The sequence below is a fragment of the Streptomyces sp. NPDC041191 genome (assembly GCF_055591945.1).
In genome coordinates this window covers 318,274-365,093 of the sequence record NZ_JBVIZC010000009.1, presented here as the reverse complement: position 1 = coordinate 365,093, position 46,820 = coordinate 318,274, and the positions used below count along the sequence as shown (strand labels likewise).

The window sequence follows — 46,820 nt, the reverse complement described above, 5'->3', positions numbered from 1 at the left end:
CGCGATCTCGGTGCCGTCGGCCGAGACGACACGGCCCTCGACTCCGGCCGACTGCTCTCGCGCTGGTGCCATGTTTCTCTCTCCGGTTCACGTAGAATTCGTAACACGATCTTGTTGAGCGCCCCTGGCTGGCCGTGACCGGTGTGATGATTCGGCCGTTCGGAATGGTGTGACTACCCGGCCGTGGATCGTGGACGATGACCTGTGGGCGCTGATCGAGCCGCTGCTGCCACCCTGGCCCGAGAAGACTCCCGGCCTGCAGCCGGTGCCGGACCGGCAGTGCCTGCAGGGCATCCTGTACGTGCTGATCAACGACATCGCCTGGCAACTGCTCCCTCTGGAGCTGGGGTTCGGCTCGGGTCAGACCTGCTGGCAGCGGCTTGATCGGTGGCAGAAGTCCGGAGTCTTCGACCAACCGCACCGGATCCTGCTCGCCGAGCTGAACGCGGCCGGTGAACTGGACTGGTCCCGAGCATGCGTCGATGGCTCCCACGTCCGCGCGAAAAAGGGGGCGCCGACACCGGTCCGTCGCCGGTCGACCGGCGAAAGGCGGATAGCAAGCACCACCTGATCTGCGACGGACGCGGCACCCCGTTCAGAGTCATCACCACCGCGGCCAACGTCAACGACGTCACCCAGACCCTCTCCCTGGTCGACGGCATCCCGCCCGTCGCCGGACGGCCCGGCCGCCCCCGCAGGCGACCCGAAGCCCTGCTCGGCGACAAGGGCTACGACTCCAACCTCAACCGCAACGAACTGCGAAAACGCCGGATCCTGCCGATCATCTCCCGCAGGGGCGCCCCCAACATCCACTGCCTGGGCAAGCTCCGCTACGTCGTCGAGCAGACCTTTGCCCTCCTCCACCAGTTCAAACGCCTCGCCGTCCGCTGGGAACGCCGCACCGAACTCCACGACGCCTTCGTCTCTCTCGCCTGCAGCCTCATCTGCTGGAGACGCCTCAAGAAGACCCGAACATGATCGTGTTACGAGCTCGACGGTCACCGTGTGGATGGTGTTGCCGACCCAGGACCACGGGGCCCCGTCGGCGCGTCCACGGGCTGGGCCGGCTCGGCGCCCACGGGTAGGTGCGGGTGATGACGCCGCTGTCCGCATCGAGTTCGTCGCCCCCGACGAGGACCGGTGTCCCGTCCTCTCCATACAGAAACTCGCGGATCGCGCTCCCGTCCTTGGTCGTGGTCCGGCGGCTGGCCGGGCCGATAGGGGCGAGTTCGTAGGTGATGCGTCGGACCCCGGTTTTCAGGCCGCGGCGCTTGTCCTCGGGCAGTTCCCACGCCAGGTGGACCCGCATCGGGAACTCGGCACCGTCCTGCTCGCCGTCCTCCGGCCACTCCGGTAAGTACAGGCCCGGGCCCCAGGTACGCAGCAGGACGCGGCCCTTCCCCGGCTCCCACGCCAGGGTGTAGACCCCGTCGCCCAGGAGGATCGCGTTGCGCTCCGTCTGCTGGATGCGCAGCGGCAGCAGCTCCTTCTCCGCCCACGCCCGCAGCCGCTCCTGCACGGCGTGCGCCGCGGCGGCTTCCGGGGACGGTTCGTCGTCGGCGTGCTCGGCGCCGGCCACGCTGATGGTCTGCTCGGAGCCGAGAAGGTAGCCGAGCGCGGTGTCCACGATCTTCGACAGGTCGCCCAGCTCCCGGCGCTCGGTCCCGCTATCGTCGTCCCCGCTCAGCGCGGCGAGCTGCTCGGCCTGGTTGGAGTCGTAGGCGGCCAGCAACCGGTAGGCAGCCAGGTGGCGCAGGTCCTCGTCGGGAATCCACGACGAGGTCAAGTCCGCCCAGGTGTTCCGCCCCGGCCGTCTCGAATCAGCCATGACCGGCTTGTAGTCCAGCCAGCTCCAGGCGTCGGTGATCAGCTCGCGCAGGCCCACAGTGCCCCTCCAGGCAGTCGGCCCCGCGCCGCAAGCAACACCCTACGTGTCCGAAGCTCACCCCAAGATCGTTCATAACGATTTGATAACTGGCGCTAGGAGTACACCGGAGCTTTCATAGGGGTTTCTACGCATAAGTACAGTCCAAGTACCCGCAAATTTCACGTGACGAGGTGAAGTCACCCTCTCCCCTCATAGTGACTGCGCTAGCCTTCATGGCATGGGAGGTGGGGCGGTGGCCAAGGACGAGTTGAAGGTTGGCGAGGTAGTAGCGCGGCGCGATCTGCACGCGCGCTTCGGCGGTACCCCGCAAGGCGGCATCTCGCCGTCGACCCAGGCTCAGATGGTGATGATCTTCGCCGCCGAACGACCAAGCCCAGATGACTTCACGGGGTGGGGGGAGGACGGAATCTTCCACTTCTCGGGCGCCGGCATGCACGGCGACCAGGAGATGACGCGAGGGAACCTGGCACTGCTGCGCCATAAGGAGCAGGGTCGCGCGGTGCACCTGTTCCACCAACTGCGTAGGCATTCAGACGAACCGGGTCGGCTCTATCGCCACCTGGGCCGCTTCGAGGTCGACACTGAACAGCCGTACTACATCGCGGACGCACCAGACGCCAACGGCCACATGCGGACCGTGATCGTCTTCCGCCTACGGCCGGTCGGAGCCACCGTCCCCGACGGACCGCGCCTGCCGGTCACTCCGCTGACTGAAACACGCATCACCAAGGCACCCGAGATCACCGTTGCCCGCGTCCGCCGACAACCTCAGGAATCCACGAACGACATCCTCCGACGGTTGACCGGGGACTACGCGAGCCACCTGCACGGTCTCGGACGGGAAGTCGTCAGCGCACAGGTCCGAGTGAAGGGCGAAACCAGAATTGCCCGCGTTGATCTTCTGGACGTCACCGAGAACAGGCTCATCGAGGTAAAACACAACACTACTCGGCAGTCAGTTCGAAGTGCGATCGGCGCCCTGGTGGACTATCGCCGCTTCTTCCAGCCGACTCCCACTCTCACGCTGCTCGTGCCCGCAGCACCGAGAGAGGACCTGCTCGACCTCTGCGCGTCCCTGTGCATCGAGGTCGTATGGCCAAACCCTGAAGGAGGCTTCACATCGACCCATGACTAACGGCTGAGGCGGTACGCGCACTGCAATGCGCCGCCACCCCAGCCGCCATCTGGTTACCACAGGGGTCCTAGTCGCTGTGAGTAACCGTGTGCCCTTGTCCAGCAAAGAACAGGAGCTACTCCATTATGTGCGAAAAAAACGCCGTGCCCGAAGTCAGCAACGGTGACGCCGCCACTGCGGCCCGAATCTACGGGATCGCCCTGGTGGCCGGGGCGCTGCTGGTCATCTTCGGGAACACCAGCCCGGTCGAAGCGTCGGGATTCGTCTCCCCCTTCCTGGTCATGTTCGAGCAGCGGCGGTAGCTAGCCGGTGGCGGTCGCTCCAGTGGTGCGACCGCCACCGTGCCTGAGGGAGATCACGCCGTTGGTTCACCCCACGTGTTACTGCCTCTTCCCGGCCGCCTCAGCCGCGGCCTCGTCGTAGCCAGGAAGCCCCGGTGCGGGGAAGGAGGAGCAGGCTGAGATGAAGCCCGCCTGGTGTCTGCTCACGCTCACCGAACTGGGTCCAGCAAGCCGAACACTCCTCTTCGCTCGGACCCGCGTACGCCAGCAGGGTACCGTTGGCGATGCTCTGCTGCTGCAGCTCCAGCCCCGTCTGTCGTCCACCGTGCATCCGGTGAGACCGGTGACGGCCAGCAGGATGCCGTACGCCGTGACCGACCAGGCTCCCCCGAGTCGTCATGATCGCGAGGCTACCAAGCCGTCCGAACCGTTCGTGGGACTGTTTCCTCTTGAGGCCGTTTCCGTCTCAACTCGGATATGTGTAACTGCCCTTCACCGTGCGTGTCTCTCTCGTAGGGTGTGGCCGGGTGCACCGGTCTCCCTCGCCTCCTCGGCAAATCCGCAACAGGCACTGTCCGAGGGGTGCCGTGAAGGTGAGGCGAGTTCGGTGTTACGCGGAACAGGACGGCGGCGCCGCCCCAAACCGTCCCATGAAGGAAGGTACGGCCGACTGCTCTTGGGGGCCCTGATCCAGGTCTTCTTCTGGATCATCGACCACTAGACACAGCCGACCACACCTCTCCCGGCGCAGCAAGACCCCACGCTTCCTAGGGCCAAGGTCTTCTGCGTTTGAGCGTCGGGTCATCAGCCCTGCTGGTGGCTCGACGCTGGCTCCGCCACGCGTGCTCTCGCGCGACCCAAGGCCGTTATCCGGCACTCGCAGGCTAGCCCACGCTCTCAACTTTTATGAACCACATACCAAAAAGGAGGTGCTGCGGTACTGGAGTGGCGCGGCCTACCTCATCGCCGCCCATCGAAGCGGTCGTCGTCGGAACCGGGGGGGTGTCGAGCTGGTCGGGGTCGGCCAGTTCGGTGAGACCGTGCACGGCTGCGTCCATGGGGTCCGGGCTGTCCATGCCTTCGATCCAGGTGACCATCTGGTCTTCTAGCTCTGTGTACTCACCGACGTGGTGGACGAGCTGCTGTTCGTACAGCTGGGCCACGGGCGCCGCGCGGAGGCGCTTGCCGACCCTCGCGGTGACCTCTAGGAACATCGGCATGAGCAGGCCCTTGGTGACACCGTCGCAGCGCAGCTGCTCCCACGCTTGGGTGACCACCTGTTTCGCCATGTCGCCGCCGTAGTTCTTCTCTACCACGATGGCGTCGGCCTTGAGTTCGAGGGCGAGGCGGCAGGCGGCCAGGCCCCAGTCGTTGGCGCCCATCGAGCCGGACCGGTCGGCCAGGACGTAGAGCTGTCGGTCGAAGTCGCGGGCGACGCCGACGATGCCGGTCTCATCTCCGACGGTGCTCTCGCCGTCGGCGGGGTCGACGGCGACGATGATGCGGGCCATGTCGAGGCCGGAGAACTGCACGGCGTTGATGCGGGCGTTGTCAATCCACTCGCGCTGCCACACGCCTCCCGCAGGCGGGCGCGGCTTCTGCATGTACAGGGCACCCCAGACGCGTTCGCCGACGCGCTTGCAGGTCTTGGCGTGGTGGGCGGCGTCGACGCGTTCGGGCCACAGGGCCTCTCCGGGCGCGCGGCCGAGGGGGGTCGCCCGGGCTGTCGGCGAGCGCGAGGAGGTCGATGACACGCCAGGCGTCGCGCTCGGTGGCGAGGATGCGCCCGGCGAGGTCGTCCTCGTGCCAGCGGGTCTGGATCAGGCAGATGGCCCCGGCCGGTTCGAGTCGGGTCTAGATGACGGAGGTCCACCAGTCCCAAGCGTGCCTTCGCATGGTCGGGGAGTCGGCGTCGGCCATGTTCTTGACCGGGTCGCCCACGATGGCGATGTGCGCGCCGCGTCCGGTCAGGCCGCCGACGAGGCCAGCCGCGAGGAGTCCTCCTTGGCCGCCGACGATGTCGAAGCGGTTGGCGGCCTAGCTGCCGGGCTTGAGCTGGAGGCCGAGGTCATCGCCCCAGATGAGGATGGCGTCCCTGATCCATCGGCCGTGGTCGTCGGCCAGGTCGGCAGAGTAGCTGACGATCACCATGCGGTGGCCGGGGTTGCGCCGCAGGTACCACAGCGGGGCCCAGCGCGAAGCGCGTCTGCTCTTGCCGTACCGCGAGGCCCTGGTCGCGGATGGCCTTCTTGTAGGCGACGAAGAACAGCCGGTCGAGCCGCTCGGCTTCCAGGGAGCGCGGCGGCGCGCGATGGCCGCACGCGGGGCCTTGCCGGGGCGTCCCACGTCGGGGCCTTCACGGCTCGGGTGCACCCCCGTGCCCATCTCCATGATTGCAGTGTTTGGGTACGCCAGAAAAGCCGCAGCTTCGTTGGGTAAGTGGCCTGTGACGGCTACGTGTTGCTAGGGTGCCGCAATAAGGTTTTCTGTCATCTACGGGGTCCAGGTACCGACGATCTGGGCGCGTCGTGGGGTTGCCCCAGACCGTTGCCGTGGAACTGACATAAGGAAGAGGGCCCGTCTCAGCAGGCGCTATTGAGTCAGAAACTCATGGGGTTCTCGTCCAGGACGTAGCGGACATGTGGGCCGCCGAAGTAGCCGCGGACGATGTGTGGCTGTCGCTGGCGTCTGCGGAAGAAGCGGCGGGTCTCGGCTGCGAGTTCGGCCTGATCCCGGGCTCGGTGCTGCTTGGGCAGGCTGTGTTCGAGGCCGGCGTTGACCAGCTCGTCGGGGTTCAGCCCGGGCGAGTACGGCGGCAGGAAGTGCAGCTCGACGTCGTCGGGATGGGCGGCCGCCGGCCAGTCGCGGACCTTCCTGGAACGGTGGGCGGAGTGCCCGTCGACCACGAAATGGACTTTGTGGTCGAAGTGGCCGGCCAGCCGGTCCGGGAAGCGGCACATCACCTCGGCGGTGAAGCTCTGGGTGAAGACCGTGAAGTGCATCCGGCCCTTGGTGCTGATCGCCGACATCGCGTTGACCGAGAACCGGTTCCCGCTCCGCCGCACCACCGGTGTCCTGCCCTTCTCGCCCCAGGTGCGGCCGGTGACCTGGTCCGAGCGGATGCCGACCTGGTCGGCAAAGAGGATCTCTCCGCCGTCCCTCCTCGCCTTCGCGCGGATCTCCGGCCACGTCTCCTGATGCCGGCGCGCTACGGCCTCGGGGTCTTGCTCGACGGCCCGCTTGTCCGGGCGCTGGAAGGACAGTCCCCACCGCTTCAGGTACTTGCCCACCCCCACCTCGGTCAGCCGCACCCAGTACAGCTTCGCGATCAGTTCGCCAACCAGCCGCCGAGTCCACAACTGCCCGCTCAGGCCCGCGTCACAGGGCCGGTGATCGAGAACGCCCTGCCGCACCGCGGCCTGCCCGGTCTCCCCGAGCACCTGATGCACCCCGACCGGCTTGCCACGCGGGCACATCACCAGCGCCTCCCGCCCGCCGGCCTGCCATTTCGCCCACCAGATGTCAACCGCCTTCAGCGACACACCGAAGACCACCGCCAAGTCCCCACGGCCCCGTCCCGCCACCAGCGCCGCCACCACCCGCAACCGCAGAGCCTCCTGCGCCGACGGCGAAAGATGCCGCGCGTCCCCCACCAGATCGCTCACACCCCACCAACCACCCAGAACTCAAACTGTTTCGGGTCAATACCGACCGGGTGAAGCCGGGCAGCCAAATCTTCCGGCGCCCGGGGATTTGGCACGGCTGGAAACATCAACTACAACACCACCCACACCGAAAAACGGCCAACAGCCGTTTGAGCAGAGACGAATGAGCAGGTTGGCTCAAATCATCGACAATGGTTCAGCCGTGTCCGGCAAGCGGTGGACCGTCCGCTACCGGGAGCCGGGCGGACGCACCGGGCGTCAGCGGGAGAAGTCGTTCGCCCGGAAGAAGGACGCGGTCGACTTCGCCACCAAGATGGAAGGCGACAAGCGCGAGAACATCTACGTCGACCCCGACGCCGACAAGGTGTCGCTCCGCCGGTACGCGGACGACTGGCTCGCGAAAAAGACCGCTTCCGCCGACACCCTCGAGTCGTACGAGCGCATCGTCCGCCTCCACGTGGTCCCCCACCTGGGGAGCAAGATGATCCCGCAGGTCACCGCAGCGGACATCAAGGGTCTGTACGCACGCTGGCGCCGGGATGGGGCGGCCCTCAACACCATCGAGTCCCGGCACATAGCCCTCTCGGCGCTGTTCTCCCACGCTGTGTGACACAGGCGGATTCCCGTGAATCCCATGACGCAGGCCGAGAAGCTGGAGGACCCCGTCATTCCTGTCGACGACAGGAAACTTCCCAGCTTTGACGAGATAACCGCCATCGCCAAGGAGATCGGACCTCGCCTGTCTCCGGCGATATGACTCATGACGTGTTGCGGACTTCGTATAGGGGAATCTCTGGGAGTCTTCCCCGAGGACATGCGTGACGGCACCCTGCGAATCCGGCGGCAGGTGATTCGCTACAAGGACGCCTCCGGAAAGTACACGCCGAAATACGCCCCGCTGAAGCATCGAAAAGAAGGCGAGTGGCGCGACACCCCCGTGCCCGCTTCCCTTGAGCCGTTCATCGACCGGCTTCCGATTCGCAATGCGAGCGGCGGAATGCCGTATCCCGATCTTCTGCGCAAGTCGTGGGACCGCGCCATCAGGCGGCCCGATCTTCCCGCATACGGCCCGCGCGACGCGCGGCACAAATGGACCACCGTGGCCCTGACCAGCGGCGTGTCCGTTCACGAGGTGTCTCGCCGGCTCGGGCACCGTTCGGTCAGGGCACGGTGGACCGGTACGGCCACCTCACGCAGGACGGCCGGGAGCGTTGCCGTCAGGTCGTGGAGACGGCCGTCGGGCCGCACACGCTCACAGCAGACCGAGCGACCGCAGCGCGCGGTGCTGACTCGACGCCGTCCTGACCGGCCAGAACACGTAGCAGACCCCGCCCGTACCGCTTCTGACCTTGCCGTTCGCGTCGTACCTCTTCGTACGCAGCCAGATGTTCTCCCATTCGCGCCGTGCGTAGACCCGGCGTACGGCCTCGTTGCCCGGTGAGGCGGGGTCGTTGGCGACGACGTCGCCGTCCGCCGTGAAGCCGACGACGGCCATCAGGTGGCCGGAGGTGCCGTATCCGGCTCCCGTCAGCTCCTCCTTGCGGAAGGACTGGGAGGTGATGACCGGGATGCCGGCCCGGATCAGGGTCTCCAGCTCGGTGAGCGAGCGCAGCCGGGTGACCACGGCGTTCATGTCGGGGTAGGTGGCGGCGTAGGCGGCGTTGAAGGGCCAGTTGCCGCAGCCCTCGTACTGGTGGTCGTAGGTGAAGCGGGCCGCGTGGCAGACCTGGGGGTCGGCGAAGGCCGGGTCCACCCAGGCCAGGTCCGCCGCCGAGGGCCGGCGGCCCCAGTACTCCACGACCATCTGGGAGGAGGTCGGGCTGCACCACGCCTCGCCGCCGTTGTCGTACTCGGGGTACTGCCCGACGTGGGTGTTCTGCGAGTAGCGGGGCACCGCCAGCTCGCGGGCGGGACCGGGCACGGAGGCCGGGACGGTGAAGCGGTCCGGGATGTCCGAGGCCATGGCGCCGATCCGCCACACCGTCGGGGTGAGGCCGCTCCCCGGTGCGCGGTACAGGGTCAGGCGCAGCCGGTACGAGCGCAGCCGGAGTCCGCCCGCCGGGTCGTCGATCGCGAAGGTGTCGGTCCAGACGCTGCTCCTGCCGTCGCCCTGGCCGTCGACCGAGGTGCGCCGGATGTCGGCCTCGCCGTCACCGGAGGTCCAGCGGCCGAGGACGTACCAGGGGGTGTCCGTGCCGTCCGAGTACGTGCCGGACAGCTCGACCTGGAGCCAGGTGCCCGGGGGCGTACGGGCGTTCCAGGAGGCGACGACCTCGGTGGCGGGCACGGCCGGGGTGTACACCGGTGAGGTCCAACCGGCGTACTCCCAGGAGGAGGTGCGGCCGGTGTGCGGGTCGGTGTGGTCGAGGCGGCCGACGGGCGTGGCGAGGACCAGGCCCGTCCGGTGGCCGGGTACCGCCTTCGTGCCGGCGGCCGTGCCGCACCGCCAGTCGGTGTACGAGGACCAGAAACGGTTGTCGACGAGCCCGGGACCGGGGGCGCGGTCCCGGGCGGCGGGGCCGGAGGCGACGGCCGGGACGGCGGTGGCGGCCGTTCCGGCGGCGGCCGCGAGCGCCGCGGCGAGGACGGTTCTGCGCGGGGTGGAGCTGGTCATGGGCGGTGACCCCCAGTCGAGAACGGTGGGCGTGCGGAGCGGTGGGCCCGCCGGGCCGTGACCCCGAAGGTGCCGGAGGGAACGGCCGTCGTCGTACGGGCGCACAGGACACAGCCCCGCAGGGCACGGACACGGACACGGACACACAGGACACGGGCACGGGACACGGACGCGCGGGCACACGGACGCACGGCCGTGGATTCCGTACGGGCCCGCGGGCGGGTGCGCGCGGGCCCACTATCCCGGCTCACGACCGGCCCCGCCAGCACTTCGCCCCGCGTCGCCGCACCAATATTGGTCCCGACCACTGGCGGCGGCACCTTCCTGACCTGCGGCGGTCTCCGCCCCCTACCCTGGTCGCATGGACGCTCTCGACCGCGCGGCACACGCGCTGCTCCGGCTGCCGCCCTCCTGCGGACCGGTCCGGCTGGTCGCGGTCGACGGGCACGCGGGCTCGGGCAAGTCCACCCTCGCGGCCCGCCTCTCCGCCGCCCTCGGCGGCGCGCCCGTCCTCCACCTCGACGACCTCGCCACCCACGAGGAGCTCTTCGCGTGGACCGGCCGGCTGCGGGAGCAGGTCCTGGAACCCCTCGCGCGGGGCCGGACCGCGTCCTACCGTCCGTACGACTGGCGGCTGCGGCGCTTCGGGGAGCCGCGGTCGCTGCCCCCGGCACCGGTGGTCCTCGTCGAGGGCGTCGGCGCGGGCCGGCGGGAGGTGCGGCCCTTCCTGGCACGGCTGGTGTGGATGGAGCGCGGGGCGGAGGAGTCCTGGGCGCGGGGACGGCACCGGGACGGCCCGGAGCAGGCCGCGTTCTGGGACGGCTGGACCGTGGCGGAGACTCGCCATTTCGGCGACGACCCCTCCCGCCCCTTCGCCGATGCCCTGGTGCGGGAGTGGCGGACGGGGTACGAGTGGCTTCCGGGGCCCGGCGCGGGGACGAGCGCGGACCACGCCCTCACCCACCGTGACGGCTCGATGCCCGGGGAATGAGGGGCTCCGGGTCCGCCTGCGCACGTGCCCCAACTCGGCTTGACCCGGGGGGCGTACAGGTCTTACGTTCTGAATGTGCGGCTTTTCGGAGCCGCCGCGGACACGAAGCCCCCGGTTGTTCCCCCGTGATCGGGGGCTTCGTTCTGCCCTTCACCCCTCCCCCGTGAACCCCTGCGTCCCCCGGCGTTCACCCAGGGTCACCGCTTCCGGATCACGCGCTTCTCCTCAAGCGCCCACCCCCGCGCGGGTACGATGCCCGCAGGTGCGGTCAAATCCCGTCCATGCGATGACGGTTGTGGGGGACCCGATGGACATCGGCACACAGGGCTCGCAGCCCCCGGCCGAGCTCGCCTGGCTGCGCGGGGTCGACGCCTACACGATGGGCGCCTATCCGCAGGCGGAGGAGGAGTTCCGGACGGCGGTGCGGATCGACCCCGGGATGGCGGACGCCTGGCTCGGACTGCACGCGCTCCGGGCCGACACCACGACCGCGCTGCTGCGCATGTACCGCCACCGCGAGCGCTTCGGCGAGCAGCGGACGCGGTACCGGCGCACCCTCAACTCCTGGTACTGGCTGGGCTGGTGGGTGCAGCCCGTCCTGGAGAGCCCCCGCGACCTGCTCCTCGCCCACGCCTCCCACTGGCTCGACGGCCGTCACGTGCCCGAACTGGACCGGGCCCTGGCGGGGCTCCCGCCGGTGGACACCGATCCCCAGGTGCGCTTCCTGCACGCCTGCCGGGCCTATCTCGTCAAGGACTGGGAACAGCTCGTCCGGCACACCGAGACCCTCGTGGACGATCCGCTGCTCGGCATCGAGGCCGGACTCTTCGGCGGCATGGCCCGGGTGCGCCTGGAGATGTACGGCCAGGCCGAACCGCTGCTCTCGGCCTCCCTGATGCGATGTCGCAGCGAGCAGCCGCAGCGCAAGGAGCTGCGGTACTGGCTGGCCCGCGCCCACGAGGGCACGGGACGCAGCGCCGCCGCCCTGCCGCTGTACCGGGCCGTGCACCGGATCGACCCGTCGTTCATGGACACCGCCGCGCGGCTCGCGGCGATCACGGCGTACGACGGTTTCGAAGGGTACGAGGGATACGAGGGGTACGAGGGGACGGACGGTCCCGCCGGGCTGGCGGCGGTCGCCCTGGGCTCCCCCGGCGGCGGGTCCGGTCAGGACGCGGTGGACACCGTGCCGGGCGCCGAGCCCGACCCCGGGGGGCTCGGCGACGGCCTGCTGCTCGCGCCCGACCCGGTGCCGCCGGCCGCGCCGGTCCCCCCGCCGGAACCCGTGCGGCAGAAGGCCCGGCTGCCCCGCCAGCCGGTGCCGCCGCGTTTCCCGGCCGGCCCCACCGACCCGGCCCTGCTCGCGGAGGCGCTCGCCGAACTGGAGGGCATGGTCGGACTGGAGCCGGTGAAGCGTCAGGTCAGGGCGCTCTCGGCGCAGCTGGAGATGGCCCGGCTCCGCGCCGACCAGGGGCTCCCGGTCCAGCCGCCGAAGCGGCACTTCGTCTTCTCCGGTCCCTCGGGCACCGGGAAGACCACGGTCGCCCGCATCCTGGGCCGGGTCTTCTACGCCCTCGGGCTGCTCGGCGGCGACCATCTCGTGGAGGCCCAACGGGCCGATCTGGTGGGCGAGTTCCTGGGCCAGACGGCGGTCAAGGCCAATGAGCTGATCGACTCGGCGGTCGGCGGGGTGCTCTTCGTGGACGAGGCGTACGCGCTCTCCAACACCGGCTACAGCAAGGGCGACGCCTACGGCGACGAAGCCCTCCAGGTGCTCCTGAAGCGGGCCGAGGACAACCGCGACCACCTCGTGGTCATCCTGGCCGGCTACCCCGAGGGCATGGACCGGCTGCTCTCCACCAACCCGGGCCTCTCCTCGCGGTTCACCACCCGGGTGGACTTCCCCTCGTACCGGCCGCTCGAACTCACCGCCATCGGCGAGGTCCTGGCGGCGGCCAACGGGGACGGCTGGGACGACGAGGCCCGCGAGGAGCTGCGCTCGATCAGCGGACACGTCGTGGAACAGGGCTGGATCGACGAGCTGGGCAACGGCCGGTTCCTGCGCACCCTGTACGAGAAGTCCTGCGCCTACCGGGACCTGCGGCTCTCCGGATACCCGGGGAGGCCGTCCCGGGAGGACCTGGCCACCCTGCGGCTCGCGGACCTCATGCAGGCGTACGGCGAGGTCCTGTCGGGCCGCGGTCCGGCCGACCGGGGCCCGCGGGAGGAACCGCCGGGCTACTGAGGGGCGTTCACCGCGCCCCGGCCCTCCCGGGGCGTACTCCGGGAGGGCCGCCGGGCCCGTCGCGCGTGCCCGCGACGGCGCGGCGCCGTCGCTACAGGGCTCCTCCGTACTGGGTCTCCGCGGCCGAGGCGTCGCGCTGGGCACGGAAGTTCCGGACGTAGTCGTCGTGCACCTTCGGGTCGGCGTACTTCAGCAGCGCCTCGTCGTTGGCGGTGAGCGCCATCCCCGTGAACGGGTGGCTGCCCGTGAAGACGAGCTTCTGGTCCTTGACGCCCTTGTAGGAGCCCTCGACGAGCAGGTACTTGGTGTGGCTGGTCGTGCCGGTCGCCCCGGGGGCGGCCGGGTCCTCCCGTCCGCCGTTGTTCAGCGCGTGGAGGGAGATCCTGCCCTTCGCGGTCGACCTGGTGAGCCAGTAGGCCGTCTCGCGGTGCGGGCCGGTCGCCTCGTAGTCGGCGAGCTTGCCGTGGACGACGTCCACGAAGCAGCCCGCGTCGGCCAGCTTCCACAGCTTCTCGGCCACGGCCGGCCGGGAGATGTGCCCGTTGGCGATCCGGATCACGGTGCGGCCGTCGGCGGTGCCGTGGCCCGGGGTGTTCCCGTGGCAGGTCGCGAGCGGTTTTCCGTCGGGGCCCGTGACGGGGGTCTCGACCATGCTCAGGATGTTCTCGACGACGTCCGTCGAGGAGCGGGGGAAGAAGTACGCCTTGGCCGGTCCCGCCTCCACGTCGATCGCCAGGTCACTGACCCGGGCGGAGCCGTCCGGCCGTGCCTGCGAGTCGGCCAGCAGGCCGAAGTACCGGGTGTAGCCGTCGTACAGGGCCTGGTTGCCGACGACCGTCATGGCGTCGTTCCAGCCGGTCTCGCGGTCCCAGGTGGTGAGGTTGCCCGACGACTGCACGACGACGTTCTCCTGCGGCTCGCCCCTGACCGGCGAACCGCTGCCGGTGGTCCGGGAGAAGAGGAAGAACTTGTTGTGGTTGACGCCGCCCGTGCCCGCGGCCAGACACGGCCGGTTCGGGGCGCACACCCTGAACCAGGACGTGCCGTACGCGGCGCCGGCCGGCGGGGTCTCCGCGAACGCCGCGTTCAGCTTGTCCCGCACCGGCCTCCCCGCCGTGTACATCCAGGGGGCGTTGACGCTGTCGTCGTCCACGAGCACCTGCACGTTCACGTTCCTGCGGTGGGCCGCGGCGAGCTGGTCCGCGAGCCAGCCCGAGCCGAAGGCGTACAGCGATATGCGGATGGTCGACCCGCCCGTGGCGCCGTTGACGAGGCGGCCGAGGTGTCCCAGGATCGCGCTCTGCTCCCCGGTCGTGCCGCGGGGCTTGTTGAAGACGGGGCCCGTGGCCACGTAGACCGTTTCGTCGGCCGAGGCGGGCGGGGCGCCCGCCGTCAGGAGGCCGCCGATGAGGAGGGCGGTGAGGATTCTCTTCTTGATCACGGCCGTCACCCTACGGGCCCCGCCCCGTCCCCGGCGCCGTACGCCGGTGCGCGGCCCGGGAGTCCGACGGCTCCGCCCCGCCCGGGGAGCGGGCGGGGCGGAGCCGTCGAGGGAACCGGGCGGCCGGGGACGAAGCCCCGGGGCGGCTACCCGCGCGCGGCGGCCGGGGAGGCTGCCACCGGGGCCGGGGCGGGCGGCGGGTCCACGCGGTGGGCGGGGTCGCGGACCTCCCCCACCAGCGTCTCCAGGACGTCCTCCAGGGCGACGAGCCCGAGGACGGCGCCGGTGCCGTCCGCGACCTGCGCCAGATGGGTCGCGGCGCGGCGCATCACGGTGAGGGCGTCGTCGAGCGGCACGTCGGCGCGGAGGGTCGCCATCGGCCGCCACAGGCGCCGCGGCACCGCCCCCTCCCGCTCCTCCAGGTCGAGGACGTCCTTCACGTGCACGAAGCCCAGGAAGGCGCCGTGTCCCCCGGCGCGGACCGGGAAGCGCGAGTATCCGGTCCGCACGGTCAGCTCCTCGATCTCCCGGGGGGTGACCGAGGGCGGGACCGTGACCAGGGAGGCGGACGCGATGAGGACGTCCGTCACGGGGCGGCTGCCCAGTTCGAGGGCGTCCTCCAGGCGCTCCTGCTCGGCCGGGTCGAGCAGCCCGGCCTGGCCGGCGTCCTCGACGAGGCGGCCGAGCTGGGCGCTGGTGAAGACCGCCTCGACCTCGTCCTTCGGTTCGACCCGGAACGCCCGCAGGACCAGCCGGGCGCAGGCTCCCAGGGCCGCCGTCACGGGCCGGCAGAGCCGGGCGAACCCGACCAGGGCCGGGGCCAGCCGGAGCGCGGTCCGTTCGGGCGCCGCCATCGCCAGGTTCTTCGGGACCATCTCGCCGATGACGAGGTGGAGGAAGACCACGGCGGCGAGGGCGATGACGTAGCCGAGCGGGTGGATCAGCCCTTCGGGGACGCCGACCGCGTGGAAGACGGGTTCGAGCAGCCGGGCGACGGTCGGCTCGGCGACGGCGCCGAGCGTCAGCGAGCAGACGGTGATGCCGAACTGGGCGGCCGCCATCATCTGCGGCAGGTTCTCCAGACCGTGCAGGACCTGCTTGGCGCGGGCGCCGGGAAGCGGTTCGATCTGACTGCGCCGTACGGAGACGAGCGCGAACTCGGCCCCGACGAAGAAGCCGTTGGCGAGGACCAGGAGGACGGCGAAGAGGAGGGGGAGGGTGCTCATCGGACGCCCTCCGCGACCAGCGGGACGGCGGGGGACGGGGCCGCGGCGGGACCCGCCTCGGCGCCCGGGACCGGGGCCGGGTGCGGGACCGCGTCCGTCCGGACGATCCGGACGTGCTCGGCGCGGTAGTGGTCGACGCGGCGGACCGAGAACAGCCAGCCGGGAAGCTCGACCCGGTCCCCGGGAACGGGGATGCGCCCGAGGAGGTCGGCGACGAGCCCGGCGACGGTCTCGTACGGCCCGTCGGGCGCGTCGAGGCCCATCCGGCGCAGGGTGTGCACCCGGCAGGAGCCGTCGGCGTCCCAGGCGGGACGGCCGTCCTCGGCGGGGACGGCGACCAGTTCGGGCCGCCCGTCGGCCGCGGTGTCGTGCTCGTCGCGGACCTCGCCGACCAGCTCCTCGACGATGTCCTCCAGGGTGACGACGCCCGCGGTGCCGCCGTACTCGTCGACGACCACCGCGATCGGCTGCTCGCGGCGCAGGCGCTCCAGGAGCGCCTGGGCGGGGAGCGTCTCGGGGACGAGGAGCGGCGGGACCGCGATCCGGCCGACGGGGGTGCGCAGCCGGGCGTGCGGGGCGACGGCGAGCGCGTCCTTGAGGTGGACCATGCCGACGATCTCGTCGATCCGGTCGCGGTAGACCGGGAAGCGCGAGAGGCCGGTGGCCCGGGTGAGGTTGAGGACGTCGGCCGCGGTGGCGTCCCACTGGAGGGCACTCACCTTCACGCGCGGGGTCATGACCCGCTCGGCGGTGAGGCCGCCGAGGGACAGGGTCCGTACGAAGAGGTCGGCGGTGTCCTGTTCGAGCGCGCCGGCCAGGGCGGAGTGCCGGGCCAGGGAGACCAGCTCGCCGGGGGTGCGGACCGAGTCCAGCTCCTCGGTGGGCTCGACGCCCAGGAGCCGGACGAGGCGGTTGGCGACCCGGTTGAACAGGGAGATCACCGGCCGGAAGAGGGCGGAGAAGCGGTGCTGCGGGGTGGCCACGAAGCGGGCCACCTGAAGCGGGCGGGAGACCGCCCAGTTCTTCGGCACCAGCTCGCCGACCACCATCTGGAGGGCGGAGGCGAGGAGCATGCCGATCACCACCGACGCCGCGGAGACGGCCCCCCGGGGCAGTCCGGTCGCGGTGAGCGGCCCGTGCAGCAGCCCGGCGAGCGCGGGCTCGGCGAGCATGCCGACGACGAGGGAGGTGAGGGTGATGCCGAGCTGGGTCCCGGAGAGCTGGAAGGACAGCTCGCGCAGGGCGGTGACGACGGCGCGGGCACGCCGGTCGCCGGCGGCCGCGGCGCGCTCGGCCTCGGCGCGCTCGACGGTCACGAGACCGAACTCGGCGGCCACGAAGAAGCCGTTGGCGAGGATCAGGAGAAAGGCCGCGGCGAGCAGCAGAAGGGAGACGATCATGCCGCCGCCTCCTGGAAGAGGGCGGCGCGGGTACTACCGGACGGTCCGTCCATTGCTGGAGGGAGTCACTCCTCGGGTCGTAGGAAAGCCTCGCGGGCCGCGACGGCGGCCCTGCGCGCGCGAGGCGGTGGTGCACTCGGCACCACCGCGTCCAGAGTAGTCAAGCGAGCGCCCGGAAGGGCAGGGGGTCGGCTCCGGATGGGGGAAGGACGGGGGTTCCCCCCCGGCGTTCCTCCGGGAAACCCCGACGTCGAGCACGCGCGGGCGGGGCCCGGGAGCCGGAATGCGGGTGGCGCCGAGCGGGACCCGGGTGGTCCCCGGCTCCGGGCGAGCCGCGGCGCCGGAGCCGGGCGTGGCCTCCGCCCCCGCCCCGTCCCCGGCCCCGTCACCCGGGCGCCGGGGTCAGCTCCGCTCCGCGCCCGTCCCGCGGCTCTCGGCCAGGGTCCGCAGGGCGCGGGCGTCCCGGATGGCCGACTCCTTGGCGATGCCGGGCTGGATGCCGAGCGCGGGCAGGCTGGTGCCGTCGCTCAGGTCGAGGAAGACCCACGGGTCGCCGGGACGGAGGTTGACCCGGAGGATCTCCGCCCAGGCCAGCCGCCTGGTCCGGGTGATGTTGACGACCGTGACGCCCTCGTCGTCCGCGACGACCTTGGGGCGGCTCAGCAGGACGAGGACGCCGAGGAAGAGCGCGGCGGTGAAGACGAAGCTGGCGCGCTCCCCCGGTCCCAGCCGCTCCAGCATCATCGCCACGAGGGTGATGGCGGCGAACATCGCGAGCCCCACGGTCAGCAGGACGGCCCGGGTGCGGCCGGGGCGGAAGGTGACCGGGAGGGCGGGCGTCGTGGGCTGGGACATGGGGGTTCCTCGATGCCTGGTGGTGCCTGGTGCTGGTGGACGTGCGGGCCGGACCGTCAGAGACGGCAGGCGTGGATGGCGGTGGTGAGGATGGCGCGGGCGCCCAGCTCGTACAGGTCGTCCATGATCCGCTGCGCGTCCTTGGCGGGGACCATCGCGCGGACGGCGACCCAGCCCTCGTTGTGCAGCGGGGAGACGGTGGGCGACTCCAGGCCGGGGGTAAGGGCGACGGCCTGCTCCAGGTGCTCGGCGCGGCAGTCGTAGTCCATCATCACGTACGAGCGGGCGACGAGGACGCCCTGGAGGCGGCGGAGGAACTGCTGGACCTGCGGGTGGTCGTCCGCGGCGCCCCGGCGGCGGACCACGACGGCCTCGGAGGTGAGGATCGGCTCGCCGACGACTTCCAGGCCGGCGTTGCGCAGGCTGGTGCCGGTCTCCACGACGTCCGCGACGACCTGGGCGACGCCCAGCTGGATCGCGGTCTCGACCGCGCCGTCCAGGTGCACGACGGAGGCGTCGATGCCCTGGTCGGCGAGGTGCTTGGCGACGATGCCCTCGTAGGAGGTGGCGATCGTCATGCCGCCGAAGTCCTCGGGCCCCTTCGCGGTGCCCGGACGGGTGGCGTACCGGAAGGTGGAGCGCCCGAAGTTCAGCGGGAGGATCTCCTCGGCGTCGGCGCCGGAGTCCAGGAGCAGGTCGCGGCCGGTGATGCCGATGTCCAGCTTCCCGGAGGCGACGTAGATCGCGATGTCCTTCGGGCGCAGGTAGAAGAACTCGACCTCGTTGCCGGGGTCGACGACCACCAGTTCCTTGGACTCCTTGCGCTGGCGGTAGCCGGCCTCATGGAGCATGGCCGACGCAGGTCCGGAGAGGGAACCCTTGTTGGGGACGGCGATGCGCAGCATGGGGTGGGCTTCCTTTGCGTGGGAGTGTGCGGGAGGGCGGTGCTCAGAGGTGGGCGTAGACGTCGTCGAGCGAGATCCCGCGGGCGACCATCATCACCTGGACGTGGTACAGCAGCTGCGAGATCTCCTCGGCGGCGGCTTCCCTGCCCTCGTACTCGGCGGCCATCCAGACCTCGGCGGCCTCTTCGACGACCTTCTTGCCGATGGCGTGGACGCCCTTGTCCACCAGTTCCGCGGTGCGGGAGGTGGCCGGGTCGCCGGTCTCGGCCTTGAGCTTGAGCTCGGCGAAGAGCTCTTCGAAGCTTTTACGGGTTCCGTTCGCCATGATGGTCCTAAGAGTACGGGGTGGGGGGCGCGCACTCAGCGCCAGGGTTCGCTGACCGTGCGCAGTGTGGTGGCGGTCGCGACGGCCGCGGTGACGGCCTCGTGACCCTTGTCCTCGGAGGAGCCCTCGAGCCCGGCCCGGTCGAGGGCCTGCTCCTCGTTGTCGACGGTGAGGACCCCGAACCCGATGGGTACGCCGGTGTCGACCGAGACCTGGGTGAGGCCGTGGGTGACGCCCTGGCACACGTACTCGAAGTGCGGCGTTCCGCCGCGGATGACGACGCCGAGCGCCACGACGGCATCGTAGCCGCGCCCGGCGAGGACCTTCGCCACGACCGGGAGTTCGAAGCTGCCGGGGACGCGCAGCAGGGTCGGCTCGTCGATGCCGAGTTCGCTCAGGGCGCGCAGGGCGCCGTCGACGAGACCGTCCATGATCTTCTCGTGCCACTGGGCCGCGACGACCGCGACCCGGAGGTCGCCGCAGTTCTTCACGCTGAGGACGGGTGCGCCCTTGCCGCTCATGTCTCTCCTTGAACCGTATCGAACCGTAGTGAATCGTAGTGAATCGTAGTGAACCGCGGGAAAAGCGGGGGGAGTTACTGGTTGCCGCAGGTGGGGGCCGGGGGGCCGTCCAGCCAGGGCAGGTCGTGGCCCATCCGGTCCCGCTTGGTGCGCAGGTAGCCGAGGTTGTGCTCGCCGGCCTGGACCGGCATGGGCTCGCGGCCCCCGACGGTGAGGCCGTGCCGGGCGAGGGCGTCGATCTTGTCGGGATTGTTGGTCATCAGGCGCAGGCTGCGCACGCCCAGGTCGCCGAGGATCCGCGCGCCGGCCGCGTAGTCGCGGGCGTCGGCGGGCAGTCCGAGTTCCAGGTTGGCGTCGAGGGTGTCGCGTCCGCGCTCCTGGAGTTCGTACGCGCGCAGCTTGGACAGCAGGCCGATGCCGCGCCCCTCGTGGCCGCGCAGGTAGACGACGACGCCCCGCCCCGCCTCGGTGATCCGGTCCATGGAGGCCCGGAGCTGGGGGCCGCAGTCGCAGCGCAGCGAGTGGAAGACGTCGCCGGTGAGGCACTCGGAGTGGACCCGTACGAGGACGTCCTCGCCGTCGCCGATCTCGCCGTGGACGAGGGCGACGTGCTCGACGCCGTCGACGGTGGAGCGGTAGCCGTACGCGGTGAACTCGCCGTGCGCGGTGGGGAGGTGGACCTCGGCCTCGCGGCGGACGGTCGGCTCGGCGGAGCGGCGGTAGGCGATCAGGTCCTCGATGGAGATGATCGTGAGCCCGTGCTTGCGGGCGAAGGGGACCAGTTCGGGCAGGCGCAGCATCGTGCCGTCCTCGCCGGCGATCTCGACGATCGCGCCCGCCGGGCGGAGGCCCGCGAGACGGGCGAGGTCGACGGCCGCCTCGGTGTGGCCGTCGCGGGCGAGGACGCCGCCGGGCCTGGCGCGCAGCGGGAAGACGTGTCCGGGGCGGACGAAGTCGGAGGGCTCGTGGCGGCCGCTCGCCAGCATCCGCAGGGTGGTGGCGCGGTCGGCGGCGGAGATGCCGGTGGTGACGCCGTGGGCGGGGGCCGCGTCGACGGAGACGGTGAAGGCCGTGCGCATCGACTCGGTGTTGTCCTCGACCATCTGCGGGAGTCGGAGGCGTTCCAGCTCCCCGTCCTCCATGGGGGCGCAGATCAGGCCGCGGCACTCGCTCATCATGAAGGCGACGATCTCGGGGGTGGCCTTCTCGGCGGCGATGACGAGGTCGCCCTCGTTCTCGCGGTCCTCGTCGTCCACGACGACGACGGGCCGGCCCGCGGCGATGTCCCGGACGGCCTGCTCGACGGGGTCGAGGGCGAGGTCGGCGGCGTCCCAGGAGGGGAGGGAACTCATGCGTGGGCTCCTTCCAGAGCGGGGGCGGTGCGGGTGCGGAGCCACCAGTCGCGCATGCCCCAGAGGACGAGGGCGAAGTAGACGACGTAGACCAGGCCGGAGAAGGCGAGGCCGCTGTGGAAGGCGAGCGGGACGCCGACGAGGTCCACGAGGAGCCAGGCGAACCAGAACTCGACCAGGCCGCGGGCCTGGGCGACCATCGCGACAAGGGTGCCGACGAAGATGTACGCGTCGGCCCACGGGCTCCAGGAGAGCGACGGGTAGAGGGTGAAGAGGCCGCCGACGGCGAGGGTGCCGAGGACCGCGCCGGCGAGGAGCAGGCCGCGCTCCCTCCAGGTGGCGAAGCGGACGGCGAGGGAGCCGTCCTGGGCCTGCCGCTTGCCCCGGTTCCACTGCCACCAGCCCCAGGCGGCGACGCCGATGACGAGGATCTGCTTGCCGACGCCGCCGGTGAGGTGGGCGGAGGCGTACGCGCCGACGAGGACGGCTCCGGAGAGGAGCTGGGCGGGCCAGGTGAGGAGGGAGCGGCGCCAGCCGAGGGCGAGCGCGACGAGCCCGATGGTGTTGCCGATCATGTCGGACCACATGATGTGCTGGTCGAGGACGGTGAACGCCTCGGAGTTGAGCCAGTTCACTTGACGTTCTCCCCTGCGTTCGGGCCGAGCAGCCGCTCGACGTACTTGGCGATGACGTCCACTTCGAGGTTGACCGGGTCGCCGCTCTTCTTGATGCCGAGCGTGGTCAGGTCGAGGGTGGTGGGGATGAGGCTGACGGTGAACCGGTCGTCGGCGACCCCGACGACGGTGAGGCTGACGCCGTCGACCGTGATCGAGCCCTTCTCGACGACGTACCGGGAGAGGTGGGCGGGCAGGCCGACCTCGACGAGTTCCCAGTGCTCGGACGGGGTCCGCTCCAGGATCGTGCCGGTGCCGTCCACGTGGCCCTGGACGATGTGGCCGCCGAGGCGGCCGCCGACGGCCACGGGCCGTTCCAGGTTGACGCGGGAGCCGACGGCGAGGGCGCCGAGGGCGGACCGCTGGAGGGTCTCGGCCATGACGTCGGCGGTGAACTCGCCGTCGCCGTGTTCCACGACGGTGAGGCAGACCCCGTTGACGGCGATGGAGTCGCCGTGCCGGGCGCCTTCCGTGACCAGGGGGCCGCGCAGTCGGAAGCGGGAGGCGTCCGCCAGCCGCTCGACGGCGACGACCTCGCCCAGTTCTTCGACGATTCCGGTGAACACGGTCAGACTCCCTTGGGGGTGGCGGTGATGCGGAGGTCGGGTCCGACGCGCACGGTCTCGGTGACGTCGAGCCGCAACGCGTCGGTGAGGGTGCCGATTCCCGCGTCGGCGAGGGCGGCCGGGCCGGCGCCGAGGAGGACGGGGGCGAGGTAGCCGACGACCTGGTCGACGGCGTCCGCGGCGACGAAGGAGCCCGCGAGGGTGGGGCCGCCTTCGAGGAGGACGGAGCGGACGCCGCGGGCGTGGAGCCGGTCGAGCAGGTCGCGCACGCCGACGCGGCCGTCGCGCAGGGGCAGTCGGAGCAGTTCGGCGCCGGGCAGGTGCCGGGCGTCGGCGTCCTCGCCGACGACGACCAGGGTGGGCGCGGCGTCGTCCAGGACGCGGGCGGTCGGCGGGAGTTCGGCGCGGGCGTCGAGGACGACCCGCAGCGGCTGGGTCGCGCCGTCGACGCCCCGGACGGCGAGGTGCGGGTCGTCCGCGCGCAGGGTCCCGCCGCCGGCCACGACGGCGTCGGCCTCGGCGCGCAGCCGGTGGACGTCGGCGCGGGACTCGGCGGAGGTGATCCAGCGGGAGGTGCCGTCGGCGGCGGCGACCCGGCCGTCGAGGGTGGCGGCGTACTTCCAGCGGACGAAGGGGCGGCCCCGGCGCACGGAGGTGAGCCAGGCGATGTTGACCGCCTCGGCCTCGTCCGCCAGGAGGCCCCGCTCGACCTCGACGCCGGCGGCGCGCAGGGTGCCGGCGCCGCCGGTGGCCTTCGGGTCCGGGTCGCCGACCGCGTACACGACGCGGCGGACCCCGGCCTCGATCAGGGCCCGGGAACAGGGGCCGGTGCGGCCGGTGTGGTCGCAGGGTTCGAGGGTGACGTAGGCGGTGCCGCCGCGGGCCAGGACACCGGCCTCGCGCAGGGCGTGGATCTCGGCATGCGGGCCGCCGGCGCGCCGGTGGAAGCCCTCTCCGACCCGGTGCCCGGAGGCGTCGGTGACGACGCAGCCGACGACGGGGTTGGGGCTGGTGGCGCCGAGGGCGCGGGCGGCGAGCTCGACGGCGCGTCGCATGGCGGTGGTGTCGGCCTGCCGGTCCACCGGGTCCTCCTGCCTCTTCGGGCACGGACTCCGGGGCCTGCCGAGGACGGCAGAGAGCGGGTGGAACGCCTCGCAACGGATGCGCCGGGGCCGGAGGTCCGGCCCGCCGGAAAACGGCGGACCACGGACGTACGGCCGGCACACCCCTGACAGGGGTCTCCCGCCGCGCACTGCCTCCCATCCGGACTTTCACCGTCGGTCCAGGAATCCCACCTGGTCAACCGGCCGCTGGCTGCGGACGGGTCGCGGACTATACCGCCGGTTCGGAATTGCACCGACCCCGGAGTGCGCTGCTGCTGATACAGGGCCAGTGTGCCACGACCCGCGGGGGCGGTGCGGAGGGCGTCCTGTGGGCCCGCTCACAGAGTTCCCCGTCTCCCCACTTTGGTACGGACCTATTGACTCACTGGTCTAGTCCTCTTAATCTCCGTGTCACCTTCGAGGCAACGGTCCGTCGGCGTGCGCACTCCACGGGCCCACACGATCCACCCCCTGTTCGTTGTGTTCTCCCCCTCTCCCCCACCTTCCCCGCCTCCCCCTCTCCCCAGGAGGAACCGATCGTGCTGTCCCCCACGACGAAGAGAGCCTCGCTGCTCGCGTCCGGCGCGGCCGTCGCCGGACTGCTGCTCAGCTCGCTCTCCGGCGGCGTCTCGTACGCCGCCGACAACGAGTCCTGTCGCCCCGACGGGCTCTACAAGACGCCCGGCGTCGACGTCCCCTACTGCTCGGTCTACGACGCCGAGGGCCGCGAGAAGATGGGCGCGGACCACCAGCGCCGGGTCATCGGCTACTTCACCGGCTGGCGCACCGGCAAGAACGGCCAGTCCTCGTACCTGGCCAAGGACATCCCGTGGGAGAAGGTCACCCACATCAACTACGCCTTCGGTCACGTCGGCGGCGACAACAAGCTGTCCGTGGGCACGGACGGCCCGGACAACGCGGCCACCGGAATGACCTGGCCCGGCGTGGCCGGCGCCGAGATGGACCCCGCGTACGCGTACAAGGGCCACTTCAACCTGCTCAACAAGTTCAAGAAGCAGCACCCGGACGTCAAGACGCTGATCTCGGTCGGCGGCTGGGCGGAGACCGGCGGCTACTTCGCGGACAACGGCGACCGGGTGAACTCCGGCGGCTTCTACTCGATGGCCACCAACGCCGACGGCTCGGTCAACCAGGCCGGGATCGACACCTTCGCGACCTCGGCCGTCGACTTCATCCGGAAGTACGGGTTCAACGGCGTCGACATCGACTACGAGTACCCGACCACGATGAAGGACGCGGGCAACCCGCTCGACTGGCAGCTCGCCAACGCGCGCCGCGGCGGGCTCGTGCAGGGCTACGCGGCCCTCATGAAGTCCCTGCGCGAGAAGCTGGACCGGGCCGGATCCGCCGACGGCAAGCACTACCTGCTGACCGTCGCCGCCCCCTCCTCCGGCTACCTGCTGCGCGGCATGGAGACCTTCCAGGTCCAGAAGTACCTGGACTACGTCAACATCATGTCGTACGACCTGCACGGCGCCTGGAACGAGTACGTCGGCCCCAACGCCTCCCTGTTCGACGACGGCAAGGACGGCGAACTCGCCGCCGCCAACGTCTACGGCAGCCAGCAGTACGGCAACATCGGCTACCTCAACACCGACTGGGCGTACCACTACTTCCGCGGCTCCATGCCGGCCGGCCGCATCAACATCGGCCTGCCCTACTACACCCGCGGCCACAAGAACGTGCAGGGCGGCACCGACGGCCTCTGGGGCAGGGCCACCGCGGCCACCTGCCCGGCCGGCGCCGGCCTGACCAAGTGCGGCGACGGCGCCGAGGGCATCGACAACCTCTGGCACGACAAGGACACCGCGGGCAAGGAGTCGCCCGCCGGCTCCAACCCGATGTGGCACGCCAAGAACCTGGAGAAGGGGATCGTCGGCGACTACGTCACCCAGTACGGCTTCCCCGCCGACACCAAGCTGACCGGCACCTACGTCCGCAAGTACGACCCGACCCTGGTCGCACCGTGGCTGTGGAACGCGCAGAAGAAGGTCTTCCTCTCCACCGAGGACGAGCAGTCGGTGGCCGCCAAGGCCGACTACGTGGTGAACAGGGGCATCGGCGGCACCATGGTCTGGGAGATGGCCGGCGACTACGCCTGGAACGCCGCCAAGGGCCAGTACGAGACGGGCTCCACGCTCACCTCGCTGATGTACGACAAGTTCAAGGCGGCCGCCCCGTACGGCGCGAAGAAGTCGAACAAGGCGCTGCCGAGCCGGGCCGTGAACATCGAGACGGCGTTCACCGAGTTCAAGCTCGGCGACTCCAACTACCCGATCACGCCCAAGGTGAAGATCACCAACCGGACCAACACCACCCTGCCGGGCGGCACCGAGTTCCAGTTCGACTACGGCACCTCGGCGCCGGGCAACGCCTCCGACCAGTCCGGCTTCGGCACCAAGGTCGTCAGCAGCGACCACACGGGCTCCAACGTGGGCGGCCTCAAGGGCGACTTCCACCGCGTCTCGCTGAAGCTCCCGGCCTGGCAGTCGCTGGCCCCGGGCGCGACGGTCGACCTGTCGTTCAACTACTACCTGCCGGTGTCCACCCCCTCCAACTGGACGGTGAACATCAACGGCACGACGTACGCCCTCGCCGGTGACCTGGCGCGCGGCACGACGGTCGTGGAGCCCGGCGCCACCACCCCGCCGACCACGCCGCCCACCACCCCGCCGACGACGGAGCCGCCCGCCGGCTGCACCGTTCCGGCGTACGTGGCGGGCACGGTCTACAACGCGGGCAACGAGGTCTCCCACAAGGGCCACAAGTGGAAGGCCCAGTGGTGGACCCAGAACCAGGAGCCGGGCACGACCGGCGAGTGGGGCGTCTGGAAGGACCTCGGCACCTGCTGACCCCCGCCTCCTGAAGGAGCCCCGGCGGCGGAGCACCACGGCCCTTGCCGCCGCCGGGCACCGCACCCGCCGCGCCGCCTCCCCCTCCGGGGACGCGGCGCGGCGGCGTTCTTCGCGCGGGGTCCCCGGCGGCCTCCCCCGGAGGTCCCCTACGGGAACAGGTCCTCCTGGGCCGCGTCCCGGGCCGTGAGGAGGGCGCCGCGCAGGACGGCCGCGTCCCCGAGGGCGGTGGCCCTGACCTCGGTGCGCAGCGGCGAGAGGGCGGCGAGTTCCGCCTCCACCCTGGCCGCCAGGGCCGCGCCCCCGCTGTGGCCGGTCTCGCCCCCCAGGACCACGCAGCCGGGGTCGAGGACCGAGGCCACGGCCGCCGCGCCGACGGCGAGACGGCGGGCGACGGCGTCCAGGAAGGGCTCGTGGCCGGAGGCGAGCGCGGCCGCGTGGTCCCCCGGGGCGAGGCCGTGCTCCCGGGCGAGCGCCTCGACGGCCGCGGTGCAGGCCAGCTCGTGGAAGCCGCCGTCGCAGCCGGTGGCCGAGGGGAGCCCGCCGGTGCCCGGCACCGGCAGGAAACCGATCTCCCCCGCACCGCCCGAGGCCCCCCGGCGCAGCCGGCCGTCGAGGACGACGGCGGCGCCCACGCCCTGGCCGAGCCAGAGCAGGACGAAGTCCTCGCGGTCGCGGGCCGCGCCCTCGCGGAGCTCCGCGAGGGCGGCGAGGTTGGTCTCGTTCTCGACCAACACCCGCGCGGGGAGCCGCTCCTGGAGGACGGCGACGAGCCGCCGGTGCCAGGCGGGCAGGCCCGTGGAGTCGCGGAGTTCGCCGGTGACCGGCTCGATGAGGCCGGGGGCGCCGACCGCGACGCTGTGCGGCGCTTCGACGCCGGCCTCCCCCAGCGTCCGCTCCAGCAGGGCGACGGCCTTCTCCACGGCCGGTCCGGTGCCGCCGTCGTCGCCGACCGGCGCGGACGCCTCGGCGAGCGTGGTGCCGAGCAGATCGGCGACGGCGACGGAGACCGAGCGGGTGCGCACGTCGAGGGCGGCGAGATGGGCGCGGCCGGCGACGAGCCCGTACAGCTTGGCGTTGGGGCCCCGGCGCTCGGCCCCGGCCTCGCCGACGACGTGGACGAGCCCGGAGTCCCGGAGCCGTTCGACGAGGTCGGCGACGGTCGGGCGGGAGAGCCCGGTGAGCGTCTTGAGCTGAGTGGCCGTCAACGGCCCCTCGTCCTGGAGCAGTCGCAGGGCGAGCCGGTCGTTGATGGCCCGTGCGGTGCTCGGGGATGCGGCCATGCGGCGATCCTCTCAGACGTGTCCGGGGCGGAGCCCGCCCCTGCGCACTATTTATCAGGCAGGGTTCCTGATAGTTTACGCGCCACACCACGACCCCGGGAGGGCCCATGGCGGCGGAGACCGTCACCAGCACCCAGCGCCTGCGGCGGGCGCGCTTCGCCGTCGCCGCCGTCTTCTGCGTCCACGGCGCCGTCACCGGCAGCTTCGCCACCCGCATCCCCTGGATCCAGGAACACGCGGACGTCGGCGCCGGACAGCTCGGTCTCGCGCTCGCCTTCCCCGCGCTCGGCGCCTCCGTCGCGATGCCGCTGGCCGGGGCGATCTCCCACCGCTTCGGCGCCCGCCCGGCGCTGCGCGGCCTGCTCGCCCTGTGGACCCTCTCCCTGATCCTGCCGTCGCTGGCCCCGAACGTCTGGGGGCTGTGCGGCGCGCTCTTCGTGTACGGCGCGACCGCCGGCATGTCCGACGTGGCGATGAACGCGCTGGGCGTCGAGACCGAGACCCGGCTCGGACGGTCCATCATGTCGAGCCTGCACGGCATGTGGAGCGTGGGCGCCCTGATCGGCTCGGCCGCCGGCACGGTCGCCGCCCACCTCGGCGGCGACGCCCGGCTGCACCACCTGGTCGCGGCCCTCGTCCTCACCGCGCTCGGCCTGGTCGCCTGCCAGGGCGTGCTGGACGTGCGCAGCACCCCGGAGGAGGAGGCGCCGCCGCGCTTCTCGCTGCCGCCGAAGTCCGCCCTCGTCATCGGCGCCATCGGCTTCTGCGGGGTGTTCGCGGAGGGGGCCAGCCTCGACTGGTCGGCCGTCTACCTGCGGGACGAGCTGGGCACCTCGGCCGGGCTCGCCGCCGCCTCGACGACCGCCTTCGCGCTGACGATGGCGGTGGCCCGGCTGGCCGGCGACCGGGTGGTGGACCGCTTCGGCGCGGTCCGCACGGTACGGGCCGGGGGCGTCGTCGCCACCCTCGGCGGCCTCCTGGTCGTCGCCGCCCCGCACGCCGCCGTCGCCCTGGCCGGATTCGGTCTCATCGGGCTCGGGATCGCGGTCGTCGTCCCCCTGGCCTTCGCCGCGGCGGGCCGCAGCGGCCCGAACCCCAGCCAGGCCATCGCGGGCGTCGCCACCATCACGTACACCTCGGGTCTCATCGCCCCCTCCGCGATCGGCGGCATCGCCGACGCGACCTCGCTGGTCTTCTCCTTCGGCCTGGTCACCCTGCTCGCGTTCGGCCTGGTGGTGGGCGCGGGCGTGCTCGGGAGCGCCGACCGGGAGGCCCCGGCGGTGGACGCGGAGGGCGGCGCTCCGGCGAAGAGCGGTGGTCCGGCCGCCTGACGGCGGTCCCGGGCACCGGCGCCCTCTCCCCGACGCCCGGAGCCGGCGGTCGCGCATACCATGTGGCTGATCTTTTGCGGTCATGACGCGACCGCCGGAACCGGAGAACGGGAGCGACCTCATGAACCTCGGCGTGCGCTGGACCCTGCACGGAGACGGGAGAACACCCGCTCCCGGGGCCGTCGTCCGCCCGGACGAGCGGCTCTCCTGGCCCCGGACCGTCGGACTCGGCGCGCAGCACGTCGTGGCGATGTTCGGCGCGTCCTTCGTCGCTCCGGTGCTCATGGGCCTGGACCCGAACCTCGCGATCATGATGTCCGGTGTCGCCACCGCGATCTTCCTGCTCGCGACCCGCGGCACGGTCCCGTCCTACCTGGGCTGCTCGCTCTCCTTCGTCGGTGTCGCCGCCGCCATCCGGGCGTCCGGCGGCACCAGCGCCACCGTGACCGGCGCGGTCCTGGTCGTCGGCGCCGTGCTCTTCCTCGCGGGCCTCGCGGTGCGGAGGTTCGGCGCGCGGATCATCCACGCGGCGATGCCCCCGGTCGTGACCGGCGCCGTCGTCATGCTGATCGGCTTCAACCTGGCCCCGGTCACCGCGTCCACCTACTGGCCGCAGGACCAGTGGACGGCGCTCCTGGTGATGCTGTTCACCGGTCTGGCCGTGGTCTGCCTGCGCGGTTTCTGGTCCCGGATCGCGATCTTCCTCGGCCTGGTCTTCGGCTACGCCCTGTCCTGGGTGCTCGACCTGGTCTTCGGGAAGATCCACTCGACGTCCCCGTCCGGCCAGGTGACCGACCACTGGCGGCTCGACCTCTCCGGCGTCCCGAAGGCCGACTGGATCGGCCTGCCCTCCTTCCACGGCCCCAGCTTCGAGTGGTCCGCGATCCTGGTGGCGCTGCCCGTCGTCATCGCCCTGATCGCCGAGAACGCCGGACACGTCAAGGCCGTCGGCGAGATGACCGGCGACTCCCTCGACGACAAGCTCGGCACCGCCATCGCCGCCGACGGCGCCGCCTCGATGCTGTCGACCGCCGTGGGCGGCCCGCCGAACACCACGTACTCCGAGAACATCGGCGTCATGGCCGCCACCCGCGTCTACTCGACCGCCGCCTACTGGGCCGCCGCCGGCTTCGCGCTGCTCTTCGGTCTCTGCCCGAAGTTCGGCGCGGTCGTCGCCGCCATCCCCGGCGGCGTCCTCGGCGGCATCACCGTCATCCTGTACGGCATGATCGGCCTGCTCGGCGCCCAGATCTGGATCAACGCCGGGGTCGACCTGCGCAACCCGCTCAACCTGGTCCCGGCCGCCGCCGGCATCATCATCGGCGTCGGCGGCGTGAAGCTGACCTTCACCGACACCTTCGAGCTGGGCGGCATCGCGCTCGGCACGATCGTCGTCATCACCGGCTACCACGTGCTGAAGGCGTTCGCCCCGGCCCACCTCAAGGAGCAGGAGCCGCTTCTCGACTCCGGCACCAGTTCGTACGAGGGCGCGGCCGGCCCGCGCGGGGACGGAAGCACGTCCGGCGGGAATCCGCCGCCGAAGGGCTGAGCGGTTCGCCCGTTCTGGGTAAGCCGGGCCCGGCGGGCTCCCCCGCGGGCCCGGCGGCTGGGAGCCTGCCCCCATGGCGCAGACCCAGCAGCTCGGGCAGCAGATCGGCCCCTTCCTCGCGGTCGACCCCGCGGTGGACCGGATGAGGGCGATCCGCTCGGCCCGGCACCCGGCCGACGGGGTCGCCGTCTTCAACCGGGTGTACCTCACCGTCACCGAGGAGATCGGCCACGCCATCGCGGCGGGCGCCTTCGAGGACCGGCGGGCCGCCGCCACCCTCGACGCGCGGCTCGCCGGGCGGTACCTCACGGCGGTCGACGCCGTCACCGCCGGCGCTCCGGTCCCCGCCTGCTGGCGGCCCCTCTTCCGCTACCGGCGCCACCCCGGCGTCCGCCCGCTCCAGTTCGCCCTGGCCGGGCTCAACGCCCACGTCGGCCACGACCTGGCGCTCGCCGTCGTCGACGCCTGCCGGGACCTGGAGTGCGCGCCCGCCGACCTGGAGGACGAGTTCGACCGGGTCGGCGACGTCCTCGTCCTCCTGGAGGAGCGCATCCGGGAGGAGCTGCTGCCGGGCCCGGAGGTCCTGGAGCTGGCGGACCCGCTCACCCACCTGCTCGGCTGCTGGAGCCTGGACCGGGCCAGGGACGGGGCCTGGCTCGCGGCGCGCTCGCTCTGGCAGCTCCGGGGGCTGCCGGAGCTGGCCGGGGAGTTCACGGAACGCCTGGACCGCTCGGTGGGCCTGGTGGGGCGGATGCTGCTCACGCCTCTGGCCGGGCCCTGACGGAGCCCCGCGGGCTCAGTCCTCCGGCAGCTCGACCGGGGCGATCTCGTCGTAGACGTCGCCCGGCCCCGGGTTGGTGGCGTCGGTCTCCCCGCCGAAGTGGCGCATGACGCCCCAGACCGCGTTCAGCGCGGTCTGGACGGCGCCCTCGGCCCAGCCGGCCGTCCAGGAGATGTCGTCGCCGGCGAGGAAGATGCCGCGCTTGTCCTCGGGCAGCCGGTCCTGCATGAAGTGGGTGAACAGGCGGCGCTGGTAGCGGTAGTGGCCCGGCAGGTTGGCCTTGAAGGCGCCCATGAAGTAGGGCTCGTTCTCCCAGGAGACCGTCACCGGGTTGCCGATGATGTGCTTCCGGATGTCGACCTGCGGGTAGATCTCGCCGAGCGACTTCAGCATGACCTCCATCCGCTCGTTCGCGGACAGCGGCAGCCACTTCAGGCTGTCGTCGCACCAGGTGTACGAGAGGCAGATCGTGGCCGGCCTGTCCGGGCCGTCGTCCAGGAGGTACGTGCCGCGGGTCATCCGGTCGGTCAGCGTCATCGACATGACGTCCCGGCCGGTCGGGTTCCCCTTGTCGTCGACGGCCTTGTCCAGCCAGAACGGCCGGTCCACGGGCACGAACAGCTTCGAGGACTCCATGTAGTGGGTCCGTTCGATCGCCGTCCAGTGGTCGATCGGGAAGAGCGAGTCGTCGCAGGCGATCTTGGAGAGCAGCATCCAGGACTGGGCGGTGAAGACCGCCGCGCGGTACGTCCGGATGTCGCCGGAGGCGTCGGTGACCGTGATCCGGTTGCCGGCGGTCCGGTTCAGCCGGGTCACGGCCGGCTTCGGGTCGCCGCCGTGCAGGGAGCTGAGCGAGGTGCCCTGCGCCCAGTGGACGATCTTCTCCGGCTCGCGCTCCCACAGGCGCAGCGGCAGCTGCTGCGAGCCGCCGACGATGCCGCGGTGGTGGTCGTCTGCCTCGGTGTAGACGACGCGGAGGATCTCCAGGATGGAGTTGGGGAAGTCGGTGTCCCAGCCGCCGGTGCCGAAGCCGACCTGGCCGAAGATCTCGCGGTGCCGGAAGGACTTGAACGCCTCCGACTCGCAGAGGAAGCCGTAGAAGGTCTGGTTGTCGAGCTTCTCGACCAGCCGCGACCAGATCTCGCGGATGCGCGGGACGTCGCGCTCGCGCATGGCCGTGTTCATGTCGGAGAAGTCGGCGCCCTCTTCGAGGCACCGGGCCCACGCGGCGGCGACGTCGCGGTAGACCTGCGGCAGGTCCTCGACGGTCTCGGCGTAGTGGGACTCGCCCTTGAGGTCGACCACGGTCGACGGGGTGGCCTCGGAGAGCGGGTTCGGGAAGGGCCTGGTCTCCAGACCGACCAGGTCGATGTAGTGCTGGAGCGCGGTCGAGGAGGGCGGGAAGCGCATGGCGCCCATCTCGGCGGTGAGCCCCTCGGTCCCGGCGCCCTCGAACCCGACGGTCCGCAGCCGGCCGCCGATCCTGTCGGCCTCGTAGACGACGGGCCTGAGGCCCATCTTCATCAGCTCGTACGCGGCGATGACGCCCGACAGGCCGCCGCCGATGACCGCCACCTCGGTGCCGTGCTCGGTCGCCGGTATCTGGCCGAGCCCGGCCGGGTGGGCCAGGAAGTCGTCGTAGGCGTACGGGAAGTCCGGACCGAACATGGTGATCGGCGGCTGCGCGTCGGTGTGCTGGACGGCGGTGGGCACCGTGGACGTCATGGGGTACGGACTCCTTGCACGGGAAAAGACAGGGTGGGGCGGGGGCGCGGGGGCTCAGACCAGGGGGCCGTAGAGGTCCGGGCGCCGGTCGCGGAGGTAGGGGTTCAGCTCGCGGGAGGCCGCCAGGAGGGCGGGGTCGGCGTCGCCGACGATCAGGTCCTCGCCGTGTCCGGCGCGGGCGCGGGCCGTGCCGTCGGGGGCGGCGAGCACGGAGAGGCCGACGAACTCGAAGTCGCCCTCGGGGCCGGTCCGGTTGGCGTACGCGATGTAGAGCTGGTTCTCGAAGGCGCGCACGGGGACGACGGACTCGGCGACGATCTGCGCGGGGTGCATGAGCGCGGTCGGCACCAGGAGGAGGTCCGTGCCGGCCAGCGCGTGCGCCCGTACGTTCTCGGGGAACTCGACGTCGTAGCAGATCATCAGGCCGACGGTGAGGCCACCGACCTCCGCCTGCACGACGCCGTCCCCGCCGGGCGTGAACCACTTCCGCTCGAAGGAGCCGTAGAGGTGGGTCTTGCGGTAGTTGGCGAGCGGAGTGCCGTCGGCGCCCACGAGCCGCAGGGAGTTGTGGAGGACGCCGTGCCGCTCGGTGTTCCGCTCCGGATAGCCATAGGCCACGGCCAGGCCGTGACGGAGGGCGACGGCCGCGACGGCGCGGGCGGAGGGGCCGTCGGCGGGTTCGGCCAGGCGGGCCATGTCGTCGCCGATGGCGTAGCCGGTGAGGAACAGCTCGGGGGCGAGCAGCAGGCCCGCTCCCGCGGCGGCGGCGCGGGCGGCGGCCTCGTCGAGGAGCTTGAGGTTGGCGGCCACGTCACCGGGCTCGCCGGAGCTCTGGAGCAGGGCGGTGCGCAGCGCGGGCATGGCGATCCTCGGGAGGTCCGGAGCGGAGGGGGGAGACGTCAGAAACGGTACGTTTCCGCCCTCGGCCGGGACAAGGCGCGAGCGTTGCGGACCGACCGTCGAACCGTTGCGCGATCGTCGTTCCGGGCGGCGATTCGTTGCGTACGGTGTCCGCCGGGAGGGTTCACCGGGCCCGCGCCGCTCCCGCAGGGCTCCAGGGGGCGGCCCGGCCGGGAGGGATCGCGGCCCCGCGCGGGGGCGGCCCCCACGACGCCGGGCGGAGTCCCCGAGGGGGACCGCTCACGCGGGCGAACCCGAGGAGAAGCGCCGCAGCAGCGGCGAGAGCACCAGGACGGACTTGGTGCGCTCCACGAAGGGCTCGCCCGCGATGCGTTCCAGGACGCGCTCGAAGTGGCGCATGTCCGAGGCGAAGACCTGGACGACGGCGTCCGCGTCGCCGGTGACGGTCGACGCGGACACCACCTCGGGGTACCGCTCCAGGCCCCGCCGGATGTCGTCCGGCGAGGTGTTGTGGCGGCAGTAGATCTCGACGAAGCCCTCCGTCTCCCAGCCGAGCGCCGCCGGGTCCACCCGTACGGTGAAGCCGGTGATGGCACCCTCGGCCCGGAGCCGGTCCACGCGCCGCTTCACCGCCGGGGCGGAGAGTCCGACGAGGGAGCCGATGTCGGCGTAGGAGCGGCGGGCGTCCTCCGCGAGGGCGTGGACGATGCGTTCGTCGAGGTCGTTGAGTCGCACTGCGGGTGGATCACTTCTCTGCTGAGGACACGGGGGTCGTCGAGGGCTCCGCGGGCACCGAGGGCCCGGTCGTGGCCAGTCGGGAGCGGCGCATGCCGTACAGGAAGTAGACCACGAGGCCCACGGCCATCCAGCCACCGAAATACTTCCAGGTGATCACGTCGAGGCTGAGCATGCTGTAGAGGCAGCAGAGGAGGCCCAGGACGGGGAAGACCGGTCCGAGCGGCACCTTGAACGAGCGGTCCATGTCGCGCCGGGTGCGGCGCAGCACCACGACGGCGACGTTGACCAGCGAGAAGGCGAAGAGCGTGCCGATGCTCGTGGCGTTGACCAGCTCGCCGAGCGGGACGGCGGCGGCGAGGACCCCGCAGAAGAGGGAGACGATCACCGTGTTGGCGCGCGGGCTGCCGGTCCTGGCGTGGACCTTGCCGAACACTTTGGGGACGAGGCCGTCGCGGGACATGGCGAAGAGGATGCGGGTCTGGCCGTAGAGGACGGTCAGCACGACGCTGGCGATCGACACGACGGCTCCGGCGGCGAGCAGCGTGCCCCAGAAGCTCTGGCCGGTCACGTCGTTCATGATCGCGGCGAGCGTGGCGTCGGTGCCCTCGAACTTCCTCCAGTCCCACGCGCCGATGGCGACGGCGGCGACGAGGACGTACAGCGCGGTGACGACGACCAGGGAGAGCATGATCGCCCGGGGCAGGTCGCGCTTGGGGTCCTTGGCCTCCTCGCCGGCGGTGGAGGCGGCGTCGAAGCCGATGTACGAGAAGAAGAGGACGGCCGCCGCCGCTCCGACGCTGTCACGGCCGAGCGGCAGGAAGTCGGCGTAGTTGCCGGACTCGAACCCCATGAAGCCGACCGCGCAGAACAGCGCCAGCGAGACGATCTTGACGAACACCATGATCGCGTTGGCGCGGGCGGACTCCTTGGCACCGCCCAGCAGGAACACCATCGCGAGCACGACGACGATCAGGGCCGGCAGGTTGAACACGCCGCCGTCGCCGGGAGGCGCGCTCAGGGAGGCCGGGAGGGTGACGCCGATCGTCCCGTCGAGCAGTTCGTTGAGGTAGTCGCCCCAGCCGACGGCCACGGCGGCGACGGAGACGCCGTACTCCAGGAGGAGGCACCAGCCGCACACCCAGGCGATCAGCTCCCCCATGGTTGCGTACGCATACGAGTACGAGGACCCGGAGACCGGGATCGTACCGGCCAGTTCGGCGTACGAGAGGGCCGAGAAGAGCGCCGTGAGCCCGGCGAGGACGAAGGCCACGGTGACGGCCGGGCCCGCCTTGGGCACGGCCTCGCCGAGGACGACGAAGATGCCCGTGCCGAGCGTGGCGCCGATGCTGATCATGGTCAGCTGCCCCATCGAGAGGGAGCGGCGAAGACTGCCGCCCTCTCCCTGCCCGCCCTCGTTGACCAGGGACTCCACCGGCTTGCGGCGGGTGAGGGCGTGAAGGGCGGAGGGCTTGGGGGCGACCGTGTCGTCGGCCGGTGGGGCTGCGCCGTGGTCCAGCACTGCGGAGGCTCCTTATCGCTGCCTGCGGAGGTGGGGCGGTGACCGCGGCGGTGCGCGGGCATGCCGGAGCACGCCCGCGGGGACGGGGACCGCCGAGCGGGCGGTCGCCGCCACTCCTGGTACGGGGCACGAGCCTAAGGGGCGGAGTTCGCACCCGTAATGCAGGGTTGTTGCGCAAGGGCGGCTGATCATTGCGCACTCGGGACACGAACGGGGGAACATTGCGCCGACCCGCATGAATCCGTACATCGGGGGCATGGAGCGACCACGCAACGCAGGGGCGCCTGTGCCGGGCGATCCGCTCCGCGAGGCCGGCGACCCCACGATCGGAGGCCCCGGTGGACTGGCTCGACCCGGAACCGTTCCTGCGCGGTACCGCCTGGCTGGACGGGAAGCGGCCCGTCCGGGCCGACCCCGACGATCTGGCACGGCTGCCGTGGGACGTCGCGGCCCGGGCCGAGCTGCCCATCGGCGTGCGGATCGGGTTCACGGCCGCACCCGGCACGCGCGCGGTGGAGCTGCGCTACCGGGCGGTCGTCCCCGACGACGACGATCCGCTGCGCGACCTGCGCCACTGCTTCGCGCTCTGGCGGGGGGCGCGCTTCGTCGGGGAGACCTGCGTCGCCCCGGCCGCCGAGACCACCGTCGAGCTGTCGCTCCCCCCGGGCGGCGGCGTCTTCACCGTCCACCTGCCGGAGGGCCAGGCCCCCGTGCCGCTCGGCCTGCGGGCCGTCGGCGGCGCCCTCTCCCCCGCGCCGCCCCTGCCCCGCTGGCTCGTCCACGGCGACTCCATCACCGAGGGCTGGTGGGCGACCCGCCCGGCCAGGGCCTGGCCCGCCGCGGCGGGCCGCCTCCTGGGGCTCGACCCGGTCAACCTGGGGTACGCGGGCGCGGGGCGCGGCGAGCTCCCCCTCGCCGAGCACCTGGCGCGGCTCCCGGGCGACGTGATCACCCTCGCCTTCGGCACCAACTGCTGGTCCCGGGCCCCCGCGACGGCCGACTGGCTGTACGAGACCGTCCGGGCCTTCGTCGGCCTCGTCCGCCGGGGCCACCCCGACACCCCGCTGCTGATCGTCTCGCCCGTCCTGCGCCCGGAGGCGGAGCACACCCGCAACGCCCTCGGCGCCACCCTCGTGGAGCTGCGCCGGGCCATGGAGCGGGCGGGCCGGGATCTGGCGGCCGAGGGCGACGGGCACCTGCTCGTCCTGTCCGGCGGGCCGCTGCTCGGCCCGGAGCACCTGGCGGACGGCCTGCACCCGAACGACCGGGGGCACGCCCGGATCGCGGCCGCGGTGGCCGAGGTGCTGGCCGAGGTCCTGCCCCTCCCGGTCGCGGCGCCGCTGCCGTGACCCGTACGGGGACGGCCGTGGCCCCCGGGAGGGAACTCCCGGGGGCCACGGCCGTGCGGACGCGCGGGGCCTAGCTCCAGCTGGCGTGCAGCGGCTTGCCCTCGGCGTAGCCGGCGGCGGACTGGATGCCGACCACGGCCTTCTCCTCGAACTCGGCGAGCGAGCCGGCTCCGGCGTAGGTGCAGGAGGAGCGGACACCCGCGACGATCGAGTCGATCAGGTCCTCGACGCCCGGACGCTGCGGGTCGAGGAACATGCGGGAGGTGGAGATGCCCTCCTCGAACAGCGCCTTGCGGGCACGGTCGTAGGCGGACTCCTCGGAGGTCCGGTTCTTGACGGCGCGGGCCGAGGCCATGCCGAAGGACTCCTTGTAGAAGCGCCCCTGGGCGTCCTGCTGGAGGTCGCCCGGCGACTCGTACGTGCCGGCGAACCAGGAGCCGATCATCACGTTGGACGCGCCGGCGGCGAGCGCCATGGCGACGTCGCGCGGGTGCCGGACGCCACCGTCGGCCCAGACGTGCTTGCCGTACTTCTTCGCCTCGGCGGCGCACTCCAGGACGGCCGAGAACTGGGGCCGGCCGACGCCGGTCATCATGCGGGTGGTGCACATGGCGCCGGGGCCGACGCCGACCTTGACGATGTCGGCGCCCGCCTCGATCAGGTCCCTGACGCCCTCGGCGGCGACGATGTTGCCGGCGACGACCGGAACCCGGGGGTCGAGCGCCCGGACGGTCCGGACGGCGGAGATCATCGACTCCTGGTGGCCGTGCGCGGTGTCGATGACGAGCGTGTCGACGCCCGCGTCGAGCAGCAGCTTGGCCTTGCCCGCCACGTCGCCGTTGATGCCGACGGCGGCGGCGATGCGCAGACCGCCCTTCTCGTCGACGGCGGGGGTGTAGAGGGTCGCGCGGAGCGCGCCCTTGCGGGTCAGGATGCCGGCCAGCCTGCCGTCGGCGTCGACGGCCGGGGCGTAGCGCCGGTTCGCGGCGTCGAGGGTGTTGAACGCCTCGCGCGGGTCGATGTCCGCGTCCAGGAGGAGCAGGTCCCTGGACATGACCTCGGAGAGCTGGGTGAAACGGTCCACCCCGGAGAGGTCGGCGTCGGTGACGACGCCCACCGGGCGCCGGTCCCCGTCGACGACGACGGCGGCGTCGTGGGCCCGCTTGGGCAGCAGGGAGAGCGCGTCGGCGACGGTCTGGTGCGGCTCCAGGACGATCGCGGTGTCGAGGACGTGGTGGCGGCTCTTCACCCACGAGACCACGTCGGTGACGACCTCGATCGGGATGTCCTGCGGGATGACGACCATGCCGCCGCGGCGGGCGACGGTCTCGGCCATCCGGCGGCCGGCGATCGCGGTCATGTTGGCGACGACCAGCGGGATCGTCGTCCCGCTCCCGTCCGGCGAGGAGAGGTCCACCGCCTGGCGGGAGCCCACGGCCGAGCGGCTCGGCACCATGAACACATCGTCGTACGTCAGGTCGTAGGGCGGCTTGACGTCATTGAGGAAACGCACGTGCTGACATCCCAGTCGTTCGGATCGGCCCCTAGGCATTTCAGCCAGGGGAAAAAGCACGTAGTTCATTGTCACACGCCTGTACGCATACCAGACCCGGGCCGATCGTCCGAGGCTCACGGCAGGGGGTTCGTGCGATCCTCCGAAAGACCTCCCGGGGAGAGGAGGACGGAGAGGCGCCCGGGACTCCCGTCGGCGGCCGTGGCGAAGACCTCCTGGGCGGTCTCCCACTCGCGCGGCCGGGCCCCGGCGTACTCCCGCCGGCCGATGACCACGAGGACGACCGGTCCGGGCAGGTCGGCGAGGGAGTCGGCCAGGGCGTCCCAGTTGCGGCCGAACCGTCCGGGCAGCGCGAGCGCCTCGGCGCAGCGGTCCATGAGGGCGGCCTTGTCCGTGACTCCGGTCAGGTCGAGGACGACGGGGTCGTCAAGCCTCATCCGCGACCACCTCCCGGAAGGTCTCGTAGTGGTCGTCGGTGTAGTACGTCTCGCCGTCCCGTCCGGTGACGATCCGGCGCGCCCTGCGCTCAGTCGCCGTCGGGGTCCGTCCGGTCGAGTGCCGGGTGGGTGCCCGGGCTGGACTCGGTGAGCAGGTAGTCCGCCGCGGCGCGGTCGGTCACCAGGCTGGTGACGAGTCCGGAGCGGAGCACCGCGCCGATCGCCGCCGCCTTGCGCTGGCCGCCGGCGATGGCCACGACCTCGGGGATGCGGCGCAGCCGGTCCGCCTCGACGGTGATGCAGCGCTCGCCCAGGTCGCGGCCGACCCGGCGCCCGTCGGCGTCGAAGAGGTGCGCGGACATCTCGGCGGCGACGCCGAGCGAGGCGTAGTGGGCCCGCTCCTCGTCGGAGAGCATGTCGTGGACGGTCGAGATGCCCGGCTCCCAGGAACCGATGGAGACGCAGGCGACGGTCACCTTGTCGAAGTAGTCGAAGGCCCGCGCGATGCCCGTCTGGCCGCGCAGCGCGGCGGCCGTCGCGGGATCGGGAAGCAGCATGGGGGCGTAGATCGGGTGGGCCTCGCCGCCGGACACCTGGGCGGCCCGGCGGACGGCCTCGACGGAGCCGCGCTCGGCGGTCCCGGCGTCGTACACCCCGGTGAGCTGGACGACCGTGCAGGGAGGCAGGCGGTCGAGGGCCGCCGCCATGTGGATGGTGGAGCGGCCCCAGGCCAGGCCGAGGACGTCGCCCTCGGTGACCAGCTCGCCGAGCAGGTCGGCGGCGACCTCGCCGAGGTTCTCCGGGTCGGGCGACTCGTCCTCGCCCTCCGCCGGGGACTCGACGACGACGGCGTGGCGCAGGCCGTAGCGGGCGCGGAGCGCGTCGGAGCGCTCGGCGTCCAGCTCGGCCGGCACACGGATCTCGATCCGCACGAGGTCGCGCTCCAGGGCGGTCTCCAGGACCCGGGCCACCTTGAAACGGCTCACGCCGAACTCCTCGGCGATCTGGATCTTGGACTTGCCCTCCAGGTAGAAGCGGCGGGCCATGGCCGCCGCCTGCACCAGCTCCGCGGGGCCCATCCGCAGGGCTGACCGTCCCGCCGACATACCCGCCACCGCGATCTCCTCACTGCTGTTCACGTACCGCTTGCGCACGTACCGCTGTTCACGGACCCGAAGTCGTTCACCCTCCGGACCCGCTGTTCATCCTGTCAGAAACGACGTGCCTTGATCAGTCCTGCCGACGGCCCGACGGGCCGCGTTCACCTGCCGGAGACTCCGTGGCCACACGCCCACGCGGCGGAGGCCGTCGCGGTCTCGGCGCGGTGGCGCAGCGAGGCGACGGCGGCGGCCGGGTCGGCCGCTCCGTACACCGCCGAGCCCGCGACGAAGACGTCCGCGCCCGCCTCGGCGCACCGCTCGATCGTGGACTCCGCGACCCCGCCGTCGACCTGGAGCCACAGCTCCAGACCGTGCTTGGAGATCAGCTCGCGGGTGCGGCGGATCTTGGGCAGCATGATGTCGAGGAACGCCTGACCGCCGAAGCCGGGCTCGACGGTCATGATCAGCAGCATGTCGAGTTCGGGGAGAAGATCCTCGTACGGCTCGACGGGCGTGGCCGGCCTCAGCGCCATCGAGGCGCGGGCGCCCTTGGCCCGGATCTCCCGCGCCAGCCGCACGGGGGCCGCCGCCGCCTCGACGTGGAAGGTCACCGACCCGGCGCCCGCCTCCACGTACTGCGGGGCCCAGCGGTCGGGTTCCTCGATCATCAGGTGGCAGTCGAGGGGGGTCTCCGTGGCCCGGGCGAGGGCCTCCACGACCGGCACGCCCAGCGTCAGGTTGGGCACGAAGTGGTTGTCCATCACGTCGACGTGCAGCCAGTCGGCGCCTTCGACGGCCTTGGCCTCCTCGGCGAGCCGGGCGAAGTCCGCGGACAGGATGCTGGGGTTGATCTGCGCCATGGGCCAAGCCTCCCACGTTCTTGGGCGGTTCTTTGCCGCCGGGCGGTTTCGATGCGGGCCCGGACCCGAATCGGTACGAACCGATGGGCCCGGGACCTGTACAGACCGGGATATTGCGGTCGGGTGATCGAAGGGTGGGAGGCCCGGGATCAGGCGGTACGGCGCAGCAGCGCCAGGTACATGGCGTCCGTACCGTGCAGATGCGGCCACAGCTGGACGTCCGGTCCGTCGCCGAGCGCGGGGACGCCGGGCAGCAGCGGGCGGGCGTCGATCAGCTCGGCACCGCCGGTCTTCTTGAGGACGTCGTCGACGACCACCCGGGTCTCGGCCAGGTGCGGCGAGCAGGTCGCGTACCCGACGACGCCGCCGACGCGGACCGCGCCCAGCGCCTCGGTGAGCAGGGCGCGCTGGAGCGGGGCGAAGCCGTCCAGGTCCTCGGGGCGACGGCGCCAGCGGGCCTCGGGGCGGCGGCGCAGGGCGCCGAGCCCGGAGCACGGCACGTCCATCAGGACCCGGTCGAAGGAGCCGGGGCGCCACGGCGGACGGGTGCCGTCGGCGGCGATCACCTGGTACGGGCCGGGGTTCCCGGCCAGGGCGCGCTCGACCAGGCGGGCGCGGTGCGGCTGCTTCTCGGAGGCGAGGAGCGCGGCACCCCGCCCGGCGGCGAGGGCGGCGAGGAGCGCGGCCTTGCCGCCGGGGCCCGCGCAGCCGTCGAGCCAGCGGGCGTCGGGACCGTCGAGGGGCGCGTTCGCGAGGGCGAGGGCGACGAGCTGGCTGCCCTCGTCCTGGACGCCGGCCCGTCCCTCCTTCACCGCCTCGATGGCACCGGGCTCGCCGCCCTCGGCCATCCGCACGGCGTACGGGGACCAGCGGCCCGGCAGGGTCTCGGTGGCCCCGGCCAGCTCCTCGGTGGTGGAGCGGCCGGGGCGCGCGACGAGGGTGACCTCGGGGCGCTCGTTGTCCGCCTCCAGGAGGTCCTCGATCCCCGCGCGGCCGCCGCCGAGCGAGTCCCAGAGGGCGGAGACGACCCAGCGGGGGTGCGAGTGGACGACGGCGAGGTGGTCCTCGGGGTCCTCGTCGTACGGCGGGGCGACCCGCTCCACCCAGGCGTCGAGGTCGTGCTGGGAGATCTTCCGCAGCACGGCGTTCACGAACTTGGCCCGTCCGTCGCCGAGGACCACCCGGGCCAGCTCGACGCTGGCGGAGACGGCGGCATGGGTGGGGATGCGGGTCCCGAGCAGCTGGTGCGCGCCGAGCGCGAGCACGTCGAGCACGGGCGGGTCGACCTCGCGCAGCGGCCGGTCGACGCAGGCGGCGACGATCGCGTCGTACGTGCCCTGGCGGCGCAGCGTCCCGTACACCAGCTCGGTCGCGAGGGCCGCGTCCCGGCCGTCGAAGTCGCCGCCCTCGCGGGCCTTCCTCAGGAGCGGCGGCAGCACCAGGTTCGCGTAGGCGTCCCGCTCGTCCACCGCCCGCAGCGCCTCGAAGGCGAGCATCCGGACGGGGTCCTTCTTCGGCTTCCGGTAGGGCTTGTGGGGACGGCGACGTGCCTGCTCGCTCAAAGGTGCTCCGCGTGACGAAATGACGGGGTCGAACCCTTCCAGCCTACGTCCGCAGCGACCCCGGCCGTACCCGGGGCCGCTGCGGGCCCTGGCCCCGCCCGCGCTCCGGGGCTACGCGCCCAGCCGCTCCCCGGGGGCAATCCGCACGCCCCGGGCCCAGTCGGCGGCCTTCATGGGCTTCTTGCCCTGCGGCTGGACCCAGAGGAGTTCGACGGCGTACGAGCCGGTGCCCGCGTACACGTTGTTCTTGCCCGCCGACAGCTCGCCGGGGGCCAGGTCGGTGCGGTCCGGCAGGGGGGCGACCTGGATCAGCTTCAGGCGCTCGCCCCGGAAGACGGTCCAGGCGCCGGGGGCGGGGGTGCAGCCGCGCACCATCCGGTCCACCCGCAGCGCGGGGGCGGCGAAGTCCACCTGGGCGTCCTCCACCTGGATCTTCGGGGCGAGGGTGACGCCCTCGGCGGGCTGCGGGACGGCGCGGAGCGTGCCGTCCTCGATGCCGTCCATGGTCGCGGCGAGCAGCCCGGCGCCGGCGAAGGCCAGCCGGGTGAGCAGGTCGCCGCTGGTGTCGGTCGGGCGGACGTCCTCGGTGACGACGCCGTAGACCGGCCCCGAGTCCAGGCCCTCCTCGATGAGGAAGGTGGAGGCGCCCGTCACCTGGTCGCCCGCCATCAGCGCGTGCTGCACGGGCGCGGCGCCGCGCCACGCGGGCAGCAGCGAGAAGTGCAGGTTGACCCAGCCGCGGGCCGGGACGTCGAGGGCGACCCTGGGCAGCAGCGCGCCGTACGCGACGACCGGGCAGCAGTCCGGCGCGATCTCCCGCAGCCGGGCGAGGAAGTCCTCGTCGCGGGGCCTGGCCGGCTTGAGGACCTCGATCCCCGCCTCCTCCGCCCGCTGGGCCACCGGGCTGGCGACGAGCCGCCGGCCGCGTCCCGCCGGGGCGTCCGGACGGGTGACCACGGCGGCCACCTCGTGCCGCCCGGAGGCGAGCAGGGCGTCCAGGGCGGGAACGGCGACCTCGGGGGTGCCTGCGAAGACGAGCTTCATGGATGGCGACTGCCTGTCTCTCCGGGGGCGTTGGGGCGACGCACCAGTCTAGGGCGTGGGCCGGAAGCGGCGTCGTCCGCCCGGGGAGCCCGGCGGTGTCCGGCGGTGTCCGGCGGTGTCCGGCGGTGTCCGGCGGTGTCCGGCGGTGTCCGGCGGTGTCCGGCGGAGGGGGCGTACGGGAGGGCGGGCGCCCCTCGCGCGTGCGTATACGCCCCCGTAGCGTGACCCAACTCCCCGTGGCGCGTTGGTCAAGGGAGATTGACCCAAACGGGCCGCCGTTCCCCCTCGTGGCCCGCCCCATCAAACGCCGGTTCGAGAGGCTTTCACATGGCCGACCACGCAACCCACGACGCCCAAGCCCGGGCGAGTCTGCACCTGCTCGTGCGGGACATCGAGCGGGTCCGGCGGCAGGTGGACGCGCTGCGCACGCTCACGGCCCAGCTGGGCAATGTCTACCGCCCTCGCCGCTCCGGCCCGTCGACGGGCTTCGTCGTCTACGGGCGCGCGCCCGCCCCCACCGTACGCCTCGCCCAGGAGCTGCGGGACAGCGTCGAGACCCTGGTGACGGCGGCGGTCGACTTCGACCGCTCGCTCGGGTTCTCGTGGGACGCGGTGGGTTCCGCGCTCGGGGTCACCAAGCAGGCCGTCCACCGCCGCTACGGCGCCCGCCGGGCGTCCCGGCAGAGCGCTCCCGTGCAGCAGGAGCACCCGGAGCCGGACGACACCCGTCCCGTTCCGACGGTCCCCGCCGCCCGTTCGATGCCGCCGCAGCCCTCCTCGGGCGGCTCCGCCTTCCGCGAGGACCCTCGCCCGTCCGTCCTCCCCGCACCCCGCAACGTCTGACGCCACGCCCGGTCCACGAGACACGACGGCCGCCCGCCCCGCAGGGGACCCGGGCGGCCGTCTCGCGCCCGGACGGGGGCGGCGCGTCAGCCGATGTCCGGCGGGTCCACCCGGATGCGCACGGGGTCCCCGCCGCCGCGTGCGAGGCGGGCCGCCCGGGCCTGTTTGAGCGCGGCCGCCAGGGCCGCCCCGCTCCCGGGCGGAACCCGGACCAGGGCGCGGTCCCACTGCTCGCCCGGCGGCGGGTCACCGGGGCGGCGGGCCGCCCCGGGACGGACCACGGGCAGCGGCACCGGACCCAGGACCTCGGCGTCGGCGGGCAGTCCGGCCGACGCCAGGAAGCCTTCGACGGCCTCCGGCGGACCGGTCACCGCCGCCATCCGGGAGACCGGCGGGAAGCCCAGCTCGGCGCGTTCGGCCAGCTCGCGCCGGGCGTGCCCGACCGGGTCCCAGCGCACGAGCGCCTGCACGGGGCGCAGGGTCGGTTCGGCGACCACGACGACGGTGCCGCCCTCGGCCTGTCCGCGCACGAGCGAGGCCGCGTCGATCCAGCGGCGCAGCGCCTCCTCACCGGCGCGCAGGTCGGGCCGGCCGAGCATGGCCCAGCCGTCGAGCAGCAGCGCGGCCGCGTAGCCGCCCTCGGCGACGGGTTCGGCGCCGGGGGTGGAGACGACGAGCGCGGGCCGTCCGGGCACCACGTCCAGGACGTGGTCCCGTCCCGAGGTGCGGATCGGCACCGCGGGGAACGCCCGGCCCAGCTCCTCCGCCGTCCGCCGCGCGCCGACGACCTGGGCGCGCAGCCGGGCCGAACCGCACTCCGCGCAGTGCCAGTCCGGGTCGTCCCGGCCGCACCAGCCGCAGCGCAGCTCCCGCTGTCCGGGGGCTTCGAGCGGCCCGGCGCAGTGCCGGCAGCGGGCGGGCGTGCGGCAGCGCTCGCAGGACAGCCTCGGCACGTACCCCCGGCGGGGCACCTGGACGAGCACCGGTCCGGTCTTCAGCCCCTCCCGTACGGTCTGCCAGGCCAGCGAGGGCAGCCGGGCCGCGCGGGCGGCCTCGTCGCGGGCGAGTTCGCCGTCGCCGACGGTGCGGATCAGGGGGGCGGCCGCGCGGACCTGCTCGCGTCCGGCGGTCAGCGCCCCGGCCCAGCCGGACGCGACGAGCTGGGCGGCCTCGACCGTGCAGCCGGTGCCGCCCAGGAGGAAGGCGCACCGGTCGTGGGCGGCGCGCAGCAGGAGTACCTCGCGCGCGTGGGGCTGCGGGGCGTGCGGTTCGCTGTGGCTGCCGTCGCCGTCGTCCCAGATGACGACGAGCCCGAGGTCGCGCACGGGGGCGAACATCGCGGCCCGGGTGCCGACGGCGGCCCGGACCGCTCCGCGCCGTACGGCGAGCCACCGCTCGTACCGCTTCTCGGGCCCCGCCTCGGCGGTGAGCAGCACGTGCCGGCCCTCGCCCAGGGCCTCGTTCAGCGCCGTGTCGACCCGGCCGGCGGCCCGCCCGTCCGGGACCACGACCAGGGCGCCCCGGCCCGAGGCGAGGGTCGCGGCGACGGCGCGGGCGATCTCCCCGGCCCAGTGGGGTCCCGGCAGCGCGTTCCACACCGCCCGGGGCGTCCCGCCGCGCGCGAGGGATTCCAGGAACGCCGGTCCCCGCTCGTACCGCGTCCAGCTCCCCGGCTCCGGCGGTCGCGGCGGCGGCAGCGGCTCCGGCGAGGGGCGGCTCTCGGCGCGGGCGCTGCGCGGCGGCACGGCGAGCTGGAGCACGTCCGCGAGGCTGCCCGCGTACCGGTCGGCGACGGCCCGGGCGAGGCCGAGGAGTTCCGGTCCGAGGACCGGCTCCGGGGAGACGACGTCGGCGAGCGCGGCCAGGGGGCCGGAGTAATCGGAGGTGGCGCGGCGCTCGACGAGGAAGCCGTCGATCAGCCGTCCGCCCTCCCGGCGCCCGTTCTTCACCTGGTGCGCCCCGGCCCCGAACCGCACGCGCACCCGCACTCCGGGCCGGGCGGCCCCGTCCAGCTCCTCGGGGACCGCGTAGTCGAAGAACTGGTCGAGGTGGAGCGCCCCCTTGTTGACCACGACGCGGGCGACGGGCAGCTCCTTGGCCACCGGAGCCCCCCGCCACGTCCGCGGCTTGGCGCGCGGCACCTTCGCCTTCCGCACGGTCTCGCGGATGAGCGCGAGCTGCTCGGGTTCGTCGGAGGGCTTCTCGTTCTGGCTGCTCACCGCCCCATACCTACCAGACGCCACCGACAGGCCGGACGGACCGGAG

At 72.5% G+C, this 46,820-nt stretch carries 41 protein-coding genes and 1 riboswitch; of the genes, 13 read left to right on the top strand and 28 right to left on the bottom strand.

Annotated elements, in window-relative coordinates:
• The first annotated feature begins 187 nt into the window (after positions 1-187).
• A protein-coding gene (locus tag ACZ6AQ_RS20270) for an IS5 family transposase (protein ID WP_468761023.1) occupies positions 188-978 on the top strand; the annotation gives its coding sequence in 2 pieces (ribosomal slippage) (positions 188-487 and positions 490-978; 789 coding nt in all).
• Here the strand turns inward: ACZ6AQ_RS20270 and ACZ6AQ_RS20265 are convergent.
• Positions 959-1,885 carry a hypothetical protein gene (locus tag ACZ6AQ_RS20265; protein WP_468760994.1) on the bottom strand — a complete coding sequence of 309 codons (927 nt, stop codon included), beginning with the start codon at positions 1,883-1,885 and terminating at the stop codon, positions 959-961. The genes ACZ6AQ_RS20270 and ACZ6AQ_RS20265 overlap by 20 nt on opposite strands.
• Before the next feature lie 235 nt (positions 1,886-2,120).
• On the opposite strand from ACZ6AQ_RS20265, the gene ACZ6AQ_RS20260 reads away from it, so the two are divergent.
• Positions 2,121-3,023, top strand: coding sequence for an SRA domain-containing endonuclease (locus tag ACZ6AQ_RS20260; RefSeq protein WP_468760992.1), 903 nt, complete (start codon positions 2,121-2,123; stop codon positions 3,021-3,023).
• 143 nt (positions 3,024-3,166) lie between these two features.
• Positions 3,167-3,325 (top strand): hypothetical protein, encoded by a 159-nt coding sequence (locus tag ACZ6AQ_RS20255; RefSeq protein ID WP_468760990.1) that lies wholly within the window; start codon positions 3,167-3,169, stop codon positions 3,323-3,325.
• Between the two features lie 863 nt (positions 3,326-4,188).
• Here ACZ6AQ_RS20255 and ACZ6AQ_RS20250 read toward each other — a convergent pair.
• The 3 genes from ACZ6AQ_RS20250 to ACZ6AQ_RS20240 all read right to left on the bottom strand — a co-directional run bounded on the left by ACZ6AQ_RS20250 (position 4,189) and on the right by ACZ6AQ_RS20240 (position 6,969).
• On the bottom strand, positions 4,189-5,058 hold the full coding sequence (locus ACZ6AQ_RS20250) for a hypothetical protein (protein ID WP_468760988.1): 870 nt from the start codon (positions 5,056-5,058) through the stop codon (positions 4,189-4,191).
• A gap of 283 nt (positions 5,059-5,341) precedes the next feature.
• Entirely contained in the window at positions 5,342-5,677 is a 336-nt protein-coding gene (locus ACZ6AQ_RS20245; protein ID WP_468760987.1) for a hypothetical protein, read from the bottom strand.
• Between the two features lie 227 nt (positions 5,678-5,904).
• Complete coding sequence (locus ACZ6AQ_RS20240) at positions 5,905-6,969, bottom strand: IS630 family transposase (protein WP_468760985.1); 1,065 nt, start codon at positions 6,967-6,969, stop codon at positions 5,905-5,907.
• 202 nt (positions 6,970-7,171) lie between these two features.
• Here ACZ6AQ_RS20240 and ACZ6AQ_RS20235 point away from each other — a divergent pair, with 202 nt between their 5' ends.
• Both ACZ6AQ_RS20235 and ACZ6AQ_RS20230 read left to right on the top strand, forming a co-directional pair.
• Positions 7,172-7,579, top strand: a complete 408-nt coding sequence (locus ACZ6AQ_RS20235; protein ID WP_468760983.1) for a tyrosine-type recombinase/integrase — start codon at positions 7,172-7,174, stop codon at positions 7,577-7,579.
• A 24-nt stretch (positions 7,580-7,603) separates the two neighbouring features.
• Positions 7,604-7,726 (top strand): hypothetical protein, encoded by a 123-nt coding sequence (locus ACZ6AQ_RS20230; protein ID WP_468760981.1) that lies wholly within the window; start codon positions 7,604-7,606, stop codon positions 7,724-7,726.
• A gap of 495 nt (positions 7,727-8,221) precedes the next feature.
• Here the strand turns inward: ACZ6AQ_RS20230 and ACZ6AQ_RS20225 are convergent, their stop codons facing one another.
• Positions 8,222-9,583, bottom strand: a complete 1,362-nt coding sequence (locus ACZ6AQ_RS20225; protein WP_468760979.1) for a peptidase C39 family protein — start codon at positions 9,581-9,583, stop codon at positions 8,222-8,224.
• Between the two features lie 361 nt (positions 9,584-9,944).
• On the opposite strand from ACZ6AQ_RS20225, the gene ACZ6AQ_RS20220 reads away from it, so the two are divergent.
• On the top strand, positions 9,945-10,574 hold the full coding sequence (locus tag ACZ6AQ_RS20220; protein ID WP_468760977.1) for a uridine kinase family protein: 630 nt from the start codon (positions 9,945-9,947) through the stop codon (positions 10,572-10,574).
• 307 nt (positions 10,575-10,881) lie between these two features.
• Positions 10,882-12,819, top strand: coding sequence for an AAA family ATPase (locus ACZ6AQ_RS20215; protein ID WP_468761021.1), 1,938 nt, complete (start codon positions 10,882-10,884; stop codon positions 12,817-12,819).
• Positions 12,820-12,910: 91 nt separating this feature from the next.
• Here ACZ6AQ_RS20215 and ACZ6AQ_RS20210 read toward each other — a convergent pair whose 3' ends face one another.
• From ACZ6AQ_RS20210 to ribD, 11 genes are all read right to left on the bottom strand, one after another.
• Positions 12,911-14,260: a phospholipase D-like domain-containing protein gene (locus tag ACZ6AQ_RS20210; protein WP_468760975.1), complete on the bottom strand. Its 1,350-nt coding sequence runs from the start codon at positions 14,258-14,260 to the stop codon at positions 12,911-12,913.
• A gap of 146 nt (positions 14,261-14,406) precedes the next feature.
• Positions 14,407-15,486, bottom strand: a complete 1,080-nt coding sequence (locus ACZ6AQ_RS20205) for a hemolysin family protein (RefSeq protein WP_468760973.1) — start codon at positions 15,484-15,486, stop codon at positions 14,407-14,409.
• Positions 15,483-16,886, bottom strand: a complete 1,404-nt coding sequence (locus tag ACZ6AQ_RS20200; protein ID WP_468760971.1) for a hemolysin family protein — start codon at positions 16,884-16,886, stop codon at positions 15,483-15,485. The genes ACZ6AQ_RS20205 and ACZ6AQ_RS20200 overlap by 4 nt, the downstream gene beginning before the upstream one ends.
• A 402-nt stretch (positions 16,887-17,288) precedes the next feature.
• Positions 17,289-17,741, bottom strand: coding sequence for a PH domain-containing protein (locus tag ACZ6AQ_RS20195; protein WP_388698623.1), 453 nt, complete (start codon positions 17,739-17,741; stop codon positions 17,289-17,291).
• Between the two features lie 56 nt (positions 17,742-17,797).
• Positions 17,798-18,646 carry an ATP phosphoribosyltransferase gene (gene hisG, locus ACZ6AQ_RS20190; RefSeq protein ID WP_468760969.1) on the bottom strand — a complete coding sequence of 283 codons (849 nt, stop codon included), beginning with the start codon at positions 18,644-18,646 and terminating at the stop codon, positions 17,798-17,800.
• 43 nt (positions 18,647-18,689) lie between these two features.
• Positions 18,690-18,971: a phosphoribosyl-ATP diphosphatase gene (locus ACZ6AQ_RS20185; RefSeq protein WP_388698617.1), complete on the bottom strand. Its 282-nt coding sequence runs from the start codon at positions 18,969-18,971 to the stop codon at positions 18,690-18,692.
• A gap of 35 nt (positions 18,972-19,006) precedes the next feature.
• Positions 19,007-19,492 carry a 6,7-dimethyl-8-ribityllumazine synthase gene (gene ribH, locus ACZ6AQ_RS20180; RefSeq protein WP_468760967.1) on the bottom strand — a complete coding sequence of 162 codons (486 nt, stop codon included), beginning with the start codon at positions 19,490-19,492 and terminating at the stop codon, positions 19,007-19,009.
• 74 nt (positions 19,493-19,566) lie between these two features.
• On the bottom strand, positions 19,567-20,844 hold the full coding sequence (locus tag ACZ6AQ_RS20175; protein ID WP_468760965.1) for a bifunctional 3,4-dihydroxy-2-butanone-4-phosphate synthase/GTP cyclohydrolase II: 1,278 nt from the start codon (positions 20,842-20,844) through the stop codon (positions 19,567-19,569).
• Complete coding sequence (locus ACZ6AQ_RS20170; protein ID WP_468761019.1) at positions 20,841-21,431, bottom strand: nicotinamide mononucleotide transporter family protein; 591 nt, start codon at positions 21,429-21,431, stop codon at positions 20,841-20,843. The genes ACZ6AQ_RS20175 and ACZ6AQ_RS20170 overlap by 4 nt, the downstream gene beginning before the upstream one ends.
• A 44-nt stretch (positions 21,432-21,475) precedes the next feature.
• Positions 21,476-22,084 carry a riboflavin synthase gene (locus ACZ6AQ_RS20165; protein ID WP_388698610.1) on the bottom strand — a complete coding sequence of 203 codons (609 nt, stop codon included), beginning with the start codon at positions 22,082-22,084 and terminating at the stop codon, positions 21,476-21,478.
• A 2-nt stretch (positions 22,085-22,086) separates the two neighbouring features.
• Positions 22,087-23,166, bottom strand: a complete 1,080-nt coding sequence (ribD, locus tag ACZ6AQ_RS20160) for a bifunctional diaminohydroxyphosphoribosylaminopyrimidine deaminase/5-amino-6-(5-phosphoribosylamino)uracil reductase RibD (RefSeq protein WP_468760963.1) — start codon at positions 23,164-23,166, stop codon at positions 22,087-22,089.
• Positions 23,167-23,329: 163 nt separating this feature from the next.
• Positions 23,330-23,459, bottom strand: a riboswitch (FMN riboswitch).
• Positions 23,460-23,726: 267 nt separating this feature from the next.
• Here ribD and ACZ6AQ_RS20155 point away from each other — a divergent pair.
• On the top strand, positions 23,727-26,060 hold the full coding sequence (locus ACZ6AQ_RS20155) for a chitinase C-terminal domain-containing protein (RefSeq protein ID WP_468760961.1): 2,334 nt from the start codon (positions 23,727-23,729) through the stop codon (positions 26,058-26,060).
• Positions 26,061-26,209: 149 nt separating this feature from the next.
• Here the strand turns inward: ACZ6AQ_RS20155 and ACZ6AQ_RS20150 are convergent, their stop codons facing one another.
• A complete protein-coding gene (locus tag ACZ6AQ_RS20150; RefSeq protein WP_468760959.1) occupies positions 26,210-27,343 on the bottom strand; it encodes an ROK family transcriptional regulator in 1,134 nt (377 codons plus the stop codon).
• Positions 27,344-27,450: 107 nt separating this feature from the next.
• Between ACZ6AQ_RS20150 and ACZ6AQ_RS20145 the strand changes: the two genes are divergently transcribed.
• The 3 genes from ACZ6AQ_RS20145 to ACZ6AQ_RS20135 all read left to right on the top strand — a co-directional run bounded on the left by ACZ6AQ_RS20145 (position 27,451) and on the right by ACZ6AQ_RS20135 (position 31,004).
• The gene (locus ACZ6AQ_RS20145; RefSeq protein WP_468760958.1) at positions 27,451-28,674 is read left to right on the top strand and encodes an MFS transporter; all 1,224 of its coding nucleotides are present in this window, start codon (positions 27,451-27,453) and stop codon (positions 28,672-28,674) included.
• A 121-nt stretch (positions 28,675-28,795) separates the two neighbouring features.
• Positions 28,796-30,223 (top strand): uracil-xanthine permease family protein, encoded by a 1,428-nt coding sequence (locus ACZ6AQ_RS20140; protein WP_388698738.1) that lies wholly within the window; start codon positions 28,796-28,798, stop codon positions 30,221-30,223.
• 73 nt (positions 30,224-30,296) lie between these two features.
• Positions 30,297-31,004 (top strand): DUF5995 family protein, encoded by a 708-nt coding sequence (locus tag ACZ6AQ_RS20135; protein WP_468760956.1) that lies wholly within the window; start codon positions 30,297-30,299, stop codon positions 31,002-31,004.
• Between the two features lie 15 nt (positions 31,005-31,019).
• On the opposite strand, the gene ACZ6AQ_RS20130 is transcribed toward ACZ6AQ_RS20135, so the two are convergent.
• The 4 genes from ACZ6AQ_RS20130 to ACZ6AQ_RS20115 form a co-directional block, all read right to left on the bottom strand.
• The gene (locus ACZ6AQ_RS20130; RefSeq protein WP_468760954.1) at positions 31,020-32,729 is read right to left on the bottom strand and encodes a flavin monoamine oxidase family protein; all 1,710 of its coding nucleotides are present in this window, start codon (positions 32,727-32,729) and stop codon (positions 31,020-31,022) included.
• Positions 32,730-32,783: 54 nt separating this feature from the next.
• Positions 32,784-33,590, bottom strand: coding sequence for a carbon-nitrogen hydrolase family protein (locus ACZ6AQ_RS20125; protein ID WP_468760953.1), 807 nt, complete (start codon positions 33,588-33,590; stop codon positions 32,784-32,786).
• A gap of 279 nt (positions 33,591-33,869) precedes the next feature.
• A complete protein-coding gene (locus ACZ6AQ_RS20120; protein ID WP_015032260.1) occupies positions 33,870-34,325 on the bottom strand; it encodes an Lrp/AsnC family transcriptional regulator in 456 nt (151 codons plus the stop codon).
• Between the two features lie 10 nt (positions 34,326-34,335).
• Positions 34,336-35,847, bottom strand: a complete 1,512-nt coding sequence (locus ACZ6AQ_RS20115) for an amino acid permease (protein ID WP_468760952.1) — start codon at positions 35,845-35,847, stop codon at positions 34,336-34,338.
• Positions 35,848-36,185: 338 nt separating this feature from the next.
• Between ACZ6AQ_RS20115 and ACZ6AQ_RS20110 the strand changes: the two genes are divergently transcribed.
• The gene (locus ACZ6AQ_RS20110) at positions 36,186-37,196 is read left to right on the top strand and encodes a GDSL-type esterase/lipase family protein (protein WP_468760951.1); all 1,011 of its coding nucleotides are present in this window, start codon (positions 36,186-36,188) and stop codon (positions 37,194-37,196) included.
• Positions 37,197-37,266: 70 nt separating this feature from the next.
• On the opposite strand, the gene ACZ6AQ_RS20105 is transcribed toward ACZ6AQ_RS20110, so the two are convergent.
• From ACZ6AQ_RS20105 to fmt, 6 genes are all read right to left on the bottom strand, one after another.
• Positions 37,267-38,709, bottom strand: coding sequence for a GuaB1 family IMP dehydrogenase-related protein (locus tag ACZ6AQ_RS20105; protein ID WP_468760950.1), 1,443 nt, complete (start codon positions 38,707-38,709; stop codon positions 37,267-37,269).
• Between the two features lie 116 nt (positions 38,710-38,825).
• Entirely contained in the window at positions 38,826-39,146 is a 321-nt protein-coding gene (locus ACZ6AQ_RS20100; RefSeq protein WP_468760949.1) for a barstar family protein, read from the bottom strand.
• Between the two features lie 89 nt (positions 39,147-39,235).
• Positions 39,236-40,252 (bottom strand): sugar-binding transcriptional regulator, encoded by a 1,017-nt coding sequence (locus tag ACZ6AQ_RS20095; protein ID WP_468761017.1) that lies wholly within the window; start codon positions 40,250-40,252, stop codon positions 39,236-39,238.
• Between the two features lie 155 nt (positions 40,253-40,407).
• Positions 40,408-41,106, bottom strand: a complete 699-nt coding sequence (gene rpe / locus ACZ6AQ_RS20090; RefSeq protein WP_468760948.1) for a ribulose-phosphate 3-epimerase — start codon at positions 41,104-41,106, stop codon at positions 40,408-40,410.
• A 149-nt stretch (positions 41,107-41,255) separates the two neighbouring features.
• A complete protein-coding gene (locus tag ACZ6AQ_RS20085) occupies positions 41,256-42,668 on the bottom strand; it encodes an RsmB/NOP family class I SAM-dependent RNA methyltransferase (protein WP_468760947.1) in 1,413 nt (470 codons plus the stop codon).
• Positions 42,669-42,779: 111 nt separating this feature from the next.
• On the bottom strand, positions 42,780-43,712 hold the full coding sequence (gene fmt, locus ACZ6AQ_RS20080) for a methionyl-tRNA formyltransferase (protein ID WP_468760946.1): 933 nt from the start codon (positions 43,710-43,712) through the stop codon (positions 42,780-42,782).
• Positions 43,713-44,039: 327 nt separating this feature from the next.
• Here fmt and ACZ6AQ_RS20075 point away from each other — a divergent pair, with 327 nt between their 5' ends.
• Positions 44,040-44,555 (top strand): hypothetical protein, encoded by a 516-nt coding sequence (locus tag ACZ6AQ_RS20075; RefSeq protein ID WP_468760945.1) that lies wholly within the window; start codon positions 44,040-44,042, stop codon positions 44,553-44,555.
• Positions 44,556-44,641: 86 nt separating this feature from the next.
• Here ACZ6AQ_RS20075 and ACZ6AQ_RS20070 read toward each other — a convergent pair whose 3' ends face one another.
• The gene (locus tag ACZ6AQ_RS20070) at positions 44,642-46,774 is read right to left on the bottom strand and encodes a primosomal protein N' (RefSeq protein ID WP_468760944.1); all 2,133 of its coding nucleotides are present in this window, start codon (positions 46,772-46,774) and stop codon (positions 44,642-44,644) included.
• Positions 46,775-46,820 lie beyond the last annotated feature (46 nt).

Coding starts and splice junctions, on each gene's coding strand:
- ACZ6AQ_RS20230 (WP_468760981.1), top strand. CDS start 7,604: ATGACGCAGGCCGAGAAGCTGGAGGACCCCGTCATTCCTGTCGACGAC.
- ACZ6AQ_RS20225 (WP_468760979.1), bottom strand. CDS start 9,583: ATGACCAGCTCCACCCCGCGCAGAACCGTCCTCGCCGCGGCGCTCGCG.
- ACZ6AQ_RS20220 (WP_468760977.1), top strand. CDS start 9,945: ATGGACGCTCTCGACCGCGCGGCACACGCGCTGCTCCGGCTGCCGCCC.
- ACZ6AQ_RS20215 (WP_468761021.1), top strand. CDS start 10,882: ATGGACATCGGCACACAGGGCTCGCAGCCCCCGGCCGAGCTCGCCTGG.
- ACZ6AQ_RS20205 (WP_468760973.1), bottom strand. CDS start 15,486: ATGAGCACCCTCCCCCTCCTCTTCGCCGTCCTCCTGGTCCTCGCCAAC.
- ACZ6AQ_RS20200 (WP_468760971.1), bottom strand. CDS start 16,886: ATGATCGTCTCCCTTCTGCTGCTCGCCGCGGCCTTTCTCCTGATCCTC.
- ACZ6AQ_RS20195 (WP_388698623.1), bottom strand. CDS start 17,741: ATGTCCCAGCCCACGACGCCCGCCCTCCCGGTCACCTTCCGCCCCGGC.
- hisG (WP_468760969.1), bottom strand. CDS start 18,646: ATGCTGCGCATCGCCGTCCCCAACAAGGGTTCCCTCTCCGGACCTGCG.
- ACZ6AQ_RS20185 (WP_388698617.1), bottom strand. CDS start 18,971: ATGGCGAACGGAACCCGTAAAAGCTTCGAAGAGCTCTTCGCCGAGCTC.
- ribH (WP_468760967.1), bottom strand. CDS start 19,492: ATGAGCGGCAAGGGCGCACCCGTCCTCAGCGTGAAGAACTGCGGCGAC.
- ACZ6AQ_RS20175 (WP_468760965.1), bottom strand. CDS start 20,844: ATGAGTTCCCTCCCCTCCTGGGACGCCGCCGACCTCGCCCTCGACCCC.
- ACZ6AQ_RS20170 (WP_468761019.1), bottom strand. CDS start 21,431: ATGTGGTCCGACATGATCGGCAACACCATCGGGCTCGTCGCGCTCGCC.
- ACZ6AQ_RS20150 (WP_468760959.1), bottom strand. CDS start 27,343: ATGGCCGCATCCCCGAGCACCGCACGGGCCATCAACGACCGGCTCGCC.
- ACZ6AQ_RS20145 (WP_468760958.1), top strand. CDS start 27,451: ATGGCGGCGGAGACCGTCACCAGCACCCAGCGCCTGCGGCGGGCGCGC.
- ACZ6AQ_RS20140 (WP_388698738.1), top strand. CDS start 28,796: ATGAACCTCGGCGTGCGCTGGACCCTGCACGGAGACGGGAGAACACCC.
- ACZ6AQ_RS20135 (WP_468760956.1), top strand. CDS start 30,297: ATGGCGCAGACCCAGCAGCTCGGGCAGCAGATCGGCCCCTTCCTCGCG.
- ACZ6AQ_RS20130 (WP_468760954.1), bottom strand. CDS start 32,729: ATGACGTCCACGGTGCCCACCGCCGTCCAGCACACCGACGCGCAGCCG.
- ACZ6AQ_RS20125 (WP_468760953.1), bottom strand. CDS start 33,590: ATGCCCGCGCTGCGCACCGCCCTGCTCCAGAGCTCCGGCGAGCCCGGT.
- ACZ6AQ_RS20100 (WP_468760949.1), bottom strand. CDS start 39,146: ATGAGGCTTGACGACCCCGTCGTCCTCGACCTGACCGGAGTCACGGAC.
- ACZ6AQ_RS20095 (WP_468761017.1), bottom strand. CDS start 40,252: ATGTCGGCGGGACGGTCAGCCCTGCGGATGGGCCCCGCGGAGCTGGTG.
- rpe (WP_468760948.1), bottom strand. CDS start 41,106: ATGGCGCAGATCAACCCCAGCATCCTGTCCGCGGACTTCGCCCGGCTC.
- fmt (WP_468760946.1), bottom strand. CDS start 43,712: ATGAAGCTCGTCTTCGCAGGCACCCCCGAGGTCGCCGTTCCCGCCCTG.
- ACZ6AQ_RS20075 (WP_468760945.1), top strand. CDS start 44,040: ATGGCCGACCACGCAACCCACGACGCCCAAGCCCGGGCGAGTCTGCAC.